Raw genomic sequence first — 53,504 nt, forward strand, 5'->3', positions numbered from 1 at the left:
TTGCTGGTTGCGGCTATGGCGGCGAGCGGCGTGCGGTCGGTGGCGGAGGCGGCGAAGTACGAGTGGCCGATGCACTTGGCGGTGGGTGACTCGCTTATCAAGGCGCGGCAGTTGGAACTGACGCTAGGGGACGAAGAGACACTGGACGACCCCCTGGCTTCGTTCGCCTACGCCACGGAGGACGTGCACAAGCACCCAGGGATTCTCCGAGAGGGCGGCTATCACGTTGTGGTCGGAAATCCTCCGTATGTCACGGTCAAGGACAAGGATCTCAATGTGCTGTATCGGGAGCTGTACAGCGCTTGTGGAGGTAAGTACGCACTATCGGTCCCATTTGCGCAGCGATTCTTCGAGCTAGCCAAGCGGGGAGGTCCCGAGGGGCGCGGGTACGGTCTAGTAGGGCAGATCACTGCTAGTTCATTTATGAAGCGGGAGTTCGGAACAAAGCTGATTGAGGAATATTTCGGGCACCGGGTTGAACTGACTGAGGTTATTGACACCTCGGGCGCTTATATTCCAGGACACGGAACGCCGACCGTTATCTTGATTGGGAAGTGTCGGTCAGGGGTTAATCGGTCGGCAACGATCCGAGCCGTGCGTGGCGCGATGGGCGAGCCGAGTGCGCCGGTCCATGGTGAAGACGGACTGGTGTGGCGTGCGATTCTGGAACAGATCGATGATCCGGGATCGATTAGTCGATGGGTTTCAGTGGGTGACCTCGATCGCGGCCGATACTTCAGCCAGCACCCTTGGATTCTGGCTGATGGTGGACGAGAGGTGATTGATAAGCTCAACGACGGATCTGTGGTAAAGATTTCGGCCAAGGTTGCATCCATTGGTTTTGCGGCCATTACGGGCGACGATGACTTCTTTGCATTTCCCCGTCCTGCTGCAACGTGGATCAAGGGCAAAGTCTCCCCTCTGCGGCTCTTTATTGAAGGTGATCAAGTGCGCGACTGGGGCAGTTCTCCTGGCGCCTATGCGATCTATCCGCCTGATGCGGATGCTGCTCAGCGTGTGGAACTTGAAAAGCTCGTTCTGTGGCGCGGACGTCAAATGCTCCGTAAAAGCCTCATGTTCGCGAAGACCAAGGAGCAGCGCGGTCTACCCTGGTCGAACTATGCCTTCCATAGTGACGAGCGGCTGCAATCGAACCGTCTTGTCGCCTTTTCTTTCGTTGCGACGCATAATCATTTCGTACTGGACCGAGGCGGCAAAGTTTTTAACCGTTCGGCCCCCGTCATCAAACTGCGGACTGAGGCGAGCGATGAAGATCATCTCGATTTGCTTGGCCTGATGAACAGCTCGACAGCCGGCTTTTGGATGAAGCAGGTCAGCCACAACATGGGAAGCACGGTTGATGCGAAAGGGGCGCGGCAAAGTACGCTTCCTTTCGATGATTTCTATCAATTCAACAGTACTCCTTTGCTGGATTTCCCTCTCCCTGGCAGCTATCCGGCATCGCTGTCTGCCGCTATTGACAGCCTCGCTCAGCGACTTGCCTCTGCGGGCCCTGTAAATGCAGTGAGTAATGCCACCCCCACGGCCGATACTCTCAGGCCGGCCAAGTCGCGTTGGCGATCTCTTCGCACCCGCATGATCGCCCTCCAGGAAGAGCTGGACTGGCAGGTCTACTCCCTCTACAACCTCCACTCCGAAGACCTTCGCGTCTCCGAGGATCCCGACGACCCCAACATCCCCGAACTCGCCCTCGGCGAGCGCGCCTTCGAAATCGTCCTGGCCCGCCGCGTAGCCGCAGGCGAAGCAAGCGACGAGTGGTTCAAGCGGCACAAGTCCACCCCCATCACGGAGATCCCCGCCCACTGGCCCGCCCCCTACCGCGAGGTCGTCCAGAAGCGCATCGACGCCATTGCGTCGAACCGTGCCATCGGCATGGTCGAGCGCCCCGAGTACAAGCGCCGCTGGGCCACCGAGGGCTGGGACGCGCTTCAGGAGAAGGCCCTGCGCTCCTGGCTGCTCGATCGCATGGAGGACCGCGACCACTGGTTCGACGAGAACGGGCAGCCCGCCATCCTCACCCTCTCCCGTCTCATCGACGCGCTGTCCCGTGACGAAGACTTCGTCTCCGTCGCCAAGCTCTACGCGCCCCGCAAGGAACTCGCGAAGGTCGTCGCCGAGTTGATCACCGACGAGCATGTGCCGTTCCTGTCGACCCTGCGCTACAAGCCCTCCGGGCTGAAGAAGCGCGCCGACTGGGAAGAGGTCTGGGACCTCCAGCGCAAGGAGGACGCCGCGCCCGACGAGCCCGCCAAGCGGAAGATCCGGGACTCCATCCCCGTGCCGCCGAAGTACACCTCGGCCGACTTCCTCCGCTCCTCCTACTGGAAGGCGCGCGGCAAGCTCGACGTGCCGAAGGAGCGGTTCATCTCGTACGGGCAGACCAACGCCGCCACCCCCGAGCTGTACGGGTGGGCCGGCTGGGACCACCGGGAGCAGGCGCAGGCCCTCGCTACCTACTTCACCAACACCGCCCTGTCCACCGAAGAGATCACGCCGTTCCTCGCCGGCCTGCTGGAACTCCAGCCGTGGCTGTCCCAGTGGCACGACGAGTTCGACATGCTCTACAGCGGCTCCCCGGCGGACTTCTTCGCCGGTTACCGCCAGCAGAAGCAGGGCGAGCATGGCCTCACTGACGACGACCTCAGTGACTGGCGTCCTCCGGCCGCGACCCGGGGTCGTCGCGCAGCAGGGAAGCAGTAGTCAGGAGTAGGTCGAGGTCAGTCGAACCAGGGGCCACCCGGCGCGTGAGCGGGTGGCCCTGCGGCTGCACCCACAGCTCCGCCCACACGGTCTTGCCCGGGGCGCCCCGGCGAGGGCTGACGCCCCAGTCGTCAGCGAGAGCCGCGACGAGAAGCAGGCCCCGGCCGGACTCGGAAAGAGAGTCGGTCGCCGGGAGGCTGGCCGGAGGCCGCTTCTCGGCCCGTGTGTCCGTCACCTCGATGCGGAACCTGGTTGCGGCCAGGCTGAGTTGGAGGTGGAAGTCCCGGCCGGGGACATGGCCGTGCTGTACGGCGTTGGCGGTCAGTTCTGCCGAGATGAGGGTGAGCTTCTCGTTGACCGGGGTCGTATAGGGGTGGCCCCATTCGTTCAGGCGGTGTGAGACGAGGCGGCGGGCCAGGCGGGCGCCGCGGGGGGTCGACGTGAAGCGCATGGTGAACTCGCGTTCGGATGCAGAGTGTTGTGGCATATGCCCGTTGGGGGGAGTTGCTGACTTCATAGGGTCAACGGTCGCCAACTCTGCGTAGCTTTGGCCAGGAGCGTTGCGCTGACGGGTGGGGGCTGTACACGCGAGCGGTGCGCTTGTACGTGGTGTCGGGCGTGACCGGTTCCAGGGGCGCGAGTTGGCTACTGGGCGGTTGTACGAGAGGAGCTGCGGCGTGGACGACGAGGTTCAGCAGCCGGAGTACGAGGTCGGGACAGGCATGCTGTGTGTGTTCGGGCGACAGTTGAAGTTGTTCCGGGAGCGGGCAGGGATGGACCGCGCGCGGCTCGGGTCGCTGACCGGCTACTCGGCCTCGACGATCGCGTCGTTCGAGCAGGGGAGACGCATTCCGCCGCCGAAGTTCATCGACCGGTCCGATGAAGTGCTGGACGCAGTAGGTGTGTTGAGCGCGAGCAAGGAGGAGGTGGCTCGGGCTCAGTACCCGGCGTTCTTCCGGGATGCGGCGCGGCTGGAGGCCGAAGCCGTCGAACTGCACGTGTATGCGAACCAGGCGGTGCCCGGACTTTTGCAGACGGAGGAGTATGCGCGGGCCATCTTTATGATGATGCGGCCACCTATGGATGACGAACTGATCCAACAGCGAGTAGGCGCACGCCTGGTCCGACAGGAGATCTTGTCCAGCCGTGACGCGCCGCTCGCCAGCTTTGTCATCGACGAGGCCGTACTGCAGCGCCCCATCGGAGGCCGGGGCGTCCTGCGCGGCCAGCTTGAGCACATCCTCCTGACGGGGGAGCGACGGAACGTCGAGATCCAGGTGATGCCGCTCGACCGTGAGGAGAACGCCGGTATGGCTGGCCCTTTCACCTTGATCGAAACGAAGGAAGGGCGGAGGATCGCGTACGCCGAGGTACAGAACGTGAGCCGCCTACAAACGGAGCGGGAAAGCGTCCGTGCACTGGAGGCCAAGTACGGGATCATCCGGGCGCAGGCCCTGACTCCTCGTGAATCATTGGCGTACGTAGAGAAGTTGTTGGGAGAGCCATGAACGCGCACGTACATCAGCCGCACATAGACCAGTTGGTATGGCGCAAAAGCAGCTACAGCAGCGAGGAAGGCGGCGAATGCGTCGAGGTCGCCTCCAGCCTCGCCAAGGTCCACGTCCGCGACTCGAAGGACACAACCCGCCCCACACTCGCCGTAGAACCCACGGCATGGACCACGTTCGTCGAGTTCGCGGCACTCTGACAGGAGGGCACCGAGGGCAGGGCCTTGCGGCAGACGTGTGCCAGCCGCAAGGCCCTGCGCATGCCCCCTCTGCGGCACCTCCAGGAGCTCTCGCACCCTGCTCGCCGGACGCTGCGCACCGCCGCCGACTGTCACGTCGGTCAACGTCTGCTCAAGTTGGCGCGGTTCGCACCCTCTGGGCGCTTTCCTCAGCGGCGGTCGACACCGTGATGGACCGGCCCGCACGTCACCGTCACCCTCATGGCGAAGCACCAACGGCACTGACAAAGTAGGTCACTTGGGGCCCTTGGCTGCTGTAGGTTCCTGCTATGAAGCAGGGCAAAGACATCGAGAACCCCGCGTCGCGCTTCTCCGCGGTGCTACTGGCGGCGGCAAAACTTCCCGGCGTGCGTATCAACCGGGAGACGTACCTCCGAAGTGCGCTGGCTCGTCACTGCTCCGAGGACGACATCCGGAGAGCGATTGAAGAGACCCCCGCCGCGGCGGGCATTCCTGTTGCGGTTCTCGACAAGGTGGCCACTGACTCCATCCGGTTCGAAACCGGCAAGGTCAGCGCTCTCTCCGCCGCCGCCGGGATCCCTGGCGTCCTCGCCCTGCCCGCCACTGTGCCTGCCGATGTGGCCCAGTATTTCGGCCACATGGTGCGTATCGCGCAGAAACTTGCCTACCTCTACAGCTGGCCCGATCTGTTCTCCGATGACGGCGATGACGCGACCATGGGGGTGCTGACGCTGTTCTTCGGGGTGATGTTCGGCACTCAGTCGGCGAACGCCGCTGTGGGGAAGGTCGCGGGGATGATGGCGGAGCAGGTCGCCAAGAAGCTGCCCCAGAAGGCACTCACCCAGGGTGTCATCTACCCGGTAGTGAAAAAGGTCGCGGCATACCTCGGCGTTCAGATGACGAAGCAGTCCTTCGCGAAGGCCGTCTCGAAGGCCATCCCCCTTGTCGGGGCCGTTGTCTCCGGCGGGCTCACTCTCGCGACCTTCCTTCCGATGGCCAAGAGGCTCAAGAAGCACCTCGCCGGCCTGCCGCTGGCGGAGCCGTCGCACCGGGTGATGGATGGGGAAGTCGTGGACGGTGAAGTCGTCCAGGAGCATGAGCCGTTCGCCACCTCATACGCCGAACAGCACGGCGCGGACGTCACCACCATCACGTCGGAGGAACCTCAGCCCTGAGGCTGCGAGCGCACTCCTGGCTGCCGAAGGTCGGCGCACCGGACACCCGAGGCGGCGCCAGGGCGGCGATCTCCCGGTTGAAGAAATCGTCGAATCCCTCACCTCGCTCATAAAGTGCATCGAATCCGGCGTTGGTTTCCTGGATCAGTGGTCTGTCGGTGTAGCGGTTGGCCCCGGCCGCATTTCCGTCCTCGTCGTAAATGACCTCGTACATGACCGCATTGCCGAGAATCACTACTTCCGGAACCGGGCTAGTCCGCTCGATGTTCGAAATATTGCGAGCGTCGAGAACCTTGATGTCGTCGCCCAGGCCCATGCGTACGCGGAGAACGAACAACTCCCATTGCACATACGGCGTGATGGGGAATTCCACGACGCGAAGGCGGCGGTGCCTGACACCCAGCCTCGCCGCCTGACGCAGTTCCTGGGCGTATTCCTCGCGCCTCTCCTCGGCCAGCGACAGGGCCCTGTCCCAGTCCCCGTCGGCGAAGGCCTCCCAGCTCGGGAAGCCGCGCTCCTTGAAGTGCTGGCCGCGCTCGAGCTTGTTGAGGAAGCCGATCCCGCTGGTGTAGACCCGGCCCAAGTCCGCGTGGTAGCTGGGGCGGTCCAGGCGTTCGGAGGCGCCGCCGGGGAAGGAGTCAAACACTGGGGATGTCCGGCTTCGCCGCGATGAGCATGTTCCTGGGAATGACCACGAGGCGTTCGTCCGACCCGATCGACACCCCGTCGGGCAGGTTCTTGCCGAGTGACTGGGTGAGGTCCCGGCCGATGACGGCGATATCGCCGTTGGTGAGTTCCCAGATGTCCGGGCAGTCAGGAGTTCCGGTTGTGTTTCCAAGTTCCTGAGGTGTTTTTCCCAGTCGCTGTTTGAAACCTGTGTCCGGATCTGCTTCCCAAGGCCTGACCATTTTCTTCTCCCCCTCGATCGCTCGGGAGGCTTCACTGTAACCTGCAGTGGCCTGGCCTGGCCATGTGTCAGGACAGCTCGGCGAGGGTAATGGCGAGGATTGGTTCAACCGTGTCTCATGTCGCTCGGAAGCGGAATGATATTGATCGGAAAGAAAATCATGCCAACGCCTGGCAGGCACGTTTTTTCTGCTGTGCTCTCGGAAAACCAAGTGAACGGAGGGTCGGCTGTGGACCCGGAAGCGGCATCACTCGCCCAGAGCGCGGGAACCACCTTGGTCACGTTGATGGCAACAGACGCCTGGCAGCGTACGCGTGACGGTTTGACGCAGCTCTGGCGTCGGATGCAACCCGAACGGGCCGAGAACGTGGCCGCCGAGTTGGAGGCAGGCCGCGAGGACGTGCTGGCCGCGGTGGCGGCGCACGACCAGGAGACGTTGGACGAACTGCGCCTGCAGTGGCAAGGGTTCGTACGGCGCCTGATCGTCGCCCGGCCGGCCGCCGCCGAAGAACTGCGCAGGCTGCTGGACGAACTCGACCCCGGCGGCTCGGTGGCCCGGCAGGTCACGCAGCACGCCACCGCTTCCGGCCAGGCCCGGGTCTACCAAGCGGGACGAGACCAGCACATCGCAGAGCGATGACGGGTGGGATGGACGGTCACGCCGAGGACCGTGGACGGGTCTTCCAGGCATCCGGTGACCAGCACATCAACGAACACCACCACTACGGCGGTCGCGGTCCCGAGCCCAGCGGCCCGGACTCGGTGCGCCGCCCGGCGGTCGGGCGGCCTCCCGTCGTACTGCGTGATCGCAGCGAGGTGATGGAACGGCTGCGGGCGAGCATCGCGGCAGGAGGCGGCGGTGAGGTCTATGTGCTGTACGGCATGGGCGGCTCGGGCAAGACGGCGGTCGCGTGCACCCTTTTCCAGGAGGTTGCCGGTGAACAGAGCCGGGCAGCTCTGTGGGTCAACGCCGCCGACCGTGCCGGCCTGCGCGGCGGCATGCTGGCCGTGGCCGCCGACCGTGGGGCGAGCGACGGCGAACTGCTGGCCGCACGCAACGGCCTCCGTCCCGCGGCCGATCTCGTCTGGCGATACCTCGACCGCTCCGCCGAGCCCTGGCTGTTGATCCTCGACAACGCCGACGAGCCGGAGATCCTGCGGGACGGCAGCTGGCTGCGCACCAGTCCACGCGGCATCGTCGTGGTGACCACACGCCGAGCGGCGGCCCGCTGGTGGCCGGGGGCTGAACTCCAGCACATCGGCGTACTGCCACGGGAGGACGCCGCACTCGTGCTGCGCGATCTCGCCCCGCACAGCGGTACGACGGAGCAGGCGGCGCGGATCGCGGACCGGCTCGGGCGGCTGCCCCTCGCCCTCACCCTGGCCGGAGGCTTCCTCTCGCACCAGGTGCTCGACCCCTGGACGATGGATGCCTACGGCCATCATCTCGACGGAGACGGACGGGTGCAGTTGATCGACCGCGGGGCCGACGCCCTCTGCGAACCGGACCCGCGGCATCTGGTCGGCCTGACATGGCAGCTGACCCTCGACACGTTCGAGGCACGCGGGCTGCCCGAAGCGGCGGCCCTGCTCAGACTGCTGGCCCGGTTCGCCGCCGAACCCCTGCCACTGGCCCTGCTCGCCCATCACGACATCGGGGTTGTCGTTCCCCGGGCCCGTACGGAGACAGCTCTGAGGGCCCTGCTCGACCAGTCGCTGTCCGAACGGATCGACGTCGTCGGCATGCGGTGCGTACAGAGTCACGGCATTCTGCTCGACAGTGTCCGCGCGGCGACCCCCGGCGAACTGAGGCCCACTCTCGACACGGCGGCCGTCCGACTGCTCGACGCGGCCGTACCCGGCGTACCCGACGCCGGCCCGCACGACCCGCGACTGCGCCTGCTGGTACCTCATGCGCTGGCCCTGCTCCGGCGCGCCGGTGAGCCGTCGGTCGCAGCCGACGCCCTGGTTGTGGCGACGCGGTTGTCCGTCGCTCTGCACCGGACCGGTGACTACCTCTCGGCCTGGGAAACCTCCCGAACCGCTGCGGACCTCGCGCAGCGACTGCTCGGCGCGGACGACCGTATGGTCCTGGCCGCCCGTTCCAGGGCCGGGCGGGCGCTGTTCCGGCTGGGCAGGTTCGCGGAGGCCGAGTCGTTGCTCCATGGTGTCCGTACCGTCCAGGAGGGCCTGTTCGGAGCCGACGACACCGACACCCTGGACACGGCCTACGGCCTTCAGCTCGTGCTGGCGAACCTCGGGAGACGAGAGGAGTCGCTCGCGTTGCTCAGCGCCACCGTCGCCGGTCGGACCGCGGCGTTGGGCCCCGCGCATCCGCTGACCCTGCGCGCCCGTGCCAGTCTGCTGGAGATGCTGTCCGCAGCCGAGGTGGTCACCGAGGAAGGCGGTGCACTGCTCTCGTTGCCTTCGGAATGCGACCGGCTCCTCGGCCCCGATCACACGGTGACCCTGGGAGCCGGACACAACCACGCGTGGGCGCTGTACCTCCTGGGCCGGTTCGACGAGGCCGACAGCGAGATCCGACTGGTCAACGAAGCGTATGTGCGCCGCTTCGGGCCGGAGTACCCGATCGTGCTCGCAGCACGGCAGCTGTTCTCCCGGACCCGGGCCGCGCTCGGTCATGTGGATGAGGCGATCGAGGTGATGACCGACGTCGTCGCACGGCGGGAACGCGGCTTGGGCCCCGAGCACCCCTTCACGGTGGCGGGCCGGCAGCTCCTGGACACCTACCGGTCGGGCCGTTGACGTGACGGTGTGTGTCGGCACGGGGCCGACGGCCTCATGTTTCGTGGCCAAGGGGGTGAGGGCCGCCGGTTGATCCATCGGTATGAAGCGGGTATACAGCGCAAGGGGGAGCAAGCGCCTGCCCGGCGCCGGACGCTTCCGTGCGGGTGGGCAATGGCCCCGCCCTCGCTGTGGCCGGTCGGCTCCGCTGTCCCCGCTGGTCGGCCGAACAGGCAGCGGACATCCCGCACGATTGAGGACGAGCGGTGGCGGAGGCCACCAGATGGAGAGTGTGACCGGTAATGGCCCAGCAGCCACCCCTCCTCCGCGATGTCATCGACATCAAGGAGAACATCTCCACCTCGGACTTCGTTCTGTCCCTCGCCGAGGCGACGACACCCGAGGGTGCCCAGAACGCGCTCAAGGACTACGTCGTCACCGAGCGGCTGCTGGAAAACTTCGACGAGTCGCTGGCGCTCATCAAGTCCTCGCTCGACGGTCACCGCTCCAAGGCGGCCTACCTGCACGGCTCGTTCGGTTCCGGTAAGTCGCACTTCATGGCCGTGCTGTACGCGCTGCTCAGTGGCGAGCCGAGCTCCCGCGCCCGTACCGAGTTCGACCCGGTGCTCACCAAGCACGAGTGGCTGACCACGGACGGCAAGAGGTTCCTGCTCGTTCCGTACCACATGCTCGGCGCGAAGGCCCTCGAACAGCGGGTGCTCGGCGGGTATGTCACACACGTCAAGAAGCTGCACCCGCAAGCCCCGACCCCGCAGGTGTACCGGACCGATTCCCTCTTCGCCGACATCCGGGCGAGCCGTGCCACCTACGGTGACGAGGCGGTCATCCGTGGCCTGGGCGGTGGTGACGCGGACGATGACGAAACGGACGAGTGGGGCGAGGGCTTCGCCTGGACACCGCAGCTCCTCGACACCGCCCTGGCCGCCGAGGAGAACCATGAGGGGGGCACCCCGCTCAACCTCCGTGATCCCTCCGCCCCGGCCGAGCTGCGCGCCAAGCTGGTCAACGACGCCAGCACCAACCTCTTTCCCGGTTTCGCCAAGAACGCCGCCGAGGACGAGCACGGCTTCATCTCCCTGGACGCCGGTCTGTCCGTCATCGCCGAGCACGCCAAGTCCCTCGGCTACGACGGACTGATCCTGTTCCTGGACGAGTTGATCCTCTGGCTCGCGACCCTGATTCACGAGCAGAAGTTCGTGGCCCGCGAAGCCAGCAAGATCACGAACTTCGTGGAGGGCGGCGACGCCCGACGCGCCATCCCCGTCGTGTCGTTCATCGCCCGCCAGCGCGACCTGCGGGAACTTGTCGGCGAAGAGGTGTCCGGCGCGGCGGAAGCCTCCATCCAGGACACCCTGAACCTGGCCTCCGGCCGATTCGACAAGATCACCCTGGAGGACCGCAACCTCCCGCAGATCGCCCACGCGCGCATCCTCAAGCCGAAGGACGCCGAGGCGGAACGGCTCGTCGAAGCGGCCTTCGAGCAGACCAAGCGGGTCGGCACCCAGGTCTGGGACACCCTCCTCGGCTCGGAGAAGGGCACGACCGGCGCGGACGCGGAGTCGTTCCGGCTGACGTACCCGTTCTCGCCGGCGTTCATGGACACGCTCGTCCACATCTCCTCCGCGCTGCAGCGTTCCCGTACCGGTCTGAAGCTGATGGGCGAACTCCTCGCCGACCACCGAAACGAGATCCGCCTCGGGCAGCTCATCCCTGTCGGCGACCTCTACCCCGTGATCGCCAAGGGCGGTGACAAGCCGTTCACCGACAGCCTGAAGGTCGTCTTCGAGGCTGCCGACAAGCTGTACAAGACCAAGCTGCGCCCTTACCTTCTGAGCTCGTACGACATCACCGAGGACGACGTCGAGCAGTACGTCAACCGGTCCGAGGCCATGACCGACCCGCAGCGCGTCAACCGCTGCCGGCTGTTCGTCGGCGACAACCGGCTCGTGTGCACCCTGCTGCTGTCCGCGCTCGCGCCCAGCGTGCCCTCCCTGACGGAGCTGACCATCCGGCGGCTCGGCGCCCTCAACCACGGGTCGGTCCTCGCGCCCATCCCGGGCGCCGAGGTCGGCATCATCAAGAACAAGGTCGCCGAGTGGGCGGCCAGATTCCCCGAGATCAAAGAGACCGGCACCGACGCCAACCCCGGTGTACGGCTTGAGCTGTCCGGCGTCGACGTCGACTCCGTCATCGCCAACGCTCAGGTCAACGACAACCCCGGCAACCGGGTCGCGCTCGCCCGGCGTCTCCTGTCCGAGGAACTGGGCGTCGAGCACGGTCAGTTGAGCGATCAGCTCGGCTTCGTGTGGCGCGGCACCTCCCGCACCGCCGAGATCGTGTTCGGCAACGTCGCCGATGAGGACGAGCTGCCCGACCACGACCTGATGCCCCAGCAGGACGGCCACTGGCGGATCGCCATCGACCTCCCCTTCGACGAACGCGAGTGGGGTCCCGTCGACGACGTCAACCGCATGCAACGGCTCCGTGAGCGCCAGCAGGGCGAGCGGTCCCGAATCGTCGCCTGGCTGCCTGCCCATCTGTCCGCGCAGAGGTTCGCCGATTTCCGGCGTCTCGTCGTCATCGACAAGGCCCTCGCCGACGAGCACCGCTTCGACACCCAGTACGCCGGCCACCTCAACGCCGACAACCGCAGCCGTGCCAAGGGCCTCCTCGAAACCCAGCGTGAGGCTCTGCTCAAGCAGGTCAAGGGTGCCTTCAAGCAGGCGTACGGGCTCGCCCAGAAGCAGGCCGCCGACGTCGTGCCCGACTTCGACGACCACCTCGTCCCGTTGCCCGACGTGGACGGCCTCACCCTGTCCTTCGGGCAGAGCCTGCACGACGGCATCCGGCATGTGGCGGGCAAGCTGCTCGCGCACCAATATCCGGCGCACCCCGACCTCGACCCCGAGGGCATCGCGGTCAAACAGGTTGACGCCGTCAAGCCCGCCGACGCCAAAAAGGTGTTCACCCACGTCAGGGCAGCCGCCGAAGCGCGTGATGGACGCGTAGAGGTCCCGGCCGCCGAGCGCAGGCTCATGCAGCGGATCGCCGGGCCTCTGCGCCTCGGGCAACAGAAGGAGGCGTACTTCGAGCTGTCCCGCTATTGGGCCGACCACTTCCGCCGGCTCGCCAGTTCCCAGGGCGTCACCGGGGACCTGTCCCTGATCACCCTGATCGACTGGATGGACAAACCCGACCCGCGCGGCTTGCCGGACTTCCTCGCAAGGCTCGTCGTTGCGTCCTTCGCCGAGATGGACGACCGGGTGTGGGTGCGCGGCGGCACCGTACTGGACCCCGCGCCGGAACTGCCCGCGATCAAGGACCATGACGCGCTGCGCAGCCAGCCGCTGCCCGCCGAGTCCGACTGGGACACGGCACGGCAGCGCTTCGAGACGGTCTTCGGGCAGAAGGCGCCCGCTCTGTGGCGCGGCCGGATGGTCAATCAGTTCGCCCGCCAGATCATCGAGGCAGCCCGTGCCCACCGGGACCACGCCGCGGACCTGGTCCACCAGTTGGAGGCCCATGGCTCCTTCCTCGGACTCGACCAGACCGCCGACACGGGACGGCTCGCGCTCGCCCGCCGCTCCCTGCAGCTGCTGGACGCGCTGACGGCGGAGGCGGGCAAGGGCGCGGCCGGGGCGAAGAAGACGGTGGAAATTCTCGCCTCCTTCGATCTGGGGGAGACCAGCGCCGATCGGTACGGGACCTCCATCAAGCAGGCCCACAGCGTCGCGGAGGCCGTCGCCTCGGCGCCCTGGAGCACCCTCGAACTCGCCGCCGGACTCGGCCCCGAGGGCGCGGCACTGCTCGACTCGCTGCGTAATGTGGCCCGCGACGACCAGCGCACCGCGGACCTGCGCGACGCTCTGACCCGTACCCAGCGCGAGGTCGTGGCCCTGGTGAAGCGCAGCCAGGCCACCGCCACCCCGCCTCCTCCCGTCGCGTCTCAGCCCACGGCCGACGACCTGTCCCTGAACACGCCGACCAGCGACCCGCGCATCCCCTACGCCCCGCAGGAGACACCCACGCCGGCTCCCTCCGGCGGCTCGGCCCGGACGGCCGGCGGCCGCCGTACGACCGTGGCACGCGCTGCCGTCGACCTCCAGGCAGAACTGTCCGAACTGGCCGTCCGCCATCCCGACGCGACCATCGAGATCACCTGGAAGGTCGTCGAATGACGGAGACCGTCGCCGCCCCCGGCGCCGTCCGACTGAACACCGCGACCGTCACGCAATACCTGTCCGGGCAGTCCTCCCTGGCCGCCTCCCTGACCGGAGACGGCAAGGGCAGGCGTCGCGTCGTACTGCTGCGGTCCGCGCCCCAGTGGGACGGGCCCGCCGAAACGGCCTGGGGTGAGGGCTGTACGGCCGGTGTCGCGGTGGCTCCCTCACCACTCGCCGTCCACGAACTCGTCCTGGACCACCTGACGGGCCGGCGCCCCGGCCCCGCCGTTCTGGTGGTCCTCACCGGCCGTGAGCAGAGTGAACTCGATCCGGCGATCACCGCCCGCGTCCACAAGCAGCGCATCGACATGGTCGACAGCTGGGACGTCGTACGGGAGGCGTTCGGTGCCCGGCAGATCGACCCTCGCCTGAAGGACGTCAATTGGGCCGCCGAAGCCCTGCTCGACGCCTCCCCGCCCGGAGGCTGGCCGGCGGTGCCCGGAGGCTGGCTGTCTCGGCAGTACGCCCTCACCGCACTGGCCCAGCGTCGCCTGCGCCTCGCCCGCCACGACACCGAGGGCGGCATGCGACGCCCGGGCGAGGACCGGATCGACGCACAGGCCCTGTTGCACTGGTCGACGCGACCGGGAGCCTCCGAGCGGCTGCTGGCCCTGCGAGGGCCCGAGCGCGCCGGGCTGACCGCCTTCCTCGGCGAGGAGGACCAGGCCGGTCTCGCCGGACGCGCTCTGCTCGCTCTCGTCGACGCGGAGCGCGGCTCGGACGCCGTAGCCTTCGGGCTCGTGTGCGCGGCCCTGTGGCAGCATGCCGAACCCGCCCCGCAGACGTATCAGTGCCGGGGCCGTGCCGAACGCTACTTCGGTGACCAGCCGCCGGCTGCCGGGGAACAACTCGATTGCCTGGTGGGCGCCTTGGGCCGGTTCGCCGAGGAGTATGTGGGCACGCTGCTGACGGCCGGACACCGGGTCGGTGGAGTTGACGGCGACCAGGCTCGCGAGGCGCGCCGCACCACCGGCATCGTGCTCGACCGGGCGGCCGTGCTTGCCCGCCAGTTCGGCGCGGAGGCGGCCGTCGTGGCGAGCCCCGTCCTGCGCGCAGGACTGGAAGCCAGGTTCACCGCCGTCGGTCATGCCCTCGCCGCAGGCGATGCGGCCGTGGCAGCGCAGGCCGTGCGACGGCTCGCGGAGCACAGGCTCGCCGGCGATCCGGAGGAGTCCGCCCGCACCGAGCGCGCCCGCATGGGACAGCGTCTCGCTCTCTGGCTGGCCACCGACCCGTCGGCCGATTCCCCCACCGTCGCCGACGCCATACAGCGGCACATCACCGAGACCGGCTGGGCCGACTGCGCACTGGAGCACATCGAGGCCGGTGGCGACCCGGACTCCGTTCTCAAGGCAGCCTACGATTTCCTCGGCACGCGGGTCAGGGACCGGCGGCGGCGGATCGACGCGTCCTTCGCGCGCCTGCTGGCCGGCTGGACGCAGGACGGCAGCCGGCCCGGAGGCATGCTCACCGTCGAGACCTTCCTCGACCGGGTGGTGGCGCCCGTCGTCCGGCGCGGGGAGGAACGGCGAGTGCTGTTGCTCGTGCTCGACGGCATGAGCGCGGCCATAGCCAACGAACTCGGCGAGGAACTACGCCGTTCCTGGGCGGAGTTCGACCCGCTGGCCGACGACACACCGCGTCGGCGGGCGATGGCCGCCGCCCTCCCCACCGTGACCGCCGTGTCCCGGACATCGCTCTTCGCAGGCGCGCTGATGAAGGGCACCCAGGCCGATGAAAAGAGGCTCTTTCCGGCGCTGAAGCTCTGGGGCGGGACGCCGGCCGCCGTCTTCCACAAGGACGACCTGCGCACCGCGACCGCGGGTGACGCCTTCGGCCCGGCACTCACGGAAGCCCTCACCGACGGCCGGACCCACGTCGCCGTCGTCCTCAACGCCATTGACGACCGCCTCGCCAAGGAACAGAAACTCGGCGACGGTGCCTGGCGGGTCGACGACGTACCCGGCCTGCGCGACCTGCTCCGGGTGGCAGCGGCCCAGGGTATGGCGGTCATCGTCACCAGCGACCACGGCCACGTCGTGGACCGGCACGGAACCAAGGCGGACGCCACCACGGAGCCCGCTTCGGCCCGGCACCGCCTGCCCGGCGGGCCGATCGGCGAACGGGAGATCGGACTTTCGGGGCCGCGCGTGGTCTGGCCCGAGCCCGGCGCGTCCATCGTCGCGCTCTGGGACGCGGACTCCCGCTATACCGCCCTCAAGGCCGGCTACCACGGCGGTGCCTCCCTTGCCGAATGCACCATCCCGGTGCTCGCCTTCCTGCCGTTCGGCGCCGAACCGCCCAAAGGCTGGCGGGAGTTGGGGGACCAGCGGCCACCCTGGTGGGCTCCGGAGGAGGCGGGCAGATCCGCATCGGGCGACCGTTCGGCTCAGACAGGCGTCGTGGCAGCGAACAAGGCGACGGCCAAGCCCCGCAAGAAGCAGCCCGAACGCGCGACGCCGCCCGACGCACTCTTCGACGTGGTGCTGACCGCCCAGGGAGACGACGCCTTGCTCACGCCGACCGCCGTCTCTCGGACCCAGTCGCTCGTGACTGCGCTGCTCGACTCGGAGACGTATCAGGAACAGCTCAACGCTCTGGCACGCAAGCCGCAGCAGGAGCAGGTCCACAAGGCCCTCACCGCCCTGCTCGACGCGGGTGGCACCCTGCCCGTGACCGCGCTGGGCCAGCGTGCGGGCATGCCCGCCACCCGGAGCGACGGCTTCGCCGCGGTCCTGCGACAGCTCCTCAACTACGACGGCGTACAGGTGCTGGAGACGCTGCCGGACAGGCGCACGCTACGGCTCCACGAGTCGCTGCTCGCCGAGCAGTTCGCCCTCCGGGTGGCCTGATGCGCCTCAGGCCACGAATGCCCGCAGCAGCTTCGCGAATGTTGTCAGCTCGTCGATCATCTCGCGGGGAAGCGGCTTCTCGTCGAAGTGGGCGATCCGGTTGCGGATGTCCTTCACCCGCTTCAGGCGGCCGATGAACTGCTCCCTCGGCATGTTGGCCCACTTCAGCGCTTTCCAGTTCGCGTCGGCACGTTCGGCCAGCGCTGTCTTCGTCTGCTCGCCGTCAAGGAGCTTCAGATAGTCGCCGAACATGAGGTCGGAGACGAGGCCGGTGCGGTGCTCGGGCTTCTTGTTCGTCTGGACGGCTTTGATGGTGTCCTCGTCCAGTGCCGCGCCCAGGCAGCGGCGCAGCAGGGACTCGATCTCCCCGACGATGAAGAAGGGCCGTGCCGCGCCCTCGAAACGGTCCGTGACGTCCGCTGCGGTGACCAGGCCCGAGAGACAGCCGTCGTCACCGCGCACCAGGAGGTAGCCGTGTTCGCGGAGGACCGGCAGGGCGGAGAAGAACTCCTGGCGGGTGTCGGCGACCGGGAGGGAGTCCTTCTCCATCGCGTTGTCCAGCGTCGGCTGCTTGCCCGCCTCGTACATCTTGGCGACGGACCCCCAGGTGACGACCCCGTGGATCTGCGCCATGCCGGTGGTCACCGGGACCTGCGCCACGCCCTTGGTGCGCATCAGGAACGTGGTCTGCGGCAGTGGCGTACCGGGGCCGACGGACACCAGGCCGCGCCGCGCCGAGGGGATGTCCCCGAGCAGCAGTCGCTGCGGAAGAGCGGCCGAGGGCAGAGCCTCCTCCGACTCGTCCTCCTCCGCGTCGACCGGGGCGAACTGCGCGGGGACGGAGGCGAGCGGCACCACGTCGACGGTGCTGCGCTGGCTGCAGACGGCGAAGTCCGGCAGCGTCGTCAGCCCGGCGTCCGTGAGCGCCTGCGAGATACGGTGCACCGTCCGGTGGTCGCGGACCCTGACCTGGAACAGGTCGAGAATGTCCTGCACGGGCACGGTCCTGCCCTTGAGCGCGGCGAGGTCCTGCCCGCTCGGTGGGGTCGTCATCGGGCGTCGCCCTCCGCGAAATCACGGAGCATGGTCCTCTTGCCCATGGCGGCGTGTACGAGATCCTGCAACTGCTTGGAGCGGTCGTTGTAGAACCGCACGTAGTCGTTGTCCCGGAGTGCTTCCGGATCGGTGAGGTGGGTGGCGAGTACGTCGTCGAACCACTCGGGGCGCATGTCGCAGGCGGCGACCATGGTGGACAGATAGGACGCCGGCGCACCGGTCATATCCATGGCCGCGCGGTAGGACAGAGGAGTCTTGTTCACGATGGAGTTCGTGGGCAGGCCCTGGCTGTTGCCCCGCCGGAACCAGGCCTTGGGGAAGATCTGCCGGACGTCCACGCTGTACTCGTCGAGCCTGCCGGGGTTGAGAGGGCTGTCCGTGTAGTGCCAGTCCACCGCGCCCTGCTTGATCAGCAGGGCGTAGATGCCCTTGTAGGCGGCGCTGTTGCGGGTGGTGAGGCTGTCGAGGCGGTCAGCGAAGAAGAACGCGTCCGTGACGGTGTCGGGCGCCCGGTCGTCCTGCGCGATCCAGGGGACGAGCTGCTCGACGTCACGGGTGAAACGAGTCTCGGTGGAGCCGCCGTACATTTCGCCGAGGACCCCGCACCAGTACCACTGCTCGGTCTTTTCCTCCGCTCCCAGGCTGTCCAGCGCCGTGTCGAGAATCGCGCGGACGGCTGCCAGCGGGACGAGTTGCGTCTTGTACGGCAGGTCACTCGGGCGGACGATGCACTGCCGCTCCAGGAAGTCGCCCACCCAGGCGAAGGCGTCGGCGAGTTTCGGCGCCAGCCGGACGAAGTCGGCCAGCGGGAGGTCCAGCAAGTCCCGGCGCTTGCACGACACCGTCGCCCCGGTGCCCGCCTGCTTTCGCTCCCAGGTACGCACCAGGGCGATGGCCTGCAGGAAGTCGATGCTGCTCAGCCCGTTCTCGAGGCCGCTGTCCAGGCGGCCGAAGACCGGGTACTTGGCCGTCAGCCCCCGCTTGATCTCCCCCCAGGCCTTGGGGAGTTGGTAATAGTCCCCGGTCCGGTCCACGTAGTCGCGGTCCCCGGCATAGGTCGCGGTCAACAGTTCGAAGACGTTCAGGGGCACACCACCGGTGTTGACCCGCTCGAACACCGCACAGACAGCGTCCATGGAGGTGGCGGCGGCCAGCCGGATCATGGGGACCTGGAAGGCACGGATCTGCTGCAGGACCGCCTCGTCGAACTGGCCCCACAGACCCCAGTTCTGCTTCTCGTCCGCCTTGATGTACGACATCATCCACTGGTTCACGCGCTGGGCGTCGAAGACGCAGTGCAGCGGGAACAGTCCGGCCGCACACTCACCGTCCATGGTGCTCAGATCCAGCACCACCGTGCGGTTGAAGTCGGCACGGAGCACCTTGTCCGCCGGGACGGACAGGATGGCTTCGTCACGGTCCACGGACGGGCCGACGGCCTTCGCGATGTCGACGTAGTACCAAAGCTCGATGGGTTTGCCACGGGCGTCCGCGGTTTTCACCGGGGCGTCCAGCCACAGGGCCTGGAAGAGGGAGGTCAGACGCTGCTGTCCGTCCAGCAGGAGGAGGTCCGCGGCCGGATCCCCGTCGGGGCGTGCTCCGGTGAGCGTCCGGGAGCGGAATCGGGTGGCGCCTCCGGTCTGCAGCGTCATCACCACGCCGAGCGGATAGTCCAGCGTCACCGTCGCGATGATGGCGCGGATCCGGTCGTCGTCCCACTTCCAGTTCCGCTGAAAGTCGGGCAACTGTAAGGACCCCGACGCCACGTCGGCGAGCACGTCCTTCAGCTTGACATTGTCGAGTGCCGCCACGTTCGTCCCACTCCCACCCTGGTGTATCTACGGAGAGTGATTCCAGCAGCGTCTCCGGGCGACCGTCAACCGATTCAACGAAGTGGACGCCCCCCCGGGTGTCTCGGGCAGCGCCGGCCAACGACGGCCACCTCCGGTTCCCGCACTCGCGTGCCCGTGCAAATGAAAGACTGGTTGGTGTGAGCACCACCGGATCCCGACGTCCCGCACAGGTGAGCGCCGCCCGCCGCCGTACCGTCATCGACGCGCTGCGGCGCGGCGCCGTACCCGAAAGCGGCCTCGACCTGCTCGCCACGGGACTCGGCCGGTTCGAAGCAGCCCTGGACGCAGAACTGGACGCCGTGGCGTCCGGCGGCTCCGTGTTCAAGGCCGTGCGGGGTGAGTACGGGTCCGGCAAGACGTTCTTCACACGCTGGTTGGGCGAACGGGCCAAGCGCCGCAACTTCGCCGTGGCCGAAATCCAGGTCTCGGAGAACGAGACCCCGCTGCATCGGCTGGAGACGGTCTACCGGCGGCTCACCGAACGGCTCACCACCTCCAGTTTCCCGCCCAGCGCGCTGCGGCCCGTGGTCGACGCCTGGTTCTACGCCCTGGAGGAGGACGCTCTGGCCGCCGGCGCGACCGAGGATGCGCTTGCGAGCGAGGTGGAGAGGCTGCTCGTCGCACGGCTCGCCGAGGTCTCACGGCACGCCCCGTCGTTCGCCGCCGCTCTGCGGGGCTACCGGGCCGCCCTCGCGGAAGGCGACGAGGCGACCGCTGAGGCGGTCCTGGCCTGGCTCGGCGGCCAGCCGCATGTCGCCGCCTCCGCCCGCCGGTCCGCCGGGGTGCGCGGCGACCTCGACCACTTCGGCGCGCTCGGCTTCCTGCAGGGCCTCCTCACTGTGTTGCGCGACTCCGGTCACACCGGACTGTTCGTCGTTCTCGACGAGGTGGAGACGCTGCAGCGGGTCCGGTCGGACGCCCGGGACAAGGCACTCAACGCGCTGCGGCAGCTGATCGACGAGGTGCACTCGGGCCGCTTTCCCGGCCTCTACCTGGTCATCACGGGCACCCCGGCTTTTTACGACGGCCAGCAGGGTGTACAGCGTCTGGCCCCGCTTGCTCAGCGGCTGGCCACCGACTTCACGACCGACCCGCGTTTCGACAACCCTCGCGCCGTGCAGATCAGACTGCCCGGCTTCGACCAGGACTCCCTCATCGGACTCGGCCTCACCATCCGTGACGTGTACGCCGATGCCGCGGCGTTGCCCGAGCGCGTACGGAAGGTCGTCGACGACGGGTACGTCGCCGACCTCGCGATGGCCGTCGGCGGGGCGTTGGGCGGGAAGGTCGGGGTGGCACCCAGGCTGTTCCTGAAGAAACTCGTCGGGGACGTACTCGACCGCGTGGACCAGTTCGACGACTTCGACCCCCGGCGGCACTACCGGCTTACCGTCGCTGACAGCGAACTCACCGATGTCGAGCGGAACCTGGCCGCCACGGTCTCCGAGAAATCCCCATCGGCCGATGACGTCGAACTGGAGCTGTGATGGCGGACGCGGGTCTTCACGCCGGGAAGGACCAGGGTGACGAGGATGCCGATGCCCTGGACCGACTCGACCCCGTCGTCCTGCATCACATCGTCAACACCCTCGGATGGCCCGATCTGCGTCCCCTGCAGCGCGCAGCAATCATGCCGCTCATGCGGGGGCAGGACGTCGTACTGCTGGCGCCGACGGCGGGGGGCAAGACCGAGGCGGCCTGCTTCCCCCTGCTGTCGGCAATGACCGAGCAGAAGTGGACCGGCACCTCCGTGCTGTATCTGTGTCCGCTGAAAGCACTCCTCAACAACCTGGCCGTCCGGGTCGATTCCTACGCCCAGTGGCTGGGGCGGCGCGCTGCGCTCTGGCACGGTGACACCAAGGAATCACAACGCCGGCGCATCCGGGCCGAGGCGCCGGACATCCTGCTGACCACGCCCGAATCGCTCGAAGCGATGTTGATCGGGGTCAAGACCGATCACGCCCACCTGTTGGGAAGCGTCCGGGCCGTCGTCGTCGACGAAGTGCACGCGTTCGCAGGGGACGACCGCGGATGGCACCTGCTCGCCGTGCTTGAACGGTTGGAGCGGGTCACCGGACGGCACATCCAGCGCGTCGGGCTCTCGGCGACCGTCGGCAATCCGGCCGAGTTGTTGCACTGGCTGCAAGGCGCGGGCGTTCGCAGCCGTACCGGTCAGGTGGTTGCCCCTGGAGTGCCCGTGTCAGCCACCGAGGTCAACGGACGAGGCGAATCAGCGAGTCCCGAGCCGTCCAGCAGGCCTGCCGGCGAAGTGGAACTCGACTACGTCGGATCCCTCGACAACGCGGCCAAGCTCATCGCGGCGCTGCACCGAGGAGAGAAGCGGCTCGTCTTCTGCGACTCGCGCCGACAGGTCGAGGAGTTGGGCGCGGCGCTCCGCGCGCGCGAGGTGACTGTCTTCCTGTCCCACGCTTCGCTCTCCGTCGATGAACGCACCCGCTCCGAGCGGGCGTTCGCCGAAGCACGTGACTGCGTCATCGTCTCCACCTCGACCCTTGAACTCGGCATTGACGTCGGCGATCTCGACCGCGTCATTCAGATCGAGGCACCGACCACCGTTGCCTCCTTCCTGCAACGTATCGGACGCACCGGGCGACGGTACGGCACGGTGCGGAACTGTCTGTTCCTGACCACCCGCAAGGAGACACTGCTCCAGGCGGCGGGCTTGTTGCTGATGTGGTCGCGGGGCTGGGTGGAGCCGGTCGTCCCTCCGCCCGAGCCACGCCACTTGGTGGCCCAGCAACTGCTGGCCGTCGCCCTGCAAGAGCACGGGCTCGGCGACCGGTTGTGGGACCGGCAGTGGAACGGCCTCGCCCCCTTCGACAAGTCGGCAGCACCCGTCCTGCGCTTCCTCATCGAGGAGGGCTTTCTCGACAGCGACGGTGGCATCCTGTTCGTGGGCCCGGAGGCGGAACGCCGCTTCGGCAAAAGGCACTTCATCGAACTCACCGCCTCCTTCACCGCACCTCCACAGTTCACCGTCCTGTCCGGACGCACGGAGATCGGCCGCACCGACCCGAGCGTGCTCACGGAGGAACGCCCCGGCCCCAGGCGACTGCTGCTCGGCGGGCGCAGTTGGCAGGTCACGTACATCGACTGGCTGCGCAAACGCGTCTTCGTCGAACCGGCCGACGGCGGCGGCATCGCCAAGTGGATGAACGGCGGCGTCACTGGACTGTCGTACGCCCTGACGCGTGCGATGCGCGAAGTGCTGCTGGGCGCGGCTCCAGAGGTCTCCCTCACCCGGCGTGCGGAGGCGTGCCTGGCCGAACAGCGCGAAAGCGACGCACCTGACACCGTCCACCCGGGCGGTACGTTGATCACGCGCGTCGGCTCCGACGTCCGTTGGTGGACCTGGGCCGGTTACCGAGCCAACGCCACCCTGGCGGCCACCCTCCAGTCGGTCACCGATCCCCTGCAACGGCCCACCGACAGCTGGGTGCGCCTGCGCGAGAACCTCACCCCTGCCGCCTGGCGTGTGGCTCGCGAGAACGTCGGCGAGACTCTCGTCCTGCCCGACGTGGACCGCCGGGCCGTACGCGGGCTGAAGTTCTCCGCCGCTCTTCCGGAACGCCTCGCCGTGGCCACGGTGGCCGCCCGCTTGGCCGATTTCGAGAGCGCCCGTTCGGTGCTCGGTGAGTCGACGCGCTTTCAGGGGACCCCCGCGCCGTAGCCCACTCGCGCGCGCCCTGCGCCGCCTCGGCTTCGGAGCGAAGGCCCCACGGCGCCACTCACCCCCTCGCCTCCCACGGGTCAAATAACTCACCGTGATCGCCCGCTCATCCTCCGTGTGGCGCAACGCGCCCCCCGGTCGTAGCGTGATGGGCGGTACCGGAAGAACGGGACCGGCGGCCCGTGCTCCCTCGGGGGTGGGCGCCGCCATCTTTCGACTCGGGGACACGAGGTGAAAACGCCGTGCCTTCCCTGCACTTTCCCGTGATGCTCGCGCTCGCAGCGGGCGCCTTCTTCCTTCTCCGCAAAGGCGGCACCAAGCTGTCCCACGCGCTCATCTGCGCCGGGTTCGGCTTCTATCTCGCCGATACGGCGGTCGCCCCCTCGCTGCACACCGCGCTCAATTCCGTCACCGGCATGCTCGGGCAGCTCGGCTGAGGGCGCGGGCGTCACGACGCCGGGGCTTCCGGCCGTCCGAGTGGCCCCGGCGACCATCGCGGTGACGATGACGTCGCACCGTTCGGCCTCGACGTCCTGCCGGCTGTGCGCCTAGCCCTTGCGCGGGTTCTGCCCGGTCGCGCCGGTCGCGCCGGTGGCGCCGGTGGCGAGGTGGCGCGGTGGCGCGGTGGCGGGGGCCGGGGTGTTGGGGTGGCGGGGGCCGGGGTGTTGGGGTGTTCTGGGAGTGCATGTTCCGTATGCCTTCCCCGGCCCCCCCGAACGGGAGAGATCGTGACCATCGCCCTCGACAAGCTGACCGATCCGGCCGTCCGTGCCTTCGTCGGCGCGCTCAACTCCGGTGACCGCGACGCCTTCATGGCGGCCCTGACGCCCGGTGCCACCATGTCCGACGACGGTTCGGACCGGGACGTCACGGACTGGACCGAGCGGGAGGTCTTCTCCTCGGGCGGCCACATGGACATCGAGAAGCAGACGCACGACGGGCTCGGCCTGGTCGCCAACTACCGCAATGACACCTGGGGCGAGATGCGCACCACCTGGCGCTTCACCGTCGACGGCGGCAAGGTCAGCCGCTTCGAGACCGGCCAGGCCTGACCCGGCCCCGCCCCGCCCCGCCCGGCCCCGCCCCGGGACAAGGGGCCCGCGCCTCACTCCACGATGCGGGCGCCCGCGCCGCTCACCCGCACCCGGGCGTCGCCCGCGTGCAGCGTCACCGTCAGGACGCCGGGGCGGCCCAGATCGTCGCCCTGGTGCAAGGTCAGCTCCGACTCCTCGGCGACCAGGCCCAGTTCACGTGCGTACGCCCCGAAAGCGGCCGCCGCCGCGCCCGTGGCCGGGTCCTCGACGACCCCGCCGACCGGGAACGGGTCGCGGACGTGGAACACCGACTCCGAGGCGCGCCACACCAGTTGGACGGTGGTGAGGTCAAGGCGGAGCATCAGCGCCGTGAGCCGGTCGAAGTCGTAGGACAGCGCGGCCAGACGTTCGCGGGTGGCCGCGCCCAGTACGAGATGGCGGGCGCCGGCGAAGGCGATCCGGGGCGGGACCGCGGGGTCCAGATCCCCGGCCGGCCAGTCCAGGGCGGCCAGCGCCTCGGCGAGGTCCTGCTCCTGGACGGGCTCGGAGTGCGGCTCGACGCTGGTCAGGGTGGCGCGGAAGCCGCCCGTCGGGTCCTGGGCGACCGTCACCGGGACCGTACCGGCCCGCGTCGCGAACGTCAGCTCTCCGGTTCCGATGCGCTCACCCAGGGCGATCGCCGTCGCCACGGTGGCGTGCCCGCAGAACGGCACCTCGGCCTTCGGGCTGAAGAACCGCAGCGTGTACGCACGGCCCGGCTCCCCGAGCCCCTGCGGCGGCGCCGTCACAAAGGCGGACTCGCTGTAACCGAGCTCGGCGGCGATCTCCAGCATCCGGGCGTCGGACAGGCCGGACGCGTCCAGGACGACCCCCGCCGGGTTGCCGCCTGCGGGGTCGGCGGAGAAGGCGGTGTAGCGCAGGACCTCGGTGCGTTCGTCGATCGTCATGACCGGCCCAACTCCGGCCGGGGAACGTCTATTCCGCCCGAAGAGGGACGATATTCGTGAGCCGGCCGCTCCCGGCCGAGGTCCCCGCCGGAGTCCGGTCCTGCCTCGTGCCGCCCGGGGCCCCGATCCTGGCTCAGCCCCGGCCAAGGTCCCCGCCGGGGCCCGGTCCTGCCTCAGCCCCGGCCGATGTACGGCATCGCCGTCGCCAGTACTGTGGCGAACTGGATGTTTGCCTCAAGGGGCAGTTCCGCCATGTGCAGCACCGTGCGCGCCACGTCCTCCGCGTCCATCACGGGCTCCACCGCCAACTCCCCGTTCGCCTGCGGGATCCCGGTCTGCATGCGCTGCGTCATCTCGGTCGCCGCGTTGCCGATGTCGATCTGCCCGACGGCGATCCGGTACGGCCGTCCGTCCAGGGACAGTGACTTGGTCAGCCCGGTCATGGCGTGCTTGGTCGCGGTGTACGCCACCGAGTTCGGCCGCGGCGCGTGCGCCGAGATCGACCCGTTGTTGATGATCCGCCCGCCCTGCGGCGCCTGCTCCTTCATCGCGCGGAACGCCGCCTGCGCGCACAGGAAGGCGCCCGTCAGGTTCACGTCGACCACGGAGCGCCACGCCTCGTACGACAGCTCCTCGACCGGCACCCCGCCCGGCCCGAACGTGCCCGCGTTGTTGAACAGCAGATCCACCCGCCCGTGCGCCGCGAGCGCCGCCGCGAACAGCGCGTTCACATCGTCCGGGGAGGTCACGTCCGTACGGACGCACAGGACCCGGGCCCCGGGGCCGGCCAGCGCGGCGGTCTCCTCAAGGGGCTCGGCGCGGCGCCCGGCCAGCGCCACGGACCAGCCCGCGCCGGCCAGCGCCAGCGCCACGGAACGGCCGATGCCCGACCCGGCACCGGTCACGACGGCAGACCTCTGCGAGGTGGTGTCCACGTTGTCCATGGGCCCGGAGCGTACGGGAGGGGGCGTTCCGTGAGACCGCCCGTCCGCGATGTGGGAGCAGCGCGTCGGCATCCGGGTGCGCGGCCCGTTCCGTTCGCCGGGGGCGACACCGTGCGGGGTGACCCGTCCCAGGGTGGTCCGGCGCGTGACACCGTACGGGATGACAGCGCCCCGGCGTGGCCTGGCGTGGCCTGGCGTGGCCCGGCGCGTGACGCCGTGCACCCCGGTCTCGGGGGACCGGCGCCCCGGCCCGCACGGTGCGCGGCCACCTCAGTGCGACCCCGGCCCGAGTGTGACCTGTCCCTCCTTTCTTTGCGGTCCCAACGGTCCCGCCACCGCGAGCCGGCTGCGACCATGGTTATTCGCTTCAACTTTCAAGGAGAGTGACCGATGCCGGAGCGCGACGGCCAGGGCAGCCAGGGCCACATATCGACCACGGCCGACGCCGAAGCGCGGCGTGACCCCGGCGTCGCCGCCGTCCGCCGCACCGGCATCCTGGTCACGCTCGTCCTCGGCGGCCTCACCGCGCTCCCGCCGCTCTCCATGGACATGTACCTGCCGGCGCTCCCCGAGGTCACCGACGTCCTGCGTTCGCCCGCCGCGACCGTCCAGCTCACCCTCACCGCCTGCCTCGCCGGCATGGCGCTCGGCCAGCTCGTCGTCGGACCCATGAGCGACAAGTGGGGGCGGCGTCGGCCCCTCCTCATCGGGATGGCCGTGTACGTCCTGGCCACCGCCGTCTGCGCCTTCGCCCCGAACGTGGAACTCCTCATCGCCTTCCGGCTGTTGCAGGGCCTTGCCGGGGCCGCGGGCATCGTGATCGCCCGGGCCGTGGTGCGTGACCTCTACGACGGGGTCGAGATGGCCCGGTTCTTCTCCACTCTGATGCTGATCTCCGGCGTCGCCCCCGTGGTCGCCCCGCTGATCGGCGGACAGATCCTGCGGCTGACCGACTGGCGTGGCGTCTTCGCCGTGCTGACCGTGATCGGTGTCCTGCTCACCGCCGTGGTGTTCAAGTGGCTGCACGAGACGCTGCCGGCCGAGCGCCGCCACTCCGGCGGCGTGGGTCAGGCGCTGCGCACCATGGGCGGGCTGCTCAAGGACCGCGTGTTCACGGGCTACATGCTCGCGGGCGGGTTCGCCTTCGCCGCCCTGTTCGCCTACATTTCGGCCTCCCCCTTCGTGGTGCAGGAGATCTATGGCGCCTCCCCGCAGACCTTCTCGCTCCTGTTCGGCCTGAACTCCGTCGGCCTGGTCGTCGTCGGCCAGATCAACGGCAAGCTCCTCATCGGCCGCGTCAGCCTGGACAAGGCGCTCGGCTTCGGCCTCGCCGTCATCACCCTGGCGGCCACCGCCCTGCTCCTCATGACGTCCGGCGCGTTCGGTGACGTGGGCCTCGCACCGATCGCGGCCGGCCTGTTCGTCCTCATGTCGGCGATGGGTCTCGCCATGCCGAACACCAATGCCCAGGCCCTGATGCGCACCCCGAACGCCGCCGGCTCCGCCTCCGCCCTGCTCGGCACCTCCTCCTTCCTGGTCGGCGCCGTCGCGTCCCCGCTGGTCGGCATCGCCGGCGAGGCGACCGCCGTGCCCATGGCGGTCGTCCAGCTCGCCTCGGCGGTCGCCGCGCTGCTCTGCTTCCTGCTCCTGTGCAGGCCCTGGCAGCGGGGGCACGCGTCGCCCGCCTCGGTGACGGGACCGGGGTCCGCCTCGGTGACAGGACCGGGGTCCGCCTCGGCGGCCGGTGACACGGCGCCGTAAAAGTAGACTCCTTCGGTGAACGACTCCCTCCCCATCCCGGACGTCCTGCGCTCGGCCCTCGCCGGACTGCTCGACGGGCTGCCGCCCTCGGGGACCGCAAGCGCCGTCGACCGGCTGATCAGCCACTATCGCGGCGTCGTCCCCACCCACGCCCCGGTGCTGCGCGACCGCTCCGACGTCGCCGCCTACGCCGCGTACCGGATGCCCGCCACCTTCGAGGCGGTGCGCTCGGCGCTCGGCGCGTTCCGGGACGCGAGCGGGGCCTGGACCCCGGCCACCCACACCGACATCGGCGGCGGCACCGGCGCCGCGAGCTGGGCGGTCGCCGAGGCCTGGCAGGACGCGGAAGCCCCCGTGGCCACGACCGTCCTCGACTGGGCGGAGCCCGCGCTCGTGGTCGGCCGCGAACTCGCCGAGGCCTCCGGGCTTCCCGGGCTGCGGACCGCCCGCTGGGAGCGCGCCCGTATCGGCTCGGCCCTCACCCTGGAGCGCGCCGACCTCGTCACCGTCTCGTACGTCCTGAACGAGCTCACCGCCGAGGACCGCCGTTCCCTGGTGGACGCGGCGATCGGCGCCGCCACCGGAGCCGTCCTCATCGTGGAGCCCGGCACCCCCGACGGCTACACCCGGATCATCGAGGCGCGCGACCGCCTGATCGAGGCCGGCCTGCACATCGCCGCCCCCTGCCCGCACAGCGCGGCCTGCCCCATCGAGCCCGGCACCGACTGGTGCCACTTCTCGGCCCGGGTCAGCCGCTCCTCCCTGCACCGCCAGGTCAAGGGCGGCTCGCTTGCGTACGAGGACGAGAAGTTCAGCTACGTCGCCGCCACCTTCCCCCAGGCTCTCAAGGAGCAGGGAGGGGACCTCACCACGGCCGAACCCGCCCCGGCGCGCATCATCCGCAGGCCCCAGATCCGCAAGGGCCAGGTGCTGCTCGACCTGTGCGGCCGGGACGAGCGGCTGCGCCGCGAGACGGTCAGCAAGCGGCACGGCCCGCTGTACCGGGCGGCCCGGGACGCCGAGTGGGGCGACCCCTGGCCGCCCCACCCCGCCGACCCCGCCTCCTGATCAGGGACGCAGTTCCTGCGTGCAGCACTTCACGCTGCCGCCTCCCTTGAGCAGTTCGCCCAGGTCCATGGCGATCGGCTCGTAGCCCCGCGCGCGCAGCGGGCCGAAGAGGCCGACGGCGCCCTGCGGGAGCAGCACGTTGCGGCCGTCGCTCACCGCGTTGAGTCCGAGCGCGGCCGCGTCCGGCTCCTCGGCGATCAAAGCGTCCGGGAACAGCCTGGACAGCACGGCGCGGCTGCCGGGGGAGAAGGCAGGCGGGTAGTACATGATCTCGTCGGCCGTGTCGTCGAGCACGCACAGCGCCGTGTCCAGGTGGTAGTAGCGCGGATCGACGAGGTCGAGGCCGATGACAGGGCGGCCGAAGAACTCCTGGGCCTCGTCGTGCGAGAGCGGGCTCGACCGGAAGCCGCGGCCGGCGAGCACATAGGAATCCGTGACGGCGAAGTCGCCCTCGCCCTCGTTGATGTGTGCCGGTTCGTGCACGGTGGCGAAGCCGTGCGCACGGAACCAGTCGCGGTGGACCTCGGCCTCCGCCGCGCGTTCGGGATGCGCGAAGCGGGCGCCGAGCACCCGGCCCTCGATCACGGTGGCGCCGTTGGCGGCGAAGACCATGTCGGGCAGGTCGGGGCGGGGGTCGAGCAGGTCGACGGTGTGGCCGAGCGCGCGGTAACGGTCGCGCAGGACCTCCCACTGGGCCAGGGCCAGCGGCAGGTCGACCGGCTTCTCGGGGTCCATCCAGGGGTTGATGGAGTACGTGACCTTGAAGTGTGCCGGTGGGCACATCAGATAGCGCCGGGGTCGGGCGGTTCTCGGGGTACGGAGGTCACGGGCTGCAGGAGGCAATGAGGGCTCCTCACGGGCGACTTGGGCCGCACGGACGTGCAGCCGCGTGCAGCCCATGGTCCGCCGTGGCGGGCGTCCGCGCAGTGCACCGTCCGGGTGTTTTTCAACCGGCCCGTACGGTTCATCCGTGCGCCCATGGCACTCGTGTCGCCGTAGGTGTCCGCAGCCTCTTCCGCATCAGGGGTGCTGGGAGCCCCGGCGTACTTGGTCATGGGCGGGTCATGTCACACACCCCGGATGTCCGGTGCGGTCACCCGGGGAGCAGGATGGTGGGACGATATCGGGGTGGACGCGAGTCCCTTGGGGTCGACGGTGAGGTGAGGGGATAGATGGGCGCTGAGTTCGGCCGTTCCCGCGGCGAGGAGAGCAAACTGTCCCGCTGGCTGCGCAGGCGGCCCAAGGACGCTCCTGGCGCGGACCAGGGCCGGCTCGGGCTGCTGCTGGCGGTGGCCGCCGCCGGTCTGCCGCTGGCGCCCGCCGCGTACCCCGTCGGCTTCAGGTGTTCCTGTGAGCGCGTCGGGTGTCCCACGCCGGCCCGCCACCCCGTCTCCTTCGCCTGGCAGACGCAGTCGACCACCGACCGCGCGCAGATCGAGCGCTGGGCGCTCGGCCAGCCCGAGGCCAACTTCATCACCGCGACCGGCATGGTCCACGACGTGCTCGACGTACCGCTGGACGCGGGCCGTGAGGCGCTGGCCCGGCTGCTCTCCGAGGGCATCGATGTGGGGCCCGTCGCCGAGGCCGCCGGTGACGGCGACCACGGGCGGATGCTGTTCTTCACCGCGACCCGGGGCACGCCCGAGGACGAGGACGAGTGGTGGCCCTGCGAGCTGGACTGCCACCCCGAGACGATGGACGAACACCCGGGGCTGCGCTGGCACTGCCGGGGGAGCTATGCCCTCGTGCCGCCGGCGCGGCTGCCGGGGGAGCTTGAGGTGGCCTGGGTGCGGGGGCCGGAGCATGCGCTTCCGGATCCGCTGACGGTGCTTGAGGCGTTGACGGATGCGTGTGCGCGGTACGCGGGCGAGGCCGGCCCGCACGCAGCAGCCTGGCCCCTGGGCCGCTAGCCCCCCGCCGGGGCTCCGCCCCGGACCCCGTCCGCGCCTGAACGGCGCTCGTCCTCAATCGCCGGACAGGCTGAAGATGCCCATGCCGGCCAGCACCGAGCAGCCAGGGGCGCGGGGAACTGCGCGGGAAGCGGGCACGGTCCGCGGTCGAAGGCGGGTTGAGGGGCGCGGGGAACTGCGCGGGAAGCGGGCACGGTCCGCGGTTTCAGGGGCGCGGGGAACTGCGCGAGAAGCGGGCACGGTCCGCGGTCGAAGGCGGGTTGAGGGGCGCGGGGAACTGCGCGAGGGGCGGGCACGGTCCGCGGGCCGGGACGTATGGGGGGCCGCAGGCCATGCGGGAGGGCGGGGTTCGCGGCGCAGCCTATTCGCCCTTCGTCGCGACAAGCCCCTGCACCCGGTTCGCCACCACGACCGCCCCCGTCGCCGGCACAAGCGCCAGCTCGTTGGAGATCCACTCCCGGGTCAGCGAGGAATTCACCTGCCCGGTCAGCAGCGCCTGCTCATCCGCGCTGATGTCGAGCCGCACCCCCTTCGCCGCGGTCCGGCGCTCGAAGTGGCGGGCGGCGAAGAAGACCAGGGCGCGCCCGTCCGCGGTGCGCAGACCCAGCGGTGCGAAGTCGCCGTCGGACAGCGGCTGGTCGACGAACTGGCTGATCCGGCCGGACTGCACCGCGTTCTTGCGGCGCGCCTCCCGCCAGCCGCTGGTGTGGTCCCCGTCCGCGAACACCGCCGGCTTCCCGTCCTGGAGGTAGGAGGCGTAGTCCGCGCTGAGGTCCTTGGGGGCGACCGCGAGCGCGTGGTCGTCGGCGCGTACCGGCTCCGCCCAGCCGTCCTTGTCCTTCTTGAAGGCGGGCACGTCACCCGCGCCCATGATCGACAGGTAGGCGAGCTTCCACACCTGGTCGGGGCCGCCGCGTACGAAGAGCAGCAGCCAGCGGGTGTCGCCCGGCCCCTTGTCGTCCTGGTCGCGGTTGGAGTCGGTGTCGGCGACGAACCAGCGCGGCCAGCCGGCCTGCTTGGGGATCGTGTACGAGGCGTCGGTCAGGGCCAGATCCGAGTGCTGGGGGTTGCCGCCCGGGCTCGTCACATGGCGGGCCGTGAAGCCCGCCTGGGTGGTGGCACCGAACGCGCCGGTGACCCGGCCCGCGTCGAGGGCCGGGTCGTAGGCCTTGTCGGCCTTGTTGTAGGCGACGGTGAAGTCGGTGAGCGCCTGCGCGGCCTCAGCCCTCGTCGCCGACGGTACGACTTCCCGCTCCCCGTGCACCGTCACGCAGCCGCTCGCGGTCACCGTCAGTACGGTCACCGTCGCGAGCCCCGCCGTCAGCCGACTCACCCTGCTCATGAACCGCCTTCTGCCCCTCGACCCTCGTAGCCCCCACGGACTTCCGGAACCCTACCGGGGCGAAGAACAGACCGAGCGTGGGGATCAGGTACAGGGCCCAGATCACGGCCTGGAGGACGGTCGGGTCGGGCTGGAAGTTGAACACACCCTTGAGGAGGGTGCCGTACCAGCTGTCCGGCGGGATCGTCGAACTGATGTCGAAGGCATGGGAGTTGATGCCCGCGATGAAGTCGGCCTCCTGGAGGTCGTGCACCCCGTACGCGAGGACGCCCGCCGCGACGACCACCAGCATGCCGCCGGTCCACGTGAAGAACTTCGCCAGGTTGATCCTCAGCGCGCCGCGGTAGAACAGCCAGCCGAGGAACACCGCGGTCGCCAGGCCGAGCAGGGCGCCGATCATCGGCTGGAAGGTGCCGTTCTCGGAACCGGCGGCGTGCACCGAGGTCCACACGAACAGCGCGGTCTCCAGGCCCTCGCGGCCGACCGCGAGGAACGCCGTGGCCACCAGCGCGCCGGTGCCCATCATCAGGGCCGAGTCGAGCTTGCCCTGGAGCTCGCTCCTGAGGTGCCGCGCGGTGCGCCGCATCCAGAACACCATCCAGGTGACCAGGCCAACGGCGATGATCGACAGCGAACCGCCGAGCGCCTCCTGCGCCTTGAACGTCATCTCCTGGGAGCCGAATTCGAGCCCCGCACCGAAGGCGAACGCGACGACCACGGCGACCGCGACACCGGCCCACACCGGCTTCAGGGCGTCCCGACGGCCGGTCTTCACCAGATAGGCGACCAGGATGCACACGACGAGGCTTGCCTCAAGCCCCTCGCGCAGACCGATCAGATAGTTGGCGAACATGTCTCCCTCTCAGCCGAAGAGTCCCCGGCCCCACCAGTCGCCCTTGTCGCGGACGCCCGGCGGGATCGCGAAAATCGCCGAACCCACGTGCTGGATGTATTCGTTGAGCGCGTCGTGGCGGGCCAGCGCGCGCTGGATGGGCAGGAAGCCCTTGCGCACATCACGCTGGTACGCCAGGAAGAACAGGCCCGCGTCGAGGCGGCCGAGGCCGTCCGTGCCGTCCGTGAAGGAGTAGCCGCGGCGCAGGATCCGGGCGCCGTCGTTGGAGTCGGGGTGCGCGAGACGGACGTGCGCGGTCGGCTTCATCGCCTTCAGGAACGGCTCGTCGCGCTCCTTGGCCTTGCCGACCGGGGCGCCCTCGCCCTTGTCGCGGCCGAAGACGTCCTCCTGCTCCTGGAGCGAGCTGCGGTCCCAGGTCTCGATGTGCATCCGGATGCGGCGGGCCACCAGGTAGGAGCCGCCGGCCATCCAGTCGGAGCCGTCCTTGGCGCCGGCCCAGACGTGGTCGTCGAGCGCCTTGGTGTCGGTGCCCGAGACGTTCCGGGTGCCGTCCTTGAAGCCCATCATGTTGCGCGGGGTCTGCGCGTCGGGCGTCGTCGACGACGTCTTGCCGAAGCCGAGCTGCGACCACCGGATGGCCACCTTGCCCATGCCGATGCGGGCCAGGTTGCGGATCGCGTGCACCGCGACCTGCGGGTCGTCGGCGCAGGCCTGCACGCACAGGTCGCCGCCGCTGCGCGCCGGGTCCAGGTTGTCGCCGGGGAACTGCTCGATGTCGACCAGCGCATCGGGCCGCTTGGCTTCGAGGCCGAAGCGGTCCTTGGCGAAGAGCGAGGGGCCGACGCCGAACGTCAGGGTGAGCCGGCACGGCTTGAGGCCGAGCGCCTCGCCCGTGTCGTCCGGCGGCGCCTCGGCGAGGCCGCCGTACGCCCCGTCGCCGACCGTCTTGCCCTCCGTCATCGCGGCCGCGGCCACCGTCCAGTCCTTGAGGAGCTGGACGAGTTCGGCACGGTCCTTCGTCGTCACGTCGAACGAGGCGAAGTGCAGCCGGTCCTGGACGGCGGTGGCTATGCCGGCCTGGTGGGCGCCGTGGAAGGGCACCGCGGCGCCCGAGTCGCCGGCCGGCACCGCGTCGCTGCCGTCGCCCTTGACGACGGCGACCGCACCGCCGGCCGCGGCCGCGCCGAGCGCGAGCCCCGCGCCGCCCCAGCCGAGCAGCGCCCGGCGGGAGGGGGACGTGACGGTCCCCGAGTCCTCGGTCGTGTCGCTCATGACGGTTCTCCTCCTGGCTCCGGCGTTACTTCGTGACGGCTGCGGCGAGCTTCGACAGCGGCTCGGCGAGCGCGTTGACCGTGTCGGAGAGCTGCTTGCGGTCGCTCTCGCCGACCTTGTCGTACGAGGTGAAATCGTAGGAGGTCTTGTCCGTGCGGTACTGGTCGAGCAGGGTGTTCAGGGCCGCGAACTGCTTGTCGAGCTCGGTGGTGAGCGCCGCGTCGTTCTTCGATGCGACCGGCTTGAGGAGTTCGTACGCCTTCTGCGCGCCCTCGACGTTGCCCTTGAAGTCGGACAGGTCGGTGTGGCTGTAGCGGTCCTCCTCACCGGTGATCTTCCCGGTGGCGACCTCGTCGAGGAGTTCCTTGGCGCCGTTGGCCATGGAGGTCGGGGTGATCTCGGCGGTGCCGACCCGCTTCTGCCAGTCGGCGAGGTCCTTGTCCAGCTCGGTGGCGAGGTCCTTCTCGTCCGGGCCGATCTTCTTGTCCGCCCAGAGCGACTTTTCGAGCCGGTGCCAGCCGGTCCACTTCTGGCCCTTCTCCAGGCCGTCCTCGCGGGTGTCCGTCTTCGGGTCGATGTCACCGAAGGACTCCGCGACCGGCTCGGTGCGCTCCCAGCCGAGGCGGGAGGGGGCGAACGCCTTCTGCGCGGCGTCCAGGTCGCCGGCCCGCACCGCGTCCGTGAAGACCTTGACCTTGGGCAGGGTCTCGTCCGCCTGCTCCTGCGCGTACTTGCGGTACTCGGCGACGGCCGTGTCCAGCTGCGGGTTGCGCTTGGCGGCGGCGCCGCCACCGGTGACGGTGACCTTCTGGCGGATGCCGTCGCCCTTCATGCCGGGCTTGCAGGCGACCTCGTACGACCCGGCCTTGACCTCGGCGGTGAGCTGCTGCTTGAGGCCGGGGCCTATGTTCTCGCGCTCGGCGACGATGCGGTCGTCGGGGAAGAGCAGATAGACCTCGGTGACCTTGGAGCCCTTGTTCTCGATGTCGAACTTGACGTGCCCGGCCGGAAAGTCGGTCTTCGACAGCTTGCAGGAGCTGTCGGTGGCGGTCACCTGGACCGAGCCGGCGGCGCCGTCTGCCGTGGCGTCGCTCTTCTCGGCGCATCCCGTGACGGCGGTCAGGGCCGCGACCGCAGCGGCGGCGGTGACTACGGAGGTACGGACGGGTCGCATGCGGGCTCCACGCTGGGTCAGGGTCGACGGGTCGACTGAGGCGGACCTAACTTAACCGAGGCTTACCTGACCGATACCCCCGGGGTGCGTGATTCACCTCTCATCGGCGCATCCGCGTCCTGCCCGGAGGAGGGGAAGCGCGCCCCTTTGCTTCAATGCGAGGCGTGAGTGAACTGGACGTACGGATTGATGTGCTCAGGGTCTTCTGCGGCCCCGACGGCCGACACGGCAATGCCCTCGGGGTGGTGCGCGAGGGCGCGGAGGTGCCGGGCGAGCCGGCCCGGCAGGAGCTCGCGCGTCAACTCGGCTTCAGCGAGACCGTGTTCGTGGACGACCCCGACCGCGGCGCCCTGGAGATCTACACCCCTGGGGTACGCCTCCCCTTCGCCGGCCACCCCCTGGTCGGTGCGGCCTGGCTCCTGGACCTGGACGTGCTGCACCTGCCGGTGGGCGACGTCACGGCCCGCCGGGACGGGGAGTTCTCCTGGATCACGGCCCGCGCGGAATGGGTGCCACCGCGCACCCTGCGCCAGTACGCGTCGGCCGCCGAGGTCGATGCGCTTGCCGTGCCGGAGCCGGGGGAGTGGGTGTACGCGTGGGCCTGGGAGGACGAGGCGACGGGCCGGGTCCGCGCGCGGGGCTTCCCGGGCCGGGGCGACGGCATCGACGAGGACGAGGCAACGGGAGCGGCCGCCCTGCTCCTCACCCACCACCTGAACCGCCCCCTGCACATCACCCAGGGCCAGGGCTCCCACCTCCTCACCACCCCGACCACCAACAACACGATCGAACTGGGCGGCCGAGTGGCCCGGGTCTAAGGGCCACGAGAAACGGCGCAAGCAACCGACGTTGACCCGCGGCCGACCGCGGGTCCAGGGGGCGCGAGGAACGGCGCGAGCAACCGACGACAACCGGCAGCCGAAGCGCGACCCCATAAGGGGCGCGAGGAACGGCGCGAGCAACCGAACACGACCCGCAGCCGACCGCGGGTTCAGGGGCGCGAGGAACGGCGCGAGCAACCGACGACAACCGGCACCCGAAGTGCGGCCCCATAAGGGGCGCGAGGAACGGCGCGAGCAACCGACGTCGACCGGCACCCGAAGTGCGACCGCATAAGGGGCGCGGGGAACGGCGCGAGCAGCCGACGACGACCGGCACCCGAAGTGCGACCGAATAAGGGCCTCGGGGAAACGCCCCCCGCCGCGCCCGAACGCGACATCCCGCCGGAAAAGGCACCCGCTACGGCAGCGTGAGGATCTCCGTACCGGTCTCCGTGACCACGAGCGTGTGCTCGAACTGGGCCGTCCGGCGCCGGTCCTTGGTGACGACCGTCCAGCCGTCCTCCCACATGTCGTACTCGTGGGTGCCGAGCGTCAGCATCGGCTCGATGGTGAAGGTCATGCCCGGCTTGATCACGGTCGTGGCGTGCGGGGCGTCGTAGTGCGGCACGATCAGTCCGGAGTGGAAGGCCGTGCTGATGCCGTGACCGGTGAAGTCCCGTACGACGCCGTAACCGAAGCGCTTGGCGTACGACTCGATGACGCGGCCGATGATGTTGATCTGACGGCCGGGCCGGACCGCCTTGATCGCGCGGTCCAGGGATTCCCGGGTCCGCTCGACCAGCAGCCGGGACTCGTCGTCGACCTCGCCGCAGAAGTAGGTGGCGTTGTTGTCGCCGTGGACACCGCCGATGTACGCGGTGACGTCCAGGTTCACGATGTCGCCGTCCTTCAGGACGGTCGAGTCGGGGATGCCGTGACAGATGACCTCGTTCACCGACGAGCACAGCGACTTGGGGAAGCCGCGGTAACCGAGCGTGGACGGGTAGGCGCCGTGATCACACATGAACTCGTGGGCCACCCGGTCGAGTTCGTCCGTGGTCACCCCCGGCGCGATGTGCTTGGCCGCCTCCTCCATCGCCTGCGCGGCGATCCGGCCCGCGGTCCGCATCAGCTCGATGGTTTCGGGGGTCTGCACTTCGGGGCCGGTGTACGGCGTGGGCATGGGCTTCCCGACGTACTCGGGACGCGGAATGCGGCCCGGTACGGAACGGGCCGGAGAGATCTCCCCGGGCACGAGCAGGGACTGCGACTTCGGCTGGCCAGACATGCCGGCGAGTCTATCCAGCGGGTGTGGGGCAGCATGGCTTTGAGGCCCCGGGCCGCCTGGACCCGGCCGCCCGGTCCCAGGTCATCGTCCGAGGAAGTACAAGAAAGCCGAAGGAAGAGGCACCCATGGCTCTGTTCAAGAGGCGCACCACCGGCAAGCCCGGCGAGTGGTTCTACTGTCTGACCCACCACACGGTCGAGGAGGGCCCCGAGTGCCCCGCCAAGGACCGCTTCGGCCCGTACCCGACCCGCGAGGAGGCCGAGCACGCGATGCAGAGCGCGCAGGAGCGGAACCTGGAGTGGGAGAACGACCCCAAATGGCACGACAAGTCGGCGCCGCAGGACGGTTCCGACTAGGACGGTTCCGACTAGGACGGCTCCGACCAGGACGACTCCGACCGGCACGGCTGTGGCTGGGCCGGTTTCGACTGGAGCCGCTACGGCCTTCGGCCAGGGCGCGTACGGGCGGTCACACGGGGCCGCCCCGGCTCCGGGCGTCGTACGGAGCGGCGCCCCCGATGGCGTCACCGGTCGGCGTCACCGGTCGGCGTCACGGCCCACGGCCGCGGGCCGGCGTCACGAACGGGTGTCGCGGGGTTACGGGCTCGTCGATTCGGCGGCTCGGCGGTATTCGGCGTTGATGCGCTGGGCCTCTTCGAGCTGGTCTTCGAGGATGACGATGCGGCAGGCGGCCTCGATGGGGGTGCCCTGGTCGACGAGCTCGCGGGCGCGGGCGGCCACGCGCAATTGGTAGCGGGAGTAGCGGCGGTGACCGCCGGGTGAGCGCAGTGGGGTGATGAGGCGGGCTTCGCCGATGGCGCGGAGGAAGCCCTGTGTGGTTCCCAACATCTCGGCGGCCCGGCCCATGGTGTAGGCGGGGTAGTCGTCGTCGTCGAGACGGCCGTTGAAATCGTCTGCTGTCATTTGCACCTCTCCGTGAAACACGTTGAGGGGCTCTGGTGCCATGTGGCACCAGAGCCCCGAAGGAACGGCTACACCATCTGCCGACCGTGTTCCTGCGTCGGCGCTCTGTTTCCGCGGGCCCGACCGGTATGGCGTCGGGGTTGCGGGGATCGCAGTTGCTTGACCGGAGACCACCTCACTATCGATGTCCTGCGGTACCCGGACTCATCACGTACGTCCGGGCGATCCTGATGGCGCTGGCTCCTCCGTTCTTCCCTCTGACTTACTTGCTTCTTACTTGACGGGTACTGCGTACTGCGGGGTGTTGCCGGTTACTGCGGTACTGCGTACTGCACCTACTGGTACTGCCACTGCGTGTACTGCGTACTGCTGATGGCGGCCCCTGATGACTGCGGGCCACCCGGTCCGGCCGTCAGTCCCGTCGCCGTCCTGCACTGCTCTGGCTTCGGAACTCCACCGCCGCACCGTCCTGCGAACCGCACGACGTGCGGGTGTTGCTGCCCGGCAGTTCATCTCTGCCGGGCCTTCTTGATCTCGGCTACGAGAGAAACCATAGTCACGCGATCGCCCAATGTCTACTCCGGCCATGGCAGATTTTCTCGTGTTCGACAGCGAGACAGTCGGCATCGAACGGATCGGGCAAATCAGGGGGATCGAACGACACGGGCGGGTCGAGGGATCAGGGCAGGTCGAGGGACCGGGGCGGTAGGGGGATCGGGGCGGCCGAGGGATCAGGGCGGGCCGAGGGGTCAGGCGCCGTCCCGGTCGCCGCGCCGCTCCATGAGGGTGTCGAGCTGCGTGGCGATGCCGGGGTGGGCGGACAGGTAGGGGTGGGCGGCGGCGAGGGGGTGGACGAGAGCCGCGGGGTCGTCCTGCGCGAGGGCGGCGTCGAGTCGGCCGAGTGTGGCGCGCGAGTCCGGCGGGAGGTCGGTGAGGGCGGTGATCTGACCGGCGAGGCGGCGCAGGGTGGCGGCGTTGTCGCGTGCCCAGGCGGTGTGGCCGCGGTCGGCGGCGCGGCGCTCGCGGGTGGCCTGGACGCGTTGTTCGCCGGTGCTTCCGGCGGGACCCGGGCGGTTGCGCAGATAGCGGCGCTCGGCGGCCTGGCGGCTTGCCACGCCGAGCGGATGGGCGAGCTCCGCCCAGCTGGCGCCGGCGTCACGGGCGGTTTCGATGAGGCCGGTCTCCCATCCGGCCAGCTGCTCGCGTACGTGCCGCAACAGCAGGAGGGAAGCCAGGGCCTGCTCGGGTCCGATGCCCGGGTCGAGCGGATCGGCGGCCCCGCGGTGGGCGTCGTGCACGGCGTGGTCGATGGCTTCCAGGGCCGCGGCGGCGGCCAGGAACGATGCCGGGCTCTGGGCGTCGGCGGAGTCGGGGGGCGGCTGGCCTGCTGGTGTCACGAGAACTCCTCGGGGGAGGTCGGGGCTGGCGGAGGGCTGACAGAGGGCTGCAAGGGGGCGCTGTCGGGGGCTGCCGGAGGGCCGACAGGGCCCGTCATCCTTTCGATGACACGCCATGTTTGTCATCCATTGGATGACATGCTACAACGGTGGCAGTGAAGCGCATTGGCGGGTACAGCCCAAACCTTCTGGAGGTGTTTCGCGATGTTGATGCGCACTGACCCCTTCCGCGAGCTCGACCGGCTCGCCCAGCAGCTGACCGGCTCCGGCACCTGGACGCGTCCGTCCGCGATGGCGATGGACGCCTATCGCGAGGGTGAGGAGTACGTCGTGGCCTTCGACCTCCCCGGCGTCAGCGCGGAGGCGATCGACATCGACGTCGAGCGGAACATGCTGACCGTCAAGGCGGAGCGCAGGCCCGCGACGAAGGCCGACGACGTGCAGATGGAACTGTCGGAGCGGCCCCTCGGCGTGTTCTCCCGCCAGATCGTGCTGGCCGACGCCCCGGACACCACCCGCATCAAGGCCGACTACGACGCCGGGGTGCTGACGCTGCGCATCCCGATCGCCGAGCGCGCCAAGCCCCGCAAGATCTCCGTCAGCGGGACCTCCTCGCACAAGGAGATCGCCGGCTGAACCCGGCGCGGCACCCGTGCCGCGCCGCGCAGGACGGGCGCACCGTCCCCCGCCCGTCCTGCGCGCCCCCCTCCCGGCCCCGGCTACGAGAAAGGCGATACCGCAGTGATGTCCGACCAGCGTGAACCGCTTCGGCACCGGACGGCGATGACGTACGAGCAGATGCTGGAGAAGGTCCGCTACGAAGGGGCCTACCCGACCAGGGAACGGGCCGCCGAAGCCGTCCGCCTCGTCCTTTCAGGACTCGGGCGCAGACTGGTGGGCGAGGAACGCGTCGAGCTGGCCGCCCGGCTGCCCTTCGAGGCCGCCCAGATCTTCACCGGCGAGGTCCCCTCGGCGGAGCGACTGACGGGCTGGGCATTCGTCAAGGACCTCGCGAGCCGCACCGGCGCGGCCCCCGCCACCGTCCGCTGGGACACCGGCGCGGTCCTCACCGCGGTCGCCGCCCTCGCCGGGCCCGGCCTGCTCACCCGCATCCTCGACCAACTCCCCTCCGGCTACGCCCTGTTGTTCGGCCGCGCCGAACTCGTACAGGCAGCCTGAACCGGGGCGGGCGGCGTCGGCCGGCGCGCGAAGAACCGTGCGCGCGCCGCACACCGGACAGCTACTGGGCGGCGGTGGAGGCGAACTGCTCGGCCGCGCGGCGGCGCGCCGCGTCCTCGTCGGTCGCCGCGTCATAGGTGAGCAGCCTGGGCAGCGCCGTCGCCAGCAGCCCCACCGCCGCCACGCACGCCACGCCGCCCGACCACACCGCGGCCCTGGTCCCGGTCCAGCCGGCCATCGCGCCCGCCCGGACCTGGCCCAGCTGCGGGCCGACGCTGTACGAGAGCACTTCTATCCCGGCGAGCCGGCCACGCAGCTCGTCCGGGATCGTCTGGTTCCAGATGGTGGAGCGGCCGAGCCCGCTCAGCATGTCGCCCGCGCCCGCCACCGCGAGGCAGGCCAGCACCAGCCACACGTTGCCGAGCAGCCCGGCCCCGGCCATCGCCGCGCCCCAGACTGCCGCCCCGCACACCACGAACAGGCCGTGCCGCCGCACCCGCGAAGTCCAGCCGCTGGTCAGGCTGAGCAGGACCGACCCCACCGAGCCCGCCGCGTACATCAGGCCGAGCGACCAGTCGGCGTCCAGGCTGTCGGCGAGGAAGGGGAAGATCGCGTTGGGGAAGGCGAAGAACATGGCCGCCAGGTCGACGGCGTAGGTCCCCAGCAGCACCGGCCGCGACCACGCGTAGCGGGCGCCCTCCGCGATGCCGCGCAGCGAGGGCTTCGCCGCGTCGTGGGCGGGCGGCGCCGGGGTCAGCCGGGCGCACATCACCACCGACACGGTGAACGTGCCGATGGTCGTCGCGTACGCCGTGGCCGTACCCGCGTACGCCACGACGAGGCCGGCCAGGGACGGCCCCGCGATCGCGCCGAGCTGCCAGCGCAGGGCGTTGAGGGCGGCCGCCGCCGTCAGCTGGTCGTGCGGGACGATCCGGGCCATCAGCGAGTCCAGCGCCGGGCGTTGCAGTCCCGCCAGCGCCGAGACGCCCGCGGCCACGACGTACAGCGGCCAGAGCATGGGGCTCGGGAGCAGCGCGTTGACCAGCAGGACGAGTGCGAGCAGGCCGAGGCCCGCCTCGGTGGCGAGAATGACCTTGCGGCGGTCCACGGCGTCCGCGAGGGCGCCGCCGTACAGGCCGAAGACGATCAGCGGGACGAGTTCCACCGCGCCCATCGCGCCCACCGCGAGCGGTGAGTCGGTCAGCTCCTTGATCTGGAGCGGCAGCGCGACCATCGCCATGAAGCTGCCGAAGTTGGTGATCAGGCCCTGCGTCCAGAGCAGCCGGAAATCGGCCGACGCCCGCCACGGAGCGAGGTCGGGCAGGATCGAGCGCAGTCGGGACGCGGGAGGTTCATCGGGCACGAGCGGCCATGTTCCGGGCCGAGGTCGCCGGGCGCAATCGAATTATCGGTACGCACCCGGTGCGTACCGACGATTCATCGGCCGGTCACCAGCGCCCCGGCGGCGGCGCCGTCAGCTGGTCGGCGAGACGGCCGAGCCGGTCGCGCAAGCGGCGCGGACCGCGTTGCGGGGGCAGCGTGTTCTCGCCGGCCGCCGCGCTCACCAGGTGCTGCACGGTGTCCAGGTCGAGTTCCGCGTCCGGTGCCACGGTGAGGGATTCGTGGACCAGGCCCCGCACCTCGCGGTCCCCGCCGTCCAGGGCGAGGACCGTCGCGCCCGCCCTGCGCGCGTCGTGGACGCGTTCGAGCAGGCCCTCGGCGGGCCGCTCGGGCGCCACCAGGAGCAGCGTCTCGCCGCGGCGCGCCGCCTCCAGACGGCCGAGCCCGACCGACAGATGGGGCGGCCCGCCCGGCTCGGTGCGGTGGCGCACCAGCGTCGGACTCAGCTCGGGCAGCCCCGACCAGGCGGCCTCGTCGGTGAGGTGGGCGGCCAGGTGCCACGGCTCGTACACCTCGGTGCCGACCAGGAGCAGCCCGCCGCCGTGCGGCAGGACCGAGGAGCGGAGCACGCCCGCGAAGCGGCGGGTGGCCCGCAGCCACTCCGTCCCCGCGAGCACTTCCCGCAGCAGTGCGACCCGTACGGCATCCATGCCCGCAGCCTGCCCCACCCGGCGCGCCCACGGGCCCGAATCGGGCCCTTCGTCATCCCAACGAAGGGCCCGGCTACGGCCGAGTAAGGTCGCCCTCATGACTTCCACTGACAACGCGGGGAACGCTGCGAAGCCCGCCGCCAGGGACCCCTGGGACCTTCCGGACGTCTCCGGTCTCGTCGTCGGCGTGCTCGGCGGCACCGGCGACCAGGGCCGGGGCCTGGCCTACCGGCTCGCCCGGGCCGGCCAGAAGGTGATCATCGGCTCGCGGGCCGAGGAGCGGGCGCGGACGGCGGCCGACGAGCTCGGGCTGGGCGTCGAGGGCGCCGACAACGCCGCGTGCGCGCGGCGCAGCGACATCGTGATCGTGGCGGTGCCGTGGGACGGTCACGCCAAGACCCTTGCATCACTGCGCGAGGAGCTGGCGGGCAAGCTCGTCGTCGACTGCGTCAACCCGCTCGGCTTCGACAAGCAGGGCGCGTACGCCCTGAAGCCCGAGGAGGGCAGCGCCGCCCAGCAGGCCGCCGCCCTGCTGCCCGACTCCCGGGTGACCGCGGCCTTCCACCACCTGTCGGCGGTGCTGCTCCAGGACACCTCGATCGAGGAGATCGACACGGATGTGATGGTGCTGGGCGAGGCCCGCGCCGACACCGACGTCGTGCAGGCGCTCGCCGGCCGCATCCCCGGCATGCGCGGCGTGTTCGCCGGGCGGCTGCGCAACGCGCATCAGGTGGAGTCGCTCGTCGCCAACCTGATCTCGGTGAACCGCCGCCACAAGGCACACGCCGGACTGCGCGTCACCGACGTCTGAGCCCCTGCGCCCGCGATACGCGGGGCCGCGCGGGCGTGCCGGGGTACGCCGTGACCGCGGTGCGGGGCGGCGACGGCGATGGGGGACACTGGACGGGTGGGCGCCGTGTGCCCGCCCGTCCGTTGCACCCCGTGCGGCAGGTGTAGATGCCGCCGAAGTGCCGAAGTACCCGACAGGAGCCGACCTCCATGCCCCGCCTCGCTCTGTACGCCCTCGCCGTCTGTGTCCTCGCCCTCGTCGCGGCCGTGGTCTCCTTCGTCGAGGGCAGCTGGCTCGGAATCATCTGGGTGCTGCTCGTCGGGCTCTCGTCCAACATGGCGTGGTACTACCTGCGCCGGGCCCGGGCCACCACCCCCGCGGAGTGAGCGAGCCGCCCGCCACGACCTCCTCGGAGTGAGCGAGCCGGGCCCGCGGGCCACTACCCCTGCGGCGTGAGCGAGAGGTCCGGCCAGAACTGGTAGAGGCTGCGGCCGATCGCGGCGTCCAGGTCGGACACCCCGAGCCCGTTGAGGATCGCGTAGATCAGCCGGAAGAACTCCTGGTTGATCTCGGGGATCCACAGCAGCCCGAACACGGCGAGCAGCCCGAACGGGGCGAACGGCTCCACCTGGCGCCGCGCGGCGTGCGACAGCCAGGGCTCGATGATCCCGTACCCGTCGAGGCCGGGGACCGGCAGGAAGTTCAGGAGCGCCGCCGTCACCTGGAGCAGCGCCAGGAAGGCCAGCGCGGCGCGGAAGTGACCCGGCACCCCGTCCAGGGCGTGCAGCCAGAACGGGGCCGTGCACACGAGGGCGAACACGACGTTGGTCAGCGGGCCCGCCGCCGAGATCAGGCTGTGCCGCCGGCGGCCGCGGATCCGGCTCCGCTCGATGAAGACCGCGCCGCCGGGCAGACCGATGCCGCCCATGATCACGAAGATGACCGGCAGCACGATCGAAAGCAGCGCGTGGGTGTACTTCAGCGGGTTGAGCGTGAGGTAGCCCTTGGCGCCGATCGTGATGTCCCCGCCGTGCAGCGCGGTGCGGGCGTGCGCGTACTCGTGCAGGCACAGCGACACGACCCACGCCGACGTCACGAACAAGAACACGGCGAGGCCGGGCGAGGAGGCGTAACTCGTCCACACCGCCCACCCGGAGACCGCCATCACGGCGACGATCCCGAGAAAGACCGGGCTGATCCGCCGGTCGTGGTGGCGGGAGGTAGCGGTGGCCATGCGGTGGGCTCCAGTGCTGGTGGGACGGTCGGGCGGGACGCGCCCGACCGTACAGGGGGTGAGCGTCAAACGTCTCGGGATCCCCGGGGAGTTCCCCGCCGGGGCGCTGGTCGCGGCGCGCGTCGATGAGAATGGGGGGTGTGCGCTACCGGCTTCTAGGCAACACCCAGGCCCAACACCTCGACGGCACGCCCGTCGCCCTCGGCGGAGCGCGGCTGCGCGCCCTCCTGGCGGTGCTCGCGCTACGGCCGGGCCGTGCCGTGCCGGTGGCCGTCCTCGTCGACGAGGTGTGGGGAGCGGAGCCGCCCGCCGACGCGCCGGGCGCGCTCCAGGCACTCGTGGGCCGGCTGCGCAGGGCGCTGGGCCACGACGCCGTCTTCTCGGCGGAGAGCGGTGGATACGGGCTCGCCGCCGAGGCCGACGACATCGACCTGCACCGTTTCGACCGGCTCGCCGCCGACGGCGCGCGCGCCCTGGAGGAGGGCGACCCCGCCGAGGCCGTGTCGCTGCTCGACGACGCGCTCGCGCTGTGGGCCGGGCCCGCGCTCGCCGATCTGCCCGACCCCGGCGCCCTCGCCACCCGCGCCGAGGCCCGCAGGCTCGACGCCCGGCGGCTCAGGCTCGCCGCCGCGCTCGCCCTTGGCCGCGCCGAGGAGACCCTGGCCGAGCTCGCCGCCCTGTGCGGGAGCCACCCGCTGGACGAGCCGCTGAACGCCCTGCGCATCCGGGCACTGCGCGCCGCGGGCCGCCCCGCCGAGGCGCTGGCCGCGTACGAGAGCGTGCGGGCCACCCTCGCCGATGAGCTCGGCGCCGACCCGGGGCCCGAACTGCGCGCCATCCACGCCGAGTTGCTGAACCCGGCGCCGCCGCCGCCCGCCGCCGCGCCCCCGGTGTACGGAAACCTGCGGGCCCGTCTGACCTCCTTCGTCGGACGCGAAAGCGAGCTCGCCGACATCCGCGGCGACCTGGAATCCGCCCGGCTCGTCACGCTGCTCGGGCCCGGCGGCGCCGGCAAGACCCGGCTCTCGCAGGAAGCCGCCGAAGGGGTCGCGGCCTGCTGGCCGGACGGGGTGTGGCTGGCCGAACTCGCGCCCGTCGACGACCCGGCCGGGGTGCCGGCCGCCGTGCTCACGGCCGTCGGGGCCCGCAAGACGGTGCTGCACTCGGCCGGCGCCGAAGAACTGAGGGCCGCCGACCGGCACGCCGACGACCCCCTGGTCCGGCTCGCCGAACACTGCGGGCCGCGCCGCATGCTGCTGCTCCTGGACAACTGCGAGCATGTGATCGGCGCCGCCGCGGAACTCGCCGAGTACCTGCTGGCCCGCTGCCCGCAGCTGGTGGTCCTCGCCACCAGCCGCGAAATCCTCGGCGTGCAGGGGGAGTTGGTGCGGCCCGTCGAGCCGCTGCCCGCGCCCTACGCGCTGCGGCTGCTCGCCGAACGGGGCGCCGCGGCCCGGCCGGGTTTCCGCGTGGAGGACGATGCGGACGCCGCCGCCGAGATCTGCCGGCGGCTCGACGGACTCCCGCTCGCCATCGAACTGGCCGCCGCACGCCTGCGCATGCTGACCACCCGTCAGATCGCGGACCGGCTCGACGACCGCTTCCGGCTGCTCACCAGCGGCAGCCGCACCGTGCTGCCGCGCCAGCAGACCCTGCGGGCCGTCGTCGACTGGTCGTGGGAACTCCTTGAGGCGTCCGAGCGCGCCGTGCTCGGCCGGCTGGCCGTGTTCGCGGGCGGCTGTGACCTGGAGGCCGCCGAGGCGGTGTGCGCGGGCGACGCCACCCCCTCGGGGGCCCCTGAGGTGAGCGCCCACGACGTGCCCGACGTACTGGGCTCGCTCGTCGACAAATCGCTCGTGGTGGCCGCGCCCGACACCACCGGCCACATGCGCTACCGGCTCCTCGAAACCGTCGCCGAGTACGCGGGGGAGCGCCTGGACGGTGCGGGGGACCGCTCCGGCGCCGAGCGGCGCCACCTCACGTACTACCGCGAGCTGGCCCGCCGCGCCGACGGTGAGCTGCGCGGACCCGGGCAGCGGGCGGCGATCGAGCTCTTCGAGGGGGAGTACGAGAACCTGCGGACCGCGCTGCGCCGCTCCATCGCGCTGCGCGACGAGCAGGAGGCGCTCTGCCTGGTGCACGCCCTGGCGTGGTACTGGCAGATACGCGACCAGCGAGGCGACGCACGGTACTGGGCACAGCAGGCCGCCGCCCTCGGCCCCGACCCCTTCGCGCCACCGCTGACGCCCGCACCGGCGGTGTACCTCCGCTGCGTGGACAACCCGCCGCCCATGGACCCCGATGTGCTCCAGGAGGCGCGGCGCGCCATGCACCTGATCCAGGTGGCCTCCATGGACCACGCGGCGGACGAGTGGAGCACGCCCGAAGCCCTCGAACGGCTCCGCGCCATCGTGTCCGTCTACCGGCCGGGCCTGCCGCAGACCTGCCGCACCCCGGGCTCGCTCTGGTTCTTCCCGCTGGTGTTCACCGGAGACGAGGACAGCCTGAAGGAAGTCCTCGACGCCACCGTGACGGCCTGCGAGGAACTGGGGTACGCGTGGGAACTGGCCGCCGCCCTCCAGATGCGCGCCAACGTCCTGGCCAACCGCACCGCCTGGGCGGGCGACGCGGCTAAGGACGCCGAGGTCAGCCTGCGGATGTTCCAGCGCATCGGGGACGCCTGGGGCGCGGCCGAGGCGCTGGCGGCCAGGGGCGAGGCGCGGGAGAAGAGGGGCGAGTTCGCCGCGGCGGCCGAGGACTTCGCCGACGCCCTGCGCCACGCCGAGCAGTTGGGCGCCAAGGCCCAGGTCACGCTCCTCAAGGCGCGGCTCGCGGGCATGCTCCTGGAGACCGGGGAGGGGGACCGTGGCGAGGCGATGCTGCGCGAGATCCTTGCCGACGGGCACGGCGCCGGTGTCGAGACACGGCCCGCGGCCCGGCTCTTCCTCGCCGTATGGCTGGGCCGTACCCGCCGGTTCGACGAGGCGCGCGAGCAGATCGAGGAACTGCTGCGGGAGTTCCACTCCGCGAACCTCATGATGTTCGAGGGTCTTGTCGTGGGCGTGCGGGCCTGGCTCGACAACGAGCAGGGCCGGTTCGCCGACGCCCTCTCGGGAGCGTTGACCGCGCTCGACCGGGCCCAGGAGCCGCTGTCGCGGATGGTCGCGCCGGAGATGATCGCTGTCCATCTGCTCACCGCTGCCTGGGCGTTGGCCGGGCTCGGCGGCGCCGACCGCGCCCTGGACGCGGCACGGCTGATCGGCGCCCACGACGCCCTGCTCCCGGAGGGCCACTTCTCGCCGCCCGTCCAGGCGGAACAGCGGGCCGCGGCCGAGCGGGCCGCGCGCGCCGTGCTCGACGACGCCGCGTACGCGTCGGCCCACGCGGAAGGCGGCGGCCTCGGTGTGGAGGAGGCCGCCGCCGTCGTGCGACGCGATCGCGAGAGCTGAGGGAGGGTCAGGCTCAGGTGCGCTTGCGGAACTTGGCGACCGCGAGCGGAGCCATCACCAGCGTGATCCCCGCCGACCAGGCGAGCGTCATCAGGGCGGAGTGGGCGACCGGGCCGCCGATCATCAGGCCGCGGGCCGCGTCCGCCAGATTGGACAGCGGGTTGTAGTCGGTGAAGGACTGCAACCAGCCGGGCATCGTGGTCGGCTTGGCGAAGATGGACGAACCGAACTGCAGCGGCATCAGCACGAGCATGGCCACTCCCTGGACGGCCTGGACGGACTTCATGGTGAGTCCGAGCAGGATGAAGATCCACATGAGGGACGCGCCGAAGGTCAGCGAAAGACCGACCGCGGCCAGCAGGCCCCACACCGAGGTGCTGATGCTGAGCCCCAGGATGAAGCCCATGATCAGCAGGATCGTGGTGGCCACCAGCATGCGGCCGACCTCGACCACCATCTTGGCGATGAGGACGGACGACCGGGCGATGGGCATCGTCCGGAACCGGTCCATCACGCCCTTCTTGAAGTCGTCGTTGACGCCGGAGCCGACCGCCATCGCGATGTTCAGGCCCATCATCGCCATCAGGCCGGGCACCAGGTAGTTGACGTAGGCGCCCTGGTTGCCGTCGCCGAACATCGCGCCGCCGAAGACGTACACGAACAGCAGGATGAAGATGATCGGCATCAGGACGGCGTCGAACATCGACTCCGGGTCGGCCTTGATCTGGAGCATGTTGCGGCGCGCCAGGGCGCCGATGTGGCGCAGATTGGCGCGCAGCCCGATGCGGACGTCGTCGGATCCGACGGCCGGCCGCGGGGCCGGAGGGGTCTGCTGGGCAGGCGCGTCGACGGTGGCAGTGGTGGTGGTGCTCATGCCGCGACCTCCTCGGTCTCACGGGTGGCGTCCTGGGAATCGGCGGTCTTCTGGCCGGTGATGGCCAGGAACACCTCGTCCAGGCTGGGAAGGTGGGTGCCTATGTGGGCGATGCCGAAGCCGCGCGCCCCCAACAGGCCTACAGCGGCCGTCAGTTGCTCGTCGCTGAGGATCGGCACATTCAGCACGCTCTCGTCGGGCACGACCTGGGTGCCCGAGATTCCGGCGAGGCCCGCCTCGGTGACGGCCCGTGCCATCGCGCCCAGCTGCTCCGGGTCGGTGGGCCGGATCTGGAGGGTGCGGCCGCCGACCCGCGCCTTCAGCTCGTCGACCTCGCCGCTGGCGATGACCTTGCCGCGGTCGATGACGGTGAGCTCACGCGCCAACTGCTCGGCTTCTTCCATGTACTGCGTGGTCAGCAGCACGGTGGCGCCCTCGGCGACCATGCGGCGCACCTCGTCCCACACCTCGTTGCGGGTGCGCGGATCGAGGCCGGTCGTCGGCTCGTCCAGGTACAGCACGGCGGGGTGGCCGATCATGGAGGCGGCCAGGTCGAGCCGGCGCCGCATGCCTCCGGAGTACGTCATCGCGGGCCGCTTGGCGGCGTCCGTGAGCGAGAAGCGCTCCAGGAGCTCGTCGGCGCGGGAGCGGGCCTGCGTGCGGGACAGGTCGAGCAGCCGGCCGATCATGTACAGGTTCTCGCGGCCGGACAGTTTCTCGTCGACCGAGGCGTACTGCCCGGTCAGGCCGATCGTGCGGCGCAACTGGCGGGGCTGCTTCACCACGTCGTACCCGGCGACGACCGCGGTGCCGGCGTCCGGCACGAGCAGGGTGGACAGGCAGCGGACGAGGGTGGTCTTGCCGGCGCCGTTCGGTCCGAGCACACCGAGCACGGTGCCCTCGCGGACGTCCAGGTCGACGCCGTCCAGCGCCTTGGTGTCGCCGAAGTGCTTCACCAGCCCCCGTACGGAGACGGCGTGCTGGGCGCCGCCCCCGCTGTTGCCGGGCTTCTTGTCGATTCGCGTCATGGACATCAAGGTGCCAGGCGCCACCGACAATCCGCCGACAGGCCGCCGACACCTCGGGGACACCCTGTCGGCAGCCGGCGAGAGGACTGCGGCACCCGCCCCCGCCAACGACGGACAGCCCGCCGATGGGGGAAGTCGGCGGACTGTCGTCGTGACCGCAGTGGCTGGTGGAAGGTGCGTTGTCCCGGTAGGGAACGTGGCTGGTGGACGATGTCCCCCGGCCGGAACGCGGTGGGTGAAGGGTGCGCCCTCCGGCCGGAACGCCGTTAGTGGAAGGTGTGTTCCTCGGCCGGGAACGCCCCGCCGACGACCTCGCCGGCGAAGGCCTTCGCCGCGTCCCCGAGGGACTGGCGCAGGTTGACGTACTGCTTGCTGAAGCGGGGGGCCTTGCCGGGGGTGAGGCCCACCATGTCGGTGTAGACGAGCACCTGCGCGTCGCACTCGATGCCCGCGCCGATGCCCACGGTCGGGATGTGCAGGATGCGGGTCACCTCGGCGGCGAGCTCCGCGGGGACCAGCTCCAGAACGATCGCGAAGGCGCCCGCGTCCTGGACCGCCTTGGCGTCGCGCAGCAGTTGGTGCGCCGCCTCGTCGCCGCGGCCCTGCACCCGATAACCCAGCGTGTTCACGGACTGCGGCGTCAGCCCGATGTGGCCCATCACCGGGATGCCGGAGTCGACGAGCAGGCGGATCTGTTCGTGGCTGCGCTCGCCGCCCTCCAGCTTGACCGCGCCGACGCCCGCGTCCTTGACCAGGCGCATGGCGGTGCGCAGCGCCTGCACCGGGCCCTCCTGGTACGAGCCGAAGGGCAGGTCGCTCACGACCAGGGCGCGCGAGGTGCCCCGTACGACAGCGGCGGACAGCATGGTGATCTCGTCGAGGGTGACCGGCACGGTCGTCTCGTATCCGAGGTGGCAGTTGCCCATGGAGTCGCCCACGAGCAGGACCGGGATCCCCGCCTCGTCGAAGACGGACGCGGTCATCGCGTCGTAGGCGGTGAGCATGGGCCACTTCTCACCGCGCGCCTTGGCGGCCGCGATGTCGTGCACGGTGATGCGCCGGGTGCCCTTGCCCCCGTACAGCGCCTTGGGATCGCTGCTGTCGGAAGTCTTCTGGTTCTGGGCAGCCTGAATGTGTTGCGTCATCGCAACGGCTCCTGTTCGTCATCTCGAAGCGCCCTTACGGCGTCTCCGGACCACATCCATGGTGGCATCCCGTGCCCCTTGCCGGGAAGTGGGTGTGACACGAAGGGCACGGCCCGCACCCATGGGCGAGCGACGTCGGACCGGGCCGCACCCACGGGCGAGCGATGCCGGGCCGGGCCGCACCCACGGGCGAGCGATGCCGGGCCGGCCCGGCCGTACCCGCGGCAAGCGGCCCCGGCACAGCCCGTACGGTAAAGACATTCCTATACGAGACGGTTCCGTATCGGAATTGCTCTAGGGTGGTAGACATGTCAACCACGCCTCCCGCGTCCGGCGCCCCTGCCGCACCCCGGATACCCGAAGCCGTCCACCGCCGGCGCTGGGCGATCCTCGCCGTCCTGATGCTCAGCCTGCTGATCGTCGTTTTGGACAACTCGATCCTGAACGTCGCCGTCAAGACCATCGCGAGCCCCGCCCCCACCGGTCTCGGCGCCACCCAGAGCGAGCTGGAGTGGGCGATCAACGCCTACACGCTCGTCTTCGCCGGCCTGCTCTTCACCTCGGGACTGCTCGGCGACCGGCTCGGCCGCAAGCGGATCCTGCTCTTCGGCATCACGGTGTTCGGCCTCGGCTCGGTGCTCGCCGCGTTCTCGAACTCCCCGGACCAGCTCATCGCGTTCCGCGCCCTGATGGGCCTCGGCGGCGCCTTCGTGATGCCCGCCACCCTCGCCGTCCTCATGAACGTCTTCGAGCGCGACGAACAGCCCAAGGCGATCGGCATCTGGGCCGGCGGCGTGGGCCTCGCCATCGCGATCGGCCCGATCACCGGTGGCGTCCTGCTCCAGCACTTCTGGTGGGGCTCGGTCTTCCTGGTCAACGTGCCCGTCGTGATCATCGCCCTGATCGCGATGATCGTGCTCGTGCCGGACTCCAAGGACCCCAACCCCGGCAAGCTCGACCCGGTCGGCGTGCTGCTCTCCGTCGTGGGACTCGTGCTGCTCGTCTACGGCATCATCCACGGCGGCGAACTCGCCGACTTCACCGATACGGGCGTCCTCGCCACCATCCTCGCCGGTGTCGCGGTGCTCGTCGCCTTCGTGTTCTACGAGAAGCGCTGCGACCACCCCGCCATCGACATCACCTACTTCAAGAAGCCCGCCTTCTCGGCCGCCGTCGTCGCCATCGCGCTGACCTTCTTCGCGCTGATGGGCGTGACCTTCTTCTCGGTCTTCTACATCCAGAGCGTGCGCGGCTACAGCGCCCTTCAGTCCGGGCTGCTCATCCTGCCGCTCGCCGCCGCCCAGATGATCTTCGCGCCGCGGGCCCGGCTGGTCGTCGACCGGTTCGGCGCGCGGGCCGTCTGCACCGCGGGACTCGTCCTGGTGGCCATCGGCCTCGCCGCCTTCGGCCTGTTCGACGCCGGCACCCCGATCTGGGTCATGGAGGTCGTCTTCTTCATCCAGGGCGCCGGAATGGCCCACATCATGCCGCCCGTCACCGTGTCGATCATGCAGGCGCTGCCGCGCGAGAAGGCCGGCTCGGGCTCGGCCGTCAACAACACCTTCCGCCAGGTCGGCGGCGCGCTCGGCGTCGCCGTGCTCGGCTCGCTGCTCTCCACCGTCTACCGCGGCGACATCCAGAGCCACCTCGGCGCGGTCCCCGAAGGGGCGCGCAAGGCGGCCGGCGAATCCATCGAGGCCACCCTCGGCGTCGCCGAGCGGATGGGCCCCGCGGGCAAGGCGCTGATCGGCCCCGCCAACGACGCCTTCATCCACGCCATGCACATCACCGCCTTCGCCTCGGCCGGAGTCGCCCTGCTCGGCGCGGTCGTCGTCGCCCTCTTCCTGCCGCCGAAGCCGCCCGCGGCCCAGGCACCCACGGAGCAGGACAGGCCCACCGAGGCCGCCCACCGCTAGGGAGCGTCTTCGAAGTGGCGTCGTCCGCCCGCCGGCCAGACGGGACTTCGAAGACACGACCTAGGGGGTGTCTGGTGGATCATGGCCGGGGGTGCGGCGCCTGGCACGGCACCTCGCGGCGTTGCCGAAACGCCCCGATAGCTCCGCTATCA

At 70.2% G+C, this 53,504-nt stretch carries 44 protein-coding genes (1 of these 44 only partly in view); 23 read left to right on the top strand and 21 right to left on the bottom strand.

Annotation, left to right across the window (positions count from 1 at the left end; translation table 11 throughout):
- Positions 1–2,721, top strand: partial view of a BREX-2 system adenine-specific DNA-methyltransferase PglX gene (gene pglX, locus ACGFW5_RS27850; RefSeq protein WP_393837041.1) — the 3' portion only. The gene continues 888 nt to the left of window position 1, outside the view; 2,721 of the gene's 3,609 nt are visible here — the last part of the coding sequence; the start codon falls outside the window, past its left edge; it ends in the stop codon at positions 2,719–2,721.
- Here pglX and ACGFW5_RS27855 read toward each other — a convergent pair.
- Entirely contained in the window at positions 2,663–3,208 is a 546-nt protein-coding gene (locus ACGFW5_RS27855) for an ATP-binding protein (RefSeq protein WP_393837042.1), read from the bottom strand. The genes pglX and ACGFW5_RS27855 overlap by 59 nt on opposite strands.
- Positions 3,209–3,398: 190 nt before the next feature.
- On the opposite strand from ACGFW5_RS27855, the gene ACGFW5_RS27860 reads away from it, so the two are divergent.
- From ACGFW5_RS27860 to ACGFW5_RS27870, 3 genes are all read left to right on the top strand, one after another.
- Positions 3,399–4,229: a helix-turn-helix domain-containing protein gene (locus ACGFW5_RS27860; protein WP_393837043.1), complete on the top strand. Its 831-nt coding sequence runs from the start codon at positions 3,399–3,401 to the stop codon at positions 4,227–4,229.
- Entirely contained in the window at positions 4,226–4,429 is a 204-nt protein-coding gene (locus ACGFW5_RS27865; RefSeq protein ID WP_393837044.1) for a DUF397 domain-containing protein, read from the top strand. Before ACGFW5_RS27860 ends, ACGFW5_RS27865 begins: the two co-directional genes overlap by 4 nt.
- Positions 4,430–4,737: 308 nt before the next feature.
- Complete coding sequence (locus ACGFW5_RS27870; RefSeq protein ID WP_393837045.1) at positions 4,738–5,604, top strand: hypothetical protein; 867 nt, start codon at positions 4,738–4,740, stop codon at positions 5,602–5,604.
- On the opposite strand, the gene ACGFW5_RS27875 is transcribed toward ACGFW5_RS27870, so the two are convergent.
- Complete coding sequence (locus ACGFW5_RS27875) at positions 5,579–6,250, bottom strand: DUF6879 family protein (protein WP_393837046.1); 672 nt, start codon at positions 6,248–6,250, stop codon at positions 5,579–5,581. The genes ACGFW5_RS27870 and ACGFW5_RS27875 overlap by 26 nt on opposite strands.
- Positions 6,243–6,512: a hypothetical protein gene (locus tag ACGFW5_RS27880; RefSeq protein WP_393837047.1), complete on the bottom strand. Its 270-nt coding sequence runs from the start codon at positions 6,510–6,512 to the stop codon at positions 6,243–6,245. Before ACGFW5_RS27880 ends, ACGFW5_RS27875 begins: the two co-directional genes overlap by 8 nt.
- Positions 6,513–6,740: 228 nt before the next feature.
- Here ACGFW5_RS27880 and ACGFW5_RS27885 point away from each other — a divergent pair, with 228 nt between their 5' ends.
- The 4 genes from ACGFW5_RS27885 (at position 6,741) to pglZ (ending at position 16,352) form a co-directional block, all read left to right on the top strand.
- On the top strand, positions 6,741–7,151 hold the full coding sequence (locus ACGFW5_RS27885; RefSeq protein ID WP_393837048.1) for a hypothetical protein: 411 nt from the start codon (positions 6,741–6,743) through the stop codon (positions 7,149–7,151).
- An 8-nt stretch (positions 7,152–7,159) separates the two neighbouring features.
- Entirely contained in the window at positions 7,160–9,277 is a 2,118-nt protein-coding gene (locus tag ACGFW5_RS27890; RefSeq protein ID WP_393837049.1) for a tetratricopeptide repeat protein, read from the top strand.
- Positions 9,278–9,558: 281 nt separating this feature from the next.
- A complete protein-coding gene (locus ACGFW5_RS27895) occupies positions 9,559–13,455 on the top strand; it encodes a phage resistance protein (protein ID WP_393837050.1) in 3,897 nt (1,298 codons plus the stop codon).
- Entirely contained in the window at positions 13,452–16,352 is a 2,901-nt protein-coding gene (pglZ, locus tag ACGFW5_RS27900) for a BREX-2 system phosphatase PglZ (RefSeq protein ID WP_393837051.1), read from the top strand. Before ACGFW5_RS27895 ends, pglZ begins: the two co-directional genes overlap by 4 nt.
- Before the next feature lie 6 nt (positions 16,353–16,358).
- Here the strand turns inward: pglZ and ACGFW5_RS27905 are convergent, their stop codons facing one another.
- Positions 16,359–17,405, bottom strand: a complete 1,047-nt coding sequence (locus ACGFW5_RS27905; RefSeq protein ID WP_393837052.1) for a CBS domain-containing protein — start codon at positions 17,403–17,405, stop codon at positions 16,359–16,361.
- The gene (locus tag ACGFW5_RS27910; protein ID WP_393837053.1) at positions 17,402–19,219 is read right to left on the bottom strand and encodes a DUF262 domain-containing protein; all 1,818 of its coding nucleotides are present in this window, start codon (positions 19,217–19,219) and stop codon (positions 17,402–17,404) included. Before ACGFW5_RS27910 ends, ACGFW5_RS27905 begins: the two co-directional genes overlap by 4 nt.
- Positions 19,220–19,398: 179 nt before the next feature.
- On the opposite strand from ACGFW5_RS27910, the gene brxD reads away from it, so the two are divergent.
- The 4 genes from brxD to ACGFW5_RS27930 all read left to right on the top strand — a co-directional run bounded on the left by brxD (position 19,399) and on the right by ACGFW5_RS27930 (position 24,004).
- Complete coding sequence (brxD, locus tag ACGFW5_RS27915; protein WP_393837054.1) at positions 19,399–20,748, top strand: BREX system ATP-binding protein BrxD; 1,350 nt, start codon at positions 19,399–19,401, stop codon at positions 20,746–20,748.
- Positions 20,748–22,952 (top strand): DEAD/DEAH box helicase, encoded by a 2,205-nt coding sequence (locus ACGFW5_RS27920; RefSeq protein ID WP_393837055.1) that lies wholly within the window; start codon positions 20,748–20,750, stop codon positions 22,950–22,952. The genes brxD and ACGFW5_RS27920 overlap by 1 nt, the downstream gene beginning before the upstream one ends.
- 242 nt (positions 22,953–23,194) lie before the next feature.
- Positions 23,195–23,389, top strand: coding sequence for a hypothetical protein (locus ACGFW5_RS27925; RefSeq protein ID WP_159030374.1), 195 nt, complete (start codon positions 23,195–23,197; stop codon positions 23,387–23,389).
- A 291-nt stretch (positions 23,390–23,680) separates the two neighbouring features.
- On the top strand, positions 23,681–24,004 hold the full coding sequence (locus ACGFW5_RS27930; RefSeq protein ID WP_393837056.1) for a nuclear transport factor 2 family protein: 324 nt from the start codon (positions 23,681–23,683) through the stop codon (positions 24,002–24,004).
- Between the two features lie 53 nt (positions 24,005–24,057).
- On the opposite strand, the gene ACGFW5_RS27935 is transcribed toward ACGFW5_RS27930, so the two are convergent.
- Both ACGFW5_RS27935 and ACGFW5_RS27940 read right to left on the bottom strand, forming a co-directional pair.
- Entirely contained in the window at positions 24,058–24,933 is an 876-nt protein-coding gene (locus ACGFW5_RS27935; protein ID WP_393837057.1) for a PhzF family phenazine biosynthesis protein, read from the bottom strand.
- Between the two features lie 173 nt (positions 24,934–25,106).
- Positions 25,107–25,877, bottom strand: coding sequence for an SDR family oxidoreductase (locus tag ACGFW5_RS27940; protein WP_393837058.1), 771 nt, complete (start codon positions 25,875–25,877; stop codon positions 25,107–25,109).
- 390 nt (positions 25,878–26,267) lie between these two features.
- On the opposite strand from ACGFW5_RS27940, the gene ACGFW5_RS27945 reads away from it, so the two are divergent.
- A complete protein-coding gene (locus ACGFW5_RS27945) occupies positions 26,268–27,638 on the top strand; it encodes a Bcr/CflA family multidrug efflux MFS transporter (RefSeq protein WP_393837059.1) in 1,371 nt (456 codons plus the stop codon).
- A 15-nt stretch (positions 27,639–27,653) separates the two neighbouring features.
- The gene (locus tag ACGFW5_RS27950; RefSeq protein ID WP_393837060.1) at positions 27,654–28,706 is read left to right on the top strand and encodes a small ribosomal subunit Rsm22 family protein; all 1,053 of its coding nucleotides are present in this window, start codon (positions 27,654–27,656) and stop codon (positions 28,704–28,706) included.
- Here the strand turns inward: ACGFW5_RS27950 and ddaH are convergent, their stop codons facing one another.
- Entirely contained in the window at positions 28,707–29,606 is a 900-nt protein-coding gene (gene ddaH, locus ACGFW5_RS27955; RefSeq protein WP_393837061.1) for a dimethylargininase, read from the bottom strand.
- 272 nt (positions 29,607–29,878) lie between these two features.
- Here ddaH and ACGFW5_RS27960 point away from each other — a divergent pair, with 272 nt between their 5' ends.
- Positions 29,879–30,616, top strand: a complete 738-nt coding sequence (locus tag ACGFW5_RS27960) for a bifunctional DNA primase/polymerase (protein ID WP_393837062.1) — start codon at positions 29,879–29,881, stop codon at positions 30,614–30,616.
- 361 nt (positions 30,617–30,977) lie between these two features.
- Here ACGFW5_RS27960 and ACGFW5_RS27965 read toward each other — a convergent pair whose 3' ends face one another.
- The 4 genes from ACGFW5_RS27965 to efeO are packed head-to-tail and all read right to left on the bottom strand — an operon-like array spanning position 30,978 to position 35,257.
- On the bottom strand, positions 30,978–31,949 hold the full coding sequence (locus ACGFW5_RS27965; protein WP_393837086.1) for a hypothetical protein: 972 nt from the start codon (positions 31,947–31,949) through the stop codon (positions 30,978–30,980).
- Complete coding sequence (efeU, locus tag ACGFW5_RS27970; protein WP_393837063.1) at positions 31,837–32,811, bottom strand: iron uptake transporter permease EfeU; 975 nt, start codon at positions 32,809–32,811, stop codon at positions 31,837–31,839. Before efeU ends, ACGFW5_RS27965 begins: the two co-directional genes overlap by 113 nt.
- 9 nt (positions 32,812–32,820) lie before the next feature.
- Entirely contained in the window at positions 32,821–34,083 is a 1,263-nt protein-coding gene (gene efeB / locus ACGFW5_RS27975; RefSeq protein ID WP_393837064.1) for an iron uptake transporter deferrochelatase/peroxidase subunit, read from the bottom strand.
- 25 nt (positions 34,084–34,108) lie between these two features.
- Positions 34,109–35,257 (bottom strand): iron uptake system protein EfeO, encoded by a 1,149-nt coding sequence (efeO, locus tag ACGFW5_RS27980; protein ID WP_393837065.1) that lies wholly within the window; start codon positions 35,255–35,257, stop codon positions 34,109–34,111.
- Between the two features lie 164 nt (positions 35,258–35,421).
- On the opposite strand from efeO, the gene ACGFW5_RS27985 reads away from it, so the two are divergent.
- Entirely contained in the window at positions 35,422–36,075 is a 654-nt protein-coding gene (locus ACGFW5_RS27985) for a PhzF family phenazine biosynthesis protein (RefSeq protein ID WP_393837066.1), read from the top strand.
- Between the two features lie 421 nt (positions 36,076–36,496).
- Here ACGFW5_RS27985 and map read toward each other — a convergent pair whose 3' ends face one another.
- On the bottom strand, positions 36,497–37,366 hold the full coding sequence (gene map, locus ACGFW5_RS27990) for a type I methionyl aminopeptidase (protein ID WP_393837067.1): 870 nt from the start codon (positions 37,364–37,366) through the stop codon (positions 36,497–36,499).
- A gap of 125 nt (positions 37,367–37,491) precedes the next feature.
- Here map and ACGFW5_RS27995 point away from each other — a divergent pair, with 125 nt between their 5' ends.
- Positions 37,492–37,722 carry a hypothetical protein gene (locus tag ACGFW5_RS27995; RefSeq protein WP_393837068.1) on the top strand — a complete coding sequence of 77 codons (231 nt, stop codon included), beginning with the start codon at positions 37,492–37,494 and terminating at the stop codon, positions 37,720–37,722.
- Positions 37,723–37,962: 240 nt separating this feature from the next.
- Here ACGFW5_RS27995 and ACGFW5_RS28000 read toward each other — a convergent pair whose 3' ends face one another.
- Both ACGFW5_RS28000 and ACGFW5_RS28005 read right to left on the bottom strand, forming a co-directional pair.
- A complete protein-coding gene (locus ACGFW5_RS28000) occupies positions 37,963–38,289 on the bottom strand; it encodes a MerR family transcriptional regulator (RefSeq protein WP_393837069.1) in 327 nt (108 codons plus the stop codon).
- 749 nt (positions 38,290–39,038) lie between these two features.
- Positions 39,039–39,686 carry a type III effector protein gene (locus ACGFW5_RS28005; protein WP_393837070.1) on the bottom strand — a complete coding sequence of 216 codons (648 nt, stop codon included), beginning with the start codon at positions 39,684–39,686 and terminating at the stop codon, positions 39,039–39,041.
- Positions 39,687–39,890: 204 nt separating this feature from the next.
- On the opposite strand from ACGFW5_RS28005, the gene ACGFW5_RS28010 reads away from it, so the two are divergent.
- Positions 39,891–40,322, top strand: coding sequence for an Hsp20/alpha crystallin family protein (locus tag ACGFW5_RS28010; RefSeq protein ID WP_393837071.1), 432 nt, complete (start codon positions 39,891–39,893; stop codon positions 40,320–40,322).
- A 108-nt stretch (positions 40,323–40,430) separates the two neighbouring features.
- A complete protein-coding gene (locus ACGFW5_RS28015; RefSeq protein ID WP_393837072.1) occupies positions 40,431–40,865 on the top strand; it encodes a DUF2267 domain-containing protein in 435 nt (144 codons plus the stop codon).
- A gap of 61 nt (positions 40,866–40,926) precedes the next feature.
- Here the strand turns inward: ACGFW5_RS28015 and ACGFW5_RS28020 are convergent, their stop codons facing one another.
- Together ACGFW5_RS28020 and ACGFW5_RS28025 are read right to left on the bottom strand one after the other, a co-directional pair.
- The gene (locus ACGFW5_RS28020) at positions 40,927–42,228 is read right to left on the bottom strand and encodes an MFS transporter (RefSeq protein WP_393837073.1); all 1,302 of its coding nucleotides are present in this window, start codon (positions 42,226–42,228) and stop codon (positions 40,927–40,929) included.
- Between the two features lie 85 nt (positions 42,229–42,313).
- Positions 42,314–42,916, bottom strand: coding sequence for a hypothetical protein (locus ACGFW5_RS28025; protein WP_393837074.1), 603 nt, complete (start codon positions 42,914–42,916; stop codon positions 42,314–42,316).
- Between the two features lie 97 nt (positions 42,917–43,013).
- Between ACGFW5_RS28025 and npdG the strand changes: the two genes are divergently transcribed.
- Positions 43,014–43,727 carry an NADPH-dependent F420 reductase gene (gene npdG / locus ACGFW5_RS28030; RefSeq protein ID WP_393837075.1) on the top strand — a complete coding sequence of 238 codons (714 nt, stop codon included), beginning with the start codon at positions 43,014–43,016 and terminating at the stop codon, positions 43,725–43,727.
- A 188-nt stretch (positions 43,728–43,915) separates the two neighbouring features.
- Entirely contained in the window at positions 43,916–44,092 is a 177-nt protein-coding gene (locus ACGFW5_RS28035) for a hypothetical protein (protein WP_393837076.1), read from the top strand.
- Positions 44,093–44,145: 53 nt separating this feature from the next.
- Here the strand turns inward: ACGFW5_RS28035 and ACGFW5_RS28040 are convergent, their stop codons facing one another.
- A complete protein-coding gene (locus ACGFW5_RS28040) occupies positions 44,146–44,940 on the bottom strand; it encodes a site-2 protease family protein (RefSeq protein WP_393837077.1) in 795 nt (264 codons plus the stop codon).
- A 131-nt stretch (positions 44,941–45,071) separates the two neighbouring features.
- On the opposite strand from ACGFW5_RS28040, the gene ACGFW5_RS28045 reads away from it, so the two are divergent.
- Positions 45,072–48,389 (top strand): ATP-binding protein, encoded by a 3,318-nt coding sequence (locus tag ACGFW5_RS28045; protein WP_393837087.1) that lies wholly within the window; start codon positions 45,072–45,074, stop codon positions 48,387–48,389.
- A gap of 13 nt (positions 48,390–48,402) precedes the next feature.
- On the opposite strand, the gene ACGFW5_RS28050 is transcribed toward ACGFW5_RS28045, so the two are convergent.
- The 3 genes from ACGFW5_RS28050 to panB form a co-directional block, all read right to left on the bottom strand.
- Positions 48,403–49,263, bottom strand: a complete 861-nt coding sequence (locus ACGFW5_RS28050) for an ABC transporter permease (RefSeq protein ID WP_393837078.1) — start codon at positions 49,261–49,263, stop codon at positions 48,403–48,405.
- Entirely contained in the window at positions 49,260–50,291 is a 1,032-nt protein-coding gene (locus tag ACGFW5_RS28055) for an ATP-binding cassette domain-containing protein (RefSeq protein ID WP_393837079.1), read from the bottom strand. Before ACGFW5_RS28055 ends, ACGFW5_RS28050 begins: the two co-directional genes overlap by 4 nt.
- A 266-nt stretch (positions 50,292–50,557) precedes the next feature.
- On the bottom strand, positions 50,558–51,436 hold the full coding sequence (gene panB / locus ACGFW5_RS28060) for a 3-methyl-2-oxobutanoate hydroxymethyltransferase (protein ID WP_393837080.1): 879 nt from the start codon (positions 51,434–51,436) through the stop codon (positions 50,558–50,560).
- 308 nt (positions 51,437–51,744) lie between these two features.
- On the opposite strand from panB, the gene ACGFW5_RS28065 reads away from it, so the two are divergent.
- On the top strand, positions 51,745–53,352 hold the full coding sequence (locus ACGFW5_RS28065; protein WP_393837081.1) for an MFS transporter: 1,608 nt from the start codon (positions 51,745–51,747) through the stop codon (positions 53,350–53,352).
- The last annotated feature ends 152 nt before the right edge of the window (positions 53,353–53,504 follow it).

Source organism: Streptomyces sp. NPDC048416, from assembly GCF_043200435.1.
GTDB lineage: Bacteria > Actinomycetota > Actinomycetes > Streptomycetales > Streptomycetaceae > Streptomyces.

Coding starts and splice junctions, on each gene's coding strand:
- ACGFW5_RS27945 (WP_393837059.1), top strand. CDS start 26,268: ATGCCGGAGCGCGACGGCCAGGGCAGCCAGGGCCACATATCGACCACG.
- efeO (WP_393837065.1), bottom strand. CDS start 35,257: ATGCGACCCGTCCGTACCTCCGTAGTCACCGCCGCCGCTGCGGTCGCG.
- ACGFW5_RS28025 (WP_393837074.1), bottom strand. CDS start 42,916: ATGGATGCCGTACGGGTCGCACTGCTGCGGGAAGTGCTCGCGGGGACG.
- ACGFW5_RS27895 (WP_393837050.1), top strand. CDS start 9,559: ATGGCCCAGCAGCCACCCCTCCTCCGCGATGTCATCGACATCAAGGAG.
- ACGFW5_RS27880 (WP_393837047.1), bottom strand. CDS start 6,512: ATGGTCAGGCCTTGGGAAGCAGATCCGGACACAGGTTTCAAACAGCGA.
- ACGFW5_RS27890 (WP_393837049.1), top strand. CDS start 7,160: ATGGACGGTCACGCCGAGGACCGTGGACGGGTCTTCCAGGCATCCGGT.
- pglZ (WP_393837051.1), top strand. CDS start 13,452: ATGACGGAGACCGTCGCCGCCCCCGGCGCCGTCCGACTGAACACCGCG.
- efeU (WP_393837063.1), bottom strand. CDS start 32,811: ATGTTCGCCAACTATCTGATCGGTCTGCGCGAGGGGCTTGAGGCAAGC.
- ACGFW5_RS27920 (WP_393837055.1), top strand. CDS start 20,748: ATGGCGGACGCGGGTCTTCACGCCGGGAAGGACCAGGGTGACGAGGAT.
- efeB (WP_393837064.1), bottom strand. CDS start 34,083: ATGAGCGACACGACCGAGGACTCGGGGACCGTCACGTCCCCCTCCCGC.
- ACGFW5_RS27905 (WP_393837052.1), bottom strand. CDS start 17,405: ATGACGACCCCACCGAGCGGGCAGGACCTCGCCGCGCTCAAGGGCAGG.
- ACGFW5_RS28065 (WP_393837081.1), top strand. CDS start 51,745: ATGTCAACCACGCCTCCCGCGTCCGGCGCCCCTGCCGCACCCCGGATA.
- ddaH (WP_393837061.1), bottom strand. CDS start 29,606: ATGGGCTGCACGCGGCTGCACGTCCGTGCGGCCCAAGTCGCCCGTGAG.
- ACGFW5_RS27960 (WP_393837062.1), top strand. CDS start 29,879: ATGGGCGCTGAGTTCGGCCGTTCCCGCGGCGAGGAGAGCAAACTGTCC.
- ACGFW5_RS28015 (WP_393837072.1), top strand. CDS start 40,431: ATGTCCGACCAGCGTGAACCGCTTCGGCACCGGACGGCGATGACGTAC.
- ACGFW5_RS27855 (WP_393837042.1), bottom strand. CDS start 3,208: ATGCCACAACACTCTGCATCCGAACGCGAGTTCACCATGCGCTTCACG.
- ACGFW5_RS27995 (WP_393837068.1), top strand. CDS start 37,492: ATGGCTCTGTTCAAGAGGCGCACCACCGGCAAGCCCGGCGAGTGGTTC.
- npdG (WP_393837075.1), top strand. CDS start 43,014: ATGACTTCCACTGACAACGCGGGGAACGCTGCGAAGCCCGCCGCCAGG.
- ACGFW5_RS28035 (WP_393837076.1), top strand. CDS start 43,916: ATGCCCCGCCTCGCTCTGTACGCCCTCGCCGTCTGTGTCCTCGCCCTC.
- ACGFW5_RS28045 (WP_393837087.1), top strand. CDS start 45,072: ATGGGGGGTGTGCGCTACCGGCTTCTAGGCAACACCCAGGCCCAACAC.
- ACGFW5_RS27870 (WP_393837045.1), top strand. CDS start 4,738: ATGAAGCAGGGCAAAGACATCGAGAACCCCGCGTCGCGCTTCTCCGCG.
- ACGFW5_RS27940 (WP_393837058.1), bottom strand. CDS start 25,877: ATGGACAACGTGGACACCACCTCGCAGAGGTCTGCCGTCGTGACCGGT.
- ACGFW5_RS28010 (WP_393837071.1), top strand. CDS start 39,891: ATGTTGATGCGCACTGACCCCTTCCGCGAGCTCGACCGGCTCGCCCAG.
- map (WP_393837067.1), bottom strand. CDS start 37,366: ATGTCTGGCCAGCCGAAGTCGCAGTCCCTGCTCGTGCCCGGGGAGATC.
- panB (WP_393837080.1), bottom strand. CDS start 51,436: ATGACGCAACACATTCAGGCTGCCCAGAACCAGAAGACTTCCGACAGC.
- ACGFW5_RS27935 (WP_393837057.1), bottom strand. CDS start 24,933: ATGACGATCGACGAACGCACCGAGGTCCTGCGCTACACCGCCTTCTCC.
- ACGFW5_RS28000 (WP_393837069.1), bottom strand. CDS start 38,289: ATGACAGCAGACGATTTCAACGGCCGTCTCGACGACGACGACTACCCC.
- ACGFW5_RS27865 (WP_393837044.1), top strand. CDS start 4,226: ATGAACGCGCACGTACATCAGCCGCACATAGACCAGTTGGTATGGCGC.
- ACGFW5_RS28050 (WP_393837078.1), bottom strand. CDS start 49,263: ATGAGCACCACCACCACTGCCACCGTCGACGCGCCTGCCCAGCAGACC.
- ACGFW5_RS28055 (WP_393837079.1), bottom strand. CDS start 50,291: ATGACGCGAATCGACAAGAAGCCCGGCAACAGCGGGGGCGGCGCCCAG.
- ACGFW5_RS28040 (WP_393837077.1), bottom strand. CDS start 44,940: ATGGCCACCGCTACCTCCCGCCACCACGACCGGCGGATCAGCCCGGTC.